The sequence below is a fragment of the Duganella sp. genome (assembly GCF_039595735.1).
Lineage (GTDB): Bacteria > Pseudomonadota > Gammaproteobacteria > Burkholderiales > Burkholderiaceae_D > Rugamonas.
Genome location: NZ_JBCNLB010000022.1, coordinates 1 through 55916, shown reverse-complemented (window position 1 = coordinate 55916; position 55916 = coordinate 1). Strand labels below are relative to the sequence as shown.

Annotated in this window: 54 protein-coding genes; 22 read left to right on the top strand and 32 right to left on the bottom strand. The window is 63.0% G+C overall.

Annotated features, from left to right (window positions below; genetic code table 11):
• The first annotated feature begins 60 nt into the window (after positions 1-60).
• Positions 61-3273 (top strand): di-heme oxidoredictase family protein, encoded by a 3213-nt coding sequence (locus ABDW57_RS25195; RefSeq protein WP_343732888.1) that lies wholly within the window; start codon positions 61-63, stop codon positions 3271-3273.
• A 38-nt stretch (positions 3274-3311) separates the two neighbouring features.
• Here the strand turns inward: ABDW57_RS25195 and ABDW57_RS25190 are convergent, their stop codons facing one another.
• Genes ABDW57_RS25190 through ABDW57_RS25180 form a run of 3 tightly spaced genes read right to left on the bottom strand, consistent with a single transcriptional unit; the run spans position 3312 to position 4933 of the window.
• Positions 3312-3530, bottom strand: a complete 219-nt coding sequence (locus tag ABDW57_RS25190; protein WP_343732887.1) for a pentapeptide MXKDX repeat protein — start codon at positions 3528-3530, stop codon at positions 3312-3314.
• 30 nt (positions 3531-3560) lie between these two features.
• Complete coding sequence (locus ABDW57_RS25185) at positions 3561-4325, bottom strand: molybdopterin-dependent oxidoreductase (protein ID WP_343732886.1); 765 nt, start codon at positions 4323-4325, stop codon at positions 3561-3563.
• Positions 4322-4933 (bottom strand): cytochrome b/b6 domain-containing protein, encoded by a 612-nt coding sequence (locus ABDW57_RS25180; RefSeq protein WP_343732885.1) that lies wholly within the window; start codon positions 4931-4933, stop codon positions 4322-4324. The genes ABDW57_RS25185 and ABDW57_RS25180 overlap by 4 nt, the downstream gene beginning before the upstream one ends.
• 133 nt (positions 4934-5066) lie before the next feature.
• Between ABDW57_RS25180 and ABDW57_RS25175 the strand changes: the two genes are divergently transcribed.
• Positions 5067-5639, top strand: a complete 573-nt coding sequence (locus ABDW57_RS25175; RefSeq protein ID WP_343732884.1) for a sigma-70 family RNA polymerase sigma factor — start codon at positions 5067-5069, stop codon at positions 5637-5639.
• A complete protein-coding gene (locus ABDW57_RS25170) occupies positions 5636-6271 on the top strand; it encodes a DUF1109 domain-containing protein (RefSeq protein ID WP_343732883.1) in 636 nt (211 codons plus the stop codon). Before ABDW57_RS25175 ends, ABDW57_RS25170 begins: the two co-directional genes overlap by 4 nt.
• Here ABDW57_RS25170 and ABDW57_RS25165 read toward each other — a convergent pair.
• The 3 genes from ABDW57_RS25165 to ABDW57_RS25155 all read right to left on the bottom strand — a co-directional run bounded on the left by ABDW57_RS25165 (position 6219) and on the right by ABDW57_RS25155 (position 10212).
• Positions 6219-6830, bottom strand: coding sequence for a PEP-CTERM sorting domain-containing protein (locus ABDW57_RS25165; RefSeq protein ID WP_343732882.1), 612 nt, complete (start codon positions 6828-6830; stop codon positions 6219-6221). The genes ABDW57_RS25170 and ABDW57_RS25165 overlap by 53 nt on opposite strands.
• A gap of 12 nt (positions 6831-6842) precedes the next feature.
• Entirely contained in the window at positions 6843-9332 is a 2490-nt protein-coding gene (locus tag ABDW57_RS25160; RefSeq protein ID WP_343732881.1) for a cellulose binding domain-containing protein, read from the bottom strand.
• A 250-nt stretch (positions 9333-9582) separates the two neighbouring features.
• The gene (locus ABDW57_RS25155) at positions 9583-10212 is read right to left on the bottom strand and encodes a DUF1080 domain-containing protein (protein WP_343732880.1); all 630 of its coding nucleotides are present in this window, start codon (positions 10210-10212) and stop codon (positions 9583-9585) included.
• A gap of 75 nt (positions 10213-10287) precedes the next feature.
• On the opposite strand from ABDW57_RS25155, the gene ABDW57_RS25150 reads away from it, so the two are divergent.
• Positions 10288-11127: an alpha/beta hydrolase gene (locus ABDW57_RS25150; RefSeq protein ID WP_343732879.1), complete on the top strand. Its 840-nt coding sequence runs from the start codon at positions 10288-10290 to the stop codon at positions 11125-11127.
• Here ABDW57_RS25150 and ABDW57_RS25145 read toward each other — a convergent pair.
• From ABDW57_RS25145 to ABDW57_RS25135, 3 genes are read right to left on the bottom strand one after another with little or no spacing between them, the layout of a single operon-like run.
• On the bottom strand, positions 11115-11429 hold the full coding sequence (locus tag ABDW57_RS25145; protein WP_343732878.1) for an L-rhamnose mutarotase: 315 nt from the start codon (positions 11427-11429) through the stop codon (positions 11115-11117). The genes ABDW57_RS25150 and ABDW57_RS25145 overlap by 13 nt on opposite strands.
• 3 nt (positions 11430-11432) lie before the next feature.
• Positions 11433-12728: an L-rhamnose catabolism isomerase gene (rhaI, locus tag ABDW57_RS25140; protein ID WP_343732877.1), complete on the bottom strand. Its 1296-nt coding sequence runs from the start codon at positions 12726-12728 to the stop codon at positions 11433-11435.
• A gap of 29 nt (positions 12729-12757) precedes the next feature.
• Positions 12758-14836, bottom strand: a complete 2079-nt coding sequence (locus tag ABDW57_RS25135; RefSeq protein WP_343732876.1) for a bifunctional rhamnulose-1-phosphate aldolase/short-chain dehydrogenase — start codon at positions 14834-14836, stop codon at positions 12758-12760.
• A 269-nt stretch (positions 14837-15105) separates the two neighbouring features.
• Between ABDW57_RS25135 and ABDW57_RS25130 the strand changes: the two genes are divergently transcribed.
• The 11 genes from ABDW57_RS25130 to ABDW57_RS25080 all read left to right on the top strand — a co-directional run bounded on the left by ABDW57_RS25130 (position 15106) and on the right by ABDW57_RS25080 (position 27213).
• Positions 15106-15972 carry a DeoR/GlpR family DNA-binding transcription regulator gene (locus tag ABDW57_RS25130; protein ID WP_343732875.1) on the top strand — a complete coding sequence of 289 codons (867 nt, stop codon included), beginning with the start codon at positions 15106-15108 and terminating at the stop codon, positions 15970-15972.
• Positions 15969-16976, top strand: coding sequence for a rhamnose ABC transporter substrate-binding protein (gene rhaS, locus ABDW57_RS25125; RefSeq protein ID WP_343732874.1), 1008 nt, complete (start codon positions 15969-15971; stop codon positions 16974-16976). Before ABDW57_RS25130 ends, rhaS begins: the two co-directional genes overlap by 4 nt.
• Positions 16977-16988: 12 nt before the next feature.
• On the top strand, positions 16989-18506 hold the full coding sequence (locus ABDW57_RS25120; protein ID WP_343732873.1) for a sugar ABC transporter ATP-binding protein: 1518 nt from the start codon (positions 16989-16991) through the stop codon (positions 18504-18506).
• Complete coding sequence (locus ABDW57_RS25115) at positions 18503-19486, top strand: ABC transporter permease (RefSeq protein ID WP_343732872.1); 984 nt, start codon at positions 18503-18505, stop codon at positions 19484-19486. Before ABDW57_RS25120 ends, ABDW57_RS25115 begins: the two co-directional genes overlap by 4 nt.
• Positions 19483-20481, top strand: a complete 999-nt coding sequence (locus ABDW57_RS25110) for an ABC transporter permease (RefSeq protein WP_343732871.1) — start codon at positions 19483-19485, stop codon at positions 20479-20481. Before ABDW57_RS25115 ends, ABDW57_RS25110 begins: the two co-directional genes overlap by 4 nt.
• Positions 20478-21851: an FGGY family carbohydrate kinase gene (locus ABDW57_RS25105; RefSeq protein ID WP_343732870.1), complete on the top strand. Its 1374-nt coding sequence runs from the start codon at positions 20478-20480 to the stop codon at positions 21849-21851. Before ABDW57_RS25110 ends, ABDW57_RS25105 begins: the two co-directional genes overlap by 4 nt.
• A gap of 41 nt (positions 21852-21892) precedes the next feature.
• Positions 21893-23551, top strand: coding sequence for an FAD-dependent oxidoreductase (locus ABDW57_RS25100; RefSeq protein WP_343732869.1), 1659 nt, complete (start codon positions 21893-21895; stop codon positions 23549-23551).
• Positions 23552-23665: 114 nt separating this feature from the next.
• Positions 23666-24052 carry a hypothetical protein gene (locus tag ABDW57_RS25095; protein ID WP_343732868.1) on the top strand — a complete coding sequence of 129 codons (387 nt, stop codon included), beginning with the start codon at positions 23666-23668 and terminating at the stop codon, positions 24050-24052.
• A gap of 9 nt (positions 24053-24061) precedes the next feature.
• Complete coding sequence (locus ABDW57_RS25090) at positions 24062-24325, top strand: hypothetical protein (RefSeq protein ID WP_343732867.1); 264 nt, start codon at positions 24062-24064, stop codon at positions 24323-24325.
• 9 nt (positions 24326-24334) lie between these two features.
• A complete protein-coding gene (locus ABDW57_RS25085; RefSeq protein WP_343732866.1) occupies positions 24335-25189 on the top strand; it encodes a hypothetical protein in 855 nt (284 codons plus the stop codon).
• 11 nt (positions 25190-25200) lie between these two features.
• Complete coding sequence (locus ABDW57_RS25080) at positions 25201-27213, top strand: RiPP maturation radical SAM C-methyltransferase (RefSeq protein WP_343732865.1); 2013 nt, start codon at positions 25201-25203, stop codon at positions 27211-27213.
• On the opposite strand, the gene ABDW57_RS25075 is transcribed toward ABDW57_RS25080, so the two are convergent.
• The 6 genes from ABDW57_RS25075 to ABDW57_RS25050 are packed head-to-tail and all read right to left on the bottom strand — an operon-like array spanning position 27206 to position 31731.
• Entirely contained in the window at positions 27206-27460 is a 255-nt protein-coding gene (locus ABDW57_RS25075; RefSeq protein WP_343732864.1) for an RNA-binding protein, read from the bottom strand. The two genes, ABDW57_RS25080 and ABDW57_RS25075, sit on opposite strands and share 8 nt — an antisense overlap.
• Before the next feature lie 12 nt (positions 27461-27472).
• A complete protein-coding gene (fabI, locus tag ABDW57_RS25070; RefSeq protein WP_343732863.1) occupies positions 27473-28240 on the bottom strand; it encodes an enoyl-ACP reductase FabI in 768 nt (255 codons plus the stop codon).
• Entirely contained in the window at positions 28237-29430 is a 1194-nt protein-coding gene (locus tag ABDW57_RS25065; protein WP_343732862.1) for an acetate/propionate family kinase, read from the bottom strand. Before ABDW57_RS25065 ends, fabI begins: the two co-directional genes overlap by 4 nt.
• 4 nt (positions 29431-29434) lie before the next feature.
• Entirely contained in the window at positions 29435-30355 is a 921-nt protein-coding gene (locus ABDW57_RS25060) for a phosphate acetyltransferase (protein ID WP_343732861.1), read from the bottom strand.
• A 51-nt stretch (positions 30356-30406) separates the two neighbouring features.
• Entirely contained in the window at positions 30407-30589 is a 183-nt protein-coding gene (locus ABDW57_RS25055) for a hypothetical protein (protein ID WP_343732860.1), read from the bottom strand.
• On the bottom strand, positions 30586-31731 hold the full coding sequence (locus ABDW57_RS25050; RefSeq protein WP_343732859.1) for a PepSY-associated TM helix domain-containing protein: 1146 nt from the start codon (positions 31729-31731) through the stop codon (positions 30586-30588). The genes ABDW57_RS25055 and ABDW57_RS25050 overlap by 4 nt, the downstream gene beginning before the upstream one ends.
• Before the next feature lie 120 nt (positions 31732-31851).
• Here ABDW57_RS25050 and ABDW57_RS25045 point away from each other — a divergent pair, with 120 nt between their 5' ends.
• A complete protein-coding gene (locus ABDW57_RS25045) occupies positions 31852-34032 on the top strand; it encodes a TonB-dependent receptor (RefSeq protein WP_343732858.1) in 2181 nt (726 codons plus the stop codon).
• Here the strand turns inward: ABDW57_RS25045 and ABDW57_RS25040 are convergent.
• The 3 genes from ABDW57_RS25040 to ABDW57_RS25030 are packed head-to-tail and all read right to left on the bottom strand — an operon-like array spanning position 34029 to position 38905.
• Complete coding sequence (locus ABDW57_RS25040) at positions 34029-35402, bottom strand: DUF2799 domain-containing protein (RefSeq protein ID WP_343732857.1); 1374 nt, start codon at positions 35400-35402, stop codon at positions 34029-34031. The genes ABDW57_RS25045 and ABDW57_RS25040 overlap by 4 nt on opposite strands.
• 30 nt (positions 35403-35432) lie before the next feature.
• Positions 35433-37223 carry a GGDEF and EAL domain-containing protein gene (locus ABDW57_RS25035; protein ID WP_343732856.1) on the bottom strand — a complete coding sequence of 597 codons (1791 nt, stop codon included), beginning with the start codon at positions 37221-37223 and terminating at the stop codon, positions 35433-35435.
• Positions 37224-37225: 2 nt separating this feature from the next.
• Positions 37226-38905: a methyl-accepting chemotaxis protein gene (locus tag ABDW57_RS25030; protein ID WP_343732855.1), complete on the bottom strand. Its 1680-nt coding sequence runs from the start codon at positions 38903-38905 to the stop codon at positions 37226-37228.
• Positions 38906-39028: 123 nt separating this feature from the next.
• On the opposite strand from ABDW57_RS25030, the gene ABDW57_RS25025 reads away from it, so the two are divergent.
• Positions 39029-40090, top strand: a complete 1062-nt coding sequence (locus ABDW57_RS25025) for a heparan-alpha-glucosaminide N-acetyltransferase domain-containing protein (RefSeq protein ID WP_343732854.1) — start codon at positions 39029-39031, stop codon at positions 40088-40090.
• Here the strand turns inward: ABDW57_RS25025 and ABDW57_RS25020 are convergent.
• Positions 40087-41310: a hypothetical protein gene (locus ABDW57_RS25020; protein WP_343732853.1), complete on the bottom strand. Its 1224-nt coding sequence runs from the start codon at positions 41308-41310 to the stop codon at positions 40087-40089. The genes ABDW57_RS25025 and ABDW57_RS25020 overlap by 4 nt on opposite strands.
• 61 nt (positions 41311-41371) lie before the next feature.
• On the opposite strand from ABDW57_RS25020, the gene ABDW57_RS25015 reads away from it, so the two are divergent.
• A complete protein-coding gene (locus tag ABDW57_RS25015; RefSeq protein WP_343732852.1) occupies positions 41372-41851 on the top strand; it encodes a hypothetical protein in 480 nt (159 codons plus the stop codon).
• Here ABDW57_RS25015 and fusA read toward each other — a convergent pair.
• Complete coding sequence (gene fusA / locus ABDW57_RS25010; protein ID WP_343732851.1) at positions 41848-43959, bottom strand: elongation factor G; 2112 nt, start codon at positions 43957-43959, stop codon at positions 41848-41850. The genes ABDW57_RS25015 and fusA overlap by 4 nt on opposite strands.
• Before the next feature lie 123 nt (positions 43960-44082).
• On the opposite strand from fusA, the gene ABDW57_RS25005 reads away from it, so the two are divergent.
• Positions 44083-45135: a phospholipase A gene (locus tag ABDW57_RS25005; protein WP_343732850.1), complete on the top strand. Its 1053-nt coding sequence runs from the start codon at positions 44083-44085 to the stop codon at positions 45133-45135.
• Here ABDW57_RS25005 and ABDW57_RS25000 read toward each other — a convergent pair.
• Positions 45132-45329, bottom strand: a complete 198-nt coding sequence (locus ABDW57_RS25000) for a hypothetical protein (protein WP_343732849.1) — start codon at positions 45327-45329, stop codon at positions 45132-45134. The two genes, ABDW57_RS25005 and ABDW57_RS25000, sit on opposite strands and share 4 nt — an antisense overlap.
• Positions 45330-45465: 136 nt before the next feature.
• On the opposite strand from ABDW57_RS25000, the gene ABDW57_RS24995 reads away from it, so the two are divergent.
• A complete protein-coding gene (locus ABDW57_RS24995) occupies positions 45466-47175 on the top strand; it encodes a tetratricopeptide repeat protein (protein WP_343732848.1) in 1710 nt (569 codons plus the stop codon).
• Here the strand turns inward: ABDW57_RS24995 and ABDW57_RS24990 are convergent, their stop codons facing one another.
• From ABDW57_RS24990 to ABDW57_RS24970, 5 genes are all read right to left on the bottom strand, one after another.
• The gene (locus tag ABDW57_RS24990) at positions 47176-48096 is read right to left on the bottom strand and encodes a methyltransferase domain-containing protein (protein WP_343732847.1); all 921 of its coding nucleotides are present in this window, start codon (positions 48094-48096) and stop codon (positions 47176-47178) included.
• A gap of 100 nt (positions 48097-48196) precedes the next feature.
• Entirely contained in the window at positions 48197-48562 is a 366-nt protein-coding gene (locus ABDW57_RS24985; RefSeq protein ID WP_343732846.1) for a hypothetical protein, read from the bottom strand.
• Positions 48550-48831: a type II toxin-antitoxin system HigB family toxin gene (locus ABDW57_RS24980; protein WP_343732845.1), complete on the bottom strand. Its 282-nt coding sequence runs from the start codon at positions 48829-48831 to the stop codon at positions 48550-48552. Before ABDW57_RS24980 ends, ABDW57_RS24985 begins: the two co-directional genes overlap by 13 nt.
• Before the next feature lie 85 nt (positions 48832-48916).
• Positions 48917-49594, bottom strand: coding sequence for an ankyrin repeat domain-containing protein (locus ABDW57_RS24975; RefSeq protein ID WP_343732844.1), 678 nt, complete (start codon positions 49592-49594; stop codon positions 48917-48919).
• Complete coding sequence (locus tag ABDW57_RS24970; RefSeq protein WP_343732843.1) at positions 49591-50370, bottom strand: TatD family hydrolase; 780 nt, start codon at positions 50368-50370, stop codon at positions 49591-49593. The genes ABDW57_RS24975 and ABDW57_RS24970 overlap by 4 nt, the downstream gene beginning before the upstream one ends.
• A 117-nt stretch (positions 50371-50487) precedes the next feature.
• On the opposite strand from ABDW57_RS24970, the gene ABDW57_RS24965 reads away from it, so the two are divergent.
• Both ABDW57_RS24965 and ABDW57_RS24960 read left to right on the top strand, forming a co-directional pair.
• A complete protein-coding gene (locus ABDW57_RS24965; RefSeq protein WP_343732842.1) occupies positions 50488-51696 on the top strand; it encodes a cation:proton antiporter in 1209 nt (402 codons plus the stop codon).
• Positions 51697-51714: 18 nt separating this feature from the next.
• Entirely contained in the window at positions 51715-52248 is a 534-nt protein-coding gene (locus ABDW57_RS24960) for a DNA-binding protein (protein WP_343732841.1), read from the top strand.
• Here ABDW57_RS24960 and ABDW57_RS24955 read toward each other — a convergent pair.
• The 6 genes from ABDW57_RS24955 to ABDW57_RS24930 form a co-directional block, all read right to left on the bottom strand.
• Positions 52223-52729: an N-acetyltransferase family protein gene (locus ABDW57_RS24955; protein ID WP_343732840.1), complete on the bottom strand. Its 507-nt coding sequence runs from the start codon at positions 52727-52729 to the stop codon at positions 52223-52225. The genes ABDW57_RS24960 and ABDW57_RS24955 overlap by 26 nt on opposite strands.
• 16 nt (positions 52730-52745) lie before the next feature.
• Positions 52746-53129 carry a PilZ domain-containing protein gene (locus ABDW57_RS24950; RefSeq protein ID WP_174821652.1) on the bottom strand — a complete coding sequence of 128 codons (384 nt, stop codon included), beginning with the start codon at positions 53127-53129 and terminating at the stop codon, positions 52746-52748.
• A gap of 3 nt (positions 53130-53132) precedes the next feature.
• Positions 53133-54167 carry a DNA polymerase III subunit delta' gene (locus tag ABDW57_RS24945; protein WP_343732839.1) on the bottom strand — a complete coding sequence of 345 codons (1035 nt, stop codon included), beginning with the start codon at positions 54165-54167 and terminating at the stop codon, positions 53133-53135.
• 16 nt (positions 54168-54183) lie between these two features.
• On the bottom strand, positions 54184-54789 hold the full coding sequence (gene tmk / locus ABDW57_RS24940; RefSeq protein WP_343732838.1) for a dTMP kinase: 606 nt from the start codon (positions 54787-54789) through the stop codon (positions 54184-54186).
• Between the two features lie 7 nt (positions 54790-54796).
• Positions 54797-55786 carry an endolytic transglycosylase MltG gene (gene mltG, locus ABDW57_RS24935; protein WP_343732837.1) on the bottom strand — a complete coding sequence of 330 codons (990 nt, stop codon included), beginning with the start codon at positions 55784-55786 and terminating at the stop codon, positions 54797-54799.
• Positions 55671-55916 (bottom strand): hypothetical protein (locus ABDW57_RS24930; protein ID WP_343732919.1); only part of this gene is annotated, 246 nt, incomplete at its 5' end. The genes mltG and ABDW57_RS24930, both read right to left, overlap by 116 nt.

Here is a 55916-nt window from a genome sequence, read left to right as displayed (position 1 = left end):
TTCATTCCAGCCAAAAGCCAAGGGGATAGCATGAAGAATTTTCCATCTCGACAGAGGTCAATGGAAACGTTTCACCGATTAACCGTCACAGGGGTGCCGCTCGCCCTGAGCCTGGTGCTGGCCGCTTGCGGCGGCGGTGGTAGCGAGAATACGCCGGCGCCGCCGCAACGCGCCGCCAGCGCCATGAAGATGATGGGCGCCATGGCGGGCTCGTCGGCAGAACCGGAGGTCGCATTGACGCCAGTCGCGGCCACCTCCAGCGGTTCCGAACGCGGCGATCTGTCGGCCGCTGCCGCCATCGACCACAACCTGGCCACGCGCTGGGGCAGCCTGTTCAGCGATGACCAGTACCTGACGCTGGACTACGGCGTTTCCAAGCCGATCAACCGCGTCCACATCGAGTGGGAAAACGCGCACGCCACCCAATACCTGCTGCAGGTGTCGGACGACAACGCGACCTGGACCACCATCAAAACAGTGGACAACAGCCAGGGCGGCATCGAGGACTGGACCGGCCTGGGCGCGCAGGGCCGTTACTTGCGCATGAAGGGCGTCAAGCGCTCGACCAACTACGGCTATTCGATCTTCGAGATCCAGGCCTATTCGGGCGGCAGCGCCGCCACACCGACCGATCCGACCACGCCGACGCCGGACCCGACCCCGGTCGATACCACCAAGCCGGGCGTGCTGCTGAAGCCAGTCGCCGCCACCTCGTCGCTGGTGGAGAATCCTGCCAACTCGGCCGCCAACGCCATCGACGGCAAGACCAGCACCCGCTGGGCCAGCACGTTTGACGACGGCGCCTGGATCCAGTTCGACTTTGGCGTGAAGACCCAGGTCGGCTACATGAAACTGCTGTGGGAAAACGCCTACGGCAAGCAATACAACCTGCTGGTGTCGGACGACGGCCAGAACTTTACGCAGATCCGCACCGTGACCAACGGCCAGGGTGGCACCGAGGAGTTCTACAACCTTGGCGTGAACGCCCGCTACATCCGCCTGCAAGGCGTGGCGCGCGCGACGCAGTATGGCTATTCGCTGTTTGAGGTGGAATTCAAGACGCCGGGCAGCGACAACACGCTGGGTAGCACCACCACCTCGGCCTTCAAGTTCCCGGCCAGCGGCACGGGCTGGGCGCCCTTGCCTGCCGCCGCCGAGCCGATCGAGTCGCTGCAGTTCACGCTGGCCGACGGCACGCTGGTCACCCGCTTTGGCGCGCGCGGCCTGGCGCGCCACGGCCGCGAACGTGGCGAGGAATGGAATGAAATCGGCTACGGTCCTAACGAAACGGTGGACCCGGTCACCGGCCTGCCGGTCGATAAGGGCCCGGGCAACTACCTGACCTTTGTGCCGCAGTACTTCAAGAACCGCACCTGGGGTGTGGAGATCATCGATAACAGCAAGGTGGCCGGCGTGACCAAGCCGCAGCTGATCGTCAACCAGTACACCACGGTCGATTTCCTGAATGGCGGCGTGGCCTTCTTCCGCGCCATCGACCGGCCGGGCGTCACCGGCTACGGCTGGATGGCGCCGGGCCAGCTGGTGGACGACAGCGTCAAGGTCTGCAAACCGATCGCCTACCCGGCCAACAACAAGCTGGCCAGCGCCAACGGCATCAACAGCGCCTGCACCTTGCTGGTCAAGGATTATCCAGGCATGACGGCGCTCGATGCCAACGGTTTCCCGATCGCCGGCAAGGCGATCAACGCGCGTCCGCTGGTACAGGGCGATGTGATCGAAGTGTCGCCATCGATGTTCTCGACCACCGAGTCGATGCAGTCCAAGGGCGACAATGGCGGCATCCGTTACTACTCGTATGAGTGGGTGTACGTGGTGGGCCAGGGCCTGAAGCCATGGTATGGCGTGCAGCCGCGCCTGAACTCCGTGCCGCTGCCGGCCGAGACGCTGTCCGGCGGCATCGGTTCGGTGGGCTACAACTACTCGGACAATGCGCTGTTCATGTTCCAGCAGCCGCATACCAACATCGGCATGCAGAATATGCAGCGCTTTGTCGAGGGCCGCCGCCTGTTCCACACCAACTTCACCACCGGCGACCATAACGAACCGGGTAATGACCGTTACGATGCCGCAGTCGGTCTGCAGGGGCCGCACTTCAATCAATCGTCGTGCTTCGCCTGCCACGTGAACAATGGCCGCAGTGTGGCACCGACAGCATTGAATCAGCAGCTCGATTCGATGTCGGTGCGGGTGGCCACCACCAATGCCGCCGGCCAGCAGCTGCCGCATCCGGTGTATGGCACCACGGTGCAGATGAATGCGGTGTCCGCCACTGGCGCGCCGCAGAACTGGGGCACCGGCGTGCGTGTCGGCGGCTTTGAGACCACCAGCAAGAAGCTGGCTGACGGCACCACCGTCGAACTGCGCAAGCCCAAGCTGGCGTTTGAAGGTCCGGTGCCGGATACGGTATCGCTGCGCGCGGCCCAGCCTATCATTGGCGCCGGCCTGCTGGAAGCGGTGGCGGAGGCCGACATCCTGGCGCGCGCCACCGGCACGCCGGACGTCGATGGCGTGAAAGGCGTGGCCAACTACGTGTTCGATCCGGAGAGCGGCGCGGTGCGGCTGGGCCGCTTCGGCTGGAAGGCGTCGAAAGCGACCCTGCGCCAGCAGGCCGCATCGGCCCTGCTGCAGGATATGGCGGTGACGTCGCCGGTGTATCGCAACCGTTCGTGCAATACCGATCCTGCCGGTTGCGCTTCGGCCGCCGCGCAAAAAGGCATTACCGAGGCGGACCTGCAGTCGCTGTCGCGCTATCTGGCACTGGTGGCCGTGCCGGCGCAACGCAGCCTGGCCAGCGGCTTCCCGAAAGGCGTGGCGCCGATCGATGAGCTGAACGTGGATCCGGCCAAGGTGGCTGCGGGCGCCAAGGTGTTCACCGGCATGCGCTGCGCGGCTTGCCACACGGCGGAAATGAAGACCGGTAACGGCCACCTGTTTGCTGAACTGCGCAACCAGACCATCCGTCCGTACTCCGACCTGCTGCTGCACGATATGGGCACCGGGCTGGCCGACAAGTTTGCCGAAGGCCAGGCCAAGGGCAATATGTGGCGTACCGCGCCCCTGTGGGGCATCGGCTACACCGAGAAGGTGATGGGCAATGCCGCCAAGGTGGGCTACCTGCACGATGGCCGTGCGCGTAATCTGACCGAAGCCATCATGTGGCACGATGGCGAGGCGGCGAAATCGCGTCAGCGTTTCGAGGCGTTGTCGAAGACCGATCGTGAGGCTTTACTGGCCTTCCTCAAGTCGCTGTAAATGCAAAGCGGGCCTTCAGATTTGAAGGCCCGTTTTTTTTACTTCTTCATCTCGTCTTTTTTCATTTCGTCTTTTTTCATCTCATCCTTCTTCATCGCGTCCTTCTTGATTTCGTCTTTCTTCTTGGCCGGCTTCTTCATGGCGTCCTTGCTCATTTCATCCTTGCTCATCTCGTCCTTTTTCATGCTGTCCTGCGCGTAGACGGTGCTGGTCATCGACAGGAAAGCGGCGATCAGTGCGATAGTAATTTTCTTCATGATGGTTCCTTGGTAAATTGAAAATGAGGTTCAGCTGCCGCCGAACCAGTTATACCCCTGGTCTTCCCAGTAGCCGCCAGAGTAGGTATTGGTGACAAAAACGGCTTGTACGTGCTTGGGATTCTTGTAGCCGAGCTTAGTCGGCATGCGCAGCTTCATCGGGAAGCCGTAACGCGGCGGCAAAGGCTGGCCGTCATATGTGAGCGCCATGATGGTCTGCGGATGCAGCGCGGTGGCCATGTCGATGCTGGTGAAGTAATCATCCGCGCATTTGAAGCCGACGTACCTGGCGCTCAGGTCCGCGCCGACACGACGCAGGAAGTGCGCAAACGGCACACCGCCCCACTGCCCGATCGCGCTCCAGCCCTCCACGCAGATGTGGCGCGTGATCTGCGATTGCTGCGGCATGGCGCGCAGCTGCGCCAGGGTCCAGGGCGCGCGGTTTGCAATCAGGCCACTCAGCTCCAGCCGCCAGCTCTCGCCATCCACCACGCGGACTTCTTCCTCTTCATAGTAAGCGTTGAACGGGAAAGGCCTCGTGATCATGCTGGCCGGATAAGTCGGCGCCAGCCGCGTTGGATCGAACAGCATGGCCTGGGCGCGGTCGTTCAGGCGGGAGATGGCGCTCAATGCCTGCTCGATGCTGTCCGGGTCACTGCTGGAACAGCCGGTCAGCAGACTAAGGCCGCCCAGGGTCAGGCTGCGCTGCAGGAAGGCGCGGCGCGAAGGCTGGGCAACACGGGCGATGGCATCCTTGAGCATCAAATCGCCATCGTTGGGCAAGATCATTTTCATTTCTGTTTTCCGGTTAACATGGCCAGCAGTGTGCGTGGCACCAGCGCCACCATCACCACGTGCACAAGAATGAAGGCGCACAGCCCCGCCATGGCAAAGAAGTGCACGTAACGCGCGCCTTCATAGCCGCCCAACAGTTCACGCAGCAAGGGAAACTGCACCGACTTCCACAGCACCAGCCCGGACAACACCAGCAGCACGCTGTCGAGCATGACGAACAGGTAGGCCATGCGCTGCACGCTGTTGTAATGACGCGGGTCGGCATGCGACAGCCGGCCGCGCAGCGCGGCGCCGATATCCGCCCATAGCTGGCGCGGCGCAATGGGCAGGAACTGACGGCGCAAGCGGCCGGACAGCAGATTCACCACCAGGTAGAACAGCCCATTTGCCGTCAGGACCCACATCGCCGCGAAATGCCATTGCAGGGCGCCGCCGAGCCAACCGCCCAGCGTGATATCGCGCGGGATGGTAAAGCCGAGGAAGCCGGTGGCGTTGTAGATGCGCCAGCCGCTGGCGATCAGCAGCAGCACGGCCATGGCGTTGAGCCAATGCGTGCAGCGCAGCCAGAACGCATGGACCGGTTTTGACTTGTCGGCGCGAGTCGTCATATCATGCTCACGCGAGTTTGAGCGTTTCATTGCGTGTTACCTGTTGTGTGGACAGTGACAGGTAATTCGCTGCAACTGGAAACAAGGTTACAGCGGTAGACAAAATTTTTTTAGATTGTTACCAAAGGCGCCAATGGAACGAATAACAAAGCAGAACCCGCTGCGCCACACCGAATTGCGCTTGCATGCTTTATTCCTGCAGGGACTGGACGGCGATGCCCAGGCCTATCGCGGCTTCCTGCAGGCCACCACGCCGTATTTGCGTGCCTTCCTGCGCCGTCGCCTCGGCACGTGGCCGGACCAGGTGGAGGATCTGGTGCAGGAATCGCTGCTGGCGATCCATAACCAGCGGCTCAGCTACGACAGCGGCTTGCCGGTAACCGCGTGGATTTACGCCATCGCCCGCTACAAGTTGATCGACTGGCTGCGGCGCCATGCGCGCCAGGACAGCCTGCACCAGCCGCTCGACGACGAGGACGGGTTGTTCGCCAGCGCCGACCATGAAGCCGGCGACGCGCAACGGGACGTGATGAAATTATTGGCCACGCTGCCGGACAAGCAACGCGACGCCATCGTGTACACCAAGCTCGATGGCCTGTCGGTACGCGAAGCGGCACAAAAACTGGATATGTCCGAGGCGGCGGTCAAAGTCTCGGTGCATCGGGGCTTGAAAACCTTGGCCGCGACTTTGCGGGAAACAAAATGAAAACAGATGATTTGATCGATATGCTGTCCAGCGGCCCGGATGCCCGGCCGCGCGCCACTCCCGCCCTGCTGCTGCCTTTGCTGGCCGGCGTGCTGGCCAGCGGCGCGCTCATGCTGGTGCTGCTGGGCGTGCGCCGCAATCTGCTGGAAGAACTGAGCTGGCCCGCCTTCTGGAGCAAGCTGGTATTTTCACTGGTCCTGACGGCGGCTGGCTGGCTGGCGGCCAAGCGCCTGTCGGCGCCGGGGGCACGCACCGCGGCCCTGCCGTTCTACCTGAGCGGCCCGGTGCTGGCGATCTGGCTGGCCGGCGCGTTCGCCTTGATGAATGCCACGCCGGACGGCCGGGCAGACCTGTTCTGGGGCAGCACCTGGCGCTATTGCCCATTGCTGATTGCCCTGCTTTCGCTGCCGCTGCTGGCCGCCACGCTGAGCGTGATGCGCAAGCGGGCGCCAACCCGCCTGCGCATCGCCGGTGCGGCGGCCGGCTTCGCAGCCGGTGCCGCAGCGGCCTGCATCTACTGCTTGCACTGCCCGGAGCTAAGCATCGTCTTCGTCGGTTTCTGGTACCTGATCGGCATGCTCATTCCGACTGCGCTGGGTGCTGCAATCGGCCCGCGCGTACTCGCCTGGTAGTGCCGCCACCGATCAGCACCAACCCCGCCAGCAGCATCACCACGCTGGACGGTTCCGGCACCGCGCTTTGCACGGTGAAGTCGTCCATCACGAACCAGCCGTCGTCGCGCGAGATATTGAGCCGTGCGACGTTGGCGAAGTTGGCCGACACCCACTGGTAGCCCGAGCCGATGCTGATGTTGCCGGTGCTGCCGATCACATGGTCGGCGGCATCGTAGGCGGTGATGTTGATCCAGCTGGCCACCGCGCCGTTGGTATTCGGCGCGGCAAACCACGCGCCGCTGAAGTTGAAGGCGGTGGCGCTGCTGACGCTGAGATTATCGACGCCATAGCCATTGGTGACGTAAGACATGCCGGAATGCGCGCCGTTGTCATAGCCTTCCACGGCGGTGTCGCCGTAGTACCAGTCTTCCGCCCAGGTCAGGCCAGCGTAAGAACTTGCCAACGCGGCCAGGTCGCCGTCCGCATGCAGATCTTCAAAGTCCACGGTCGCGGATTGTGCCTGGGTTGCCAGCAGCAGGCCGGCGCCGGCGAATAAACCGATCAAGAATTTTTTCATGCTTTTTCCTTTTTAATTGCACGCATCGCCAGTGACGACAGGGATGGCCGAACCGCTGACCGTCATGCCGAATTCAACCGTATTGCCCGGGTAAATGTCGTGGTTCCATGACTGATTGGGCGTGGCTGTATAGGTCGGGCTGCTGCCTGTAACGGCGGCGTTCCAGTACCCTTGCACCACTGAGTTGTCTGTATAGGTCCAGGTGACCGACCAGCCGCTGATGACTGTATTGCGATTGTTGGTAATCCGTACTGCCGCGTTATAGCCGCCGTTCCAGGACGCCGTCACCACGTAGCTGCATTGGTTCACAGGCTGCGGATTGGTCGGCGGGCCGGCGGTGACCGGGGTGACCGCCACCTCGCCATCAGCCGCCACGCTGCCATAGGCAATGCCACGGCCGGCGGTGCTCATGTACACCCGGCCGAAGACATTCAAGTCGCCATTGATCATGTGCGCGTTGCCGCTGCCGCCGTACTGGTGGGCGTCATCGTTGACGCGCACCCAGGTGGCGCCGGCATCGGTCGAGCGCAACACACCGCGCGTGCCGCCCACGGTGCCCAGCAGGTAAAGGGTCGGATACGCCGCCTCCGGTCCAGCCTTGCCGAAGCCGATGCCGCTGCACTGGTTCACACTGGCGATCTTGTTGAAGGTGGCGCCGGAATCGGTGGAGCGGGTCAGACCGCCGCCGTTCAGGCACACCCACAGATCGCCTTCCCGCCCCGGCGCCAGGCGAATGATGTTCGAACCGCCGCTGCCAGGATTGCCGGCTGCCGCGAAGCTGGCGCCGCCGTCCGTGCTGGCCAGCAGGCTGCCGCCGTCATAGGCGTAGAACTTGTTGGGATTGACCGGGTCCGCCACCGGGCGCGCATTGTTCGCGCCCAGGCCGGCAATCGCGGTCCAGCTGCCGCCAAAGTTGGTGCTGCGGTAGCTGGTGGCCGAGTTGGCGGGGCTATGCAGCAGCACGCCACCGTCCGCCGACAAGGCCAACTGGCCTTGCGAGCCGTTGAACGAAGCCGACTTGTTCCAGCTGGCGCCGCCATTGGTGGAGTAGTACAGCGACGAACCGGCTCGCGCCATGATGCGGGCATCCTGCGGTGCGATCGCCAGGCCGCTGGTGGTGCCCATCTGCGGAGTATGCTGGACGCCGTACTGCGCCGGGTCCGCGTTCATGAAGCCGTCAAAGTCGCCAATGGTCGAGACCAGCGGGCCGTCCGGCGCAGTCTCAAAGTTGAACGGCACGGTTTCCTCCAGACCGGCCACGTCAAAGTTCCAGGTGGCGGTTGGCGCATCGATATCGGTGGTTTTAAACAGGCCGTTGCCCGAGCCGACCCATACTTTTTTCGTATCGAAAGGATCAAACTCGATCGAGCCGGCCCAGTGGATGGATTGGCCGTTGCTGATCCAGTTGGCGCCGCCGTTATCGAGCGCGAAGCCGCGCGCCACCACGTCAGTCCAGGTACGGCCGGCGTCAAGCGAAGTCAGAATGCGGTCGCCGTAAGCGCTGCTGCCCTGCGGCATCCAGGTGTTGATGGTGGACGTCACCAGGTGCTTGGGATTGGCCGGGTCCACGCTGATGCCACCAAACGGACGCGCCAGGCCGGCCGGGGTGATGTTCACCCAGTTGCCGCCGACCGCGTTGTATTCCCAGATCTGGCCATTGTCCATCGGCTCGCCGTCGCCCGGATGCGGACCGGCGCCGTTGGCGTAAGTGACATACAGCTTGCCCTTGGACGAAATGGCCGCGCGCTGCGGCATCAGGCTGCCGGTCGGGCCGCCTTTCACGGCGGTGAAGGTGGCGCCGCCATCGGCGCTGAAGTACAGATTGGGCGCCGTCGATGCGAAACGCGACACGCCCACGAACAGCCGCCTTGCCACGCCGCCGCTCACACTGGAGGGATCCGGCAGCACGAAGCTGATGCCGTTGTCGTTCGGCGTGGTGGTGACATCCAGCGCGGCCAGGCGTTTCCACGTCGCGCCGGAATCGACGCTCTTGAACAGGCCATTGCGGCGCGTGCCCACGTACAGCACATTGCTGGAGCCGGGATCGATCTGCAGCTTTTCGCCATTCTGGCGGCCCATGCCATTGCCGTGCGCCTTGAACTGCGAACTCACATCCGTCACGGTGAACGTTTTGCCGTAATCGCTGGAGTGCAGGATGGCAGTCTTGCCGTTGCTGAAGTAGCTGGTGCCGGCCAACATGTAGATATTGGCGGCGTTGCGCGGGTCCACCGCCAGCGACTCAATCCCGAGCAGGCCGATGTCCGCCTCGCCGATCCAGTCATTCAGCGCGATCCAGCGGGCCGCGTTCTCGTCCCAGCGGTATGCGCCGCCGACATCGGTGCGCGCGTAGACCACGCCGCGTTCGGATTTGGCAGGGATGATGCCAGATACGTAGCCGCCTCCCCCGATGGCCACTGAATCCCAGTGGTAGTTCTCCGCCGTACAGGCGAGCGGCATCGACAGCGCTGCCATGAGCAGCGCCAGGCTGTGTTTTACCTTCATTTTCTGTCTCCGTCGTTTTATAGTTATCACGTATTGACACGTGTGAAATCATTCTGCGACTGGTTTCATGTCGCCGCAATTATGAAATCCACCAACCCGGGGAACGAAATTTTGCAAACCGCCCGATCATAAACATGATTAGATTGCGCCGGCCGTTGACACCTCGCGCGCGAATCCCGATACTAGCCCTGCACTCCTTCCCTGCCGGTTTGCACTCTCCCTCGTCTCTTCGACCGGCAGGGCTTTCTACTTAATCCAGCGGCGTCAGCTCCACATGACGCAGTTCGTAAGGCGTGCCTTCCAGCTGGAAGCCGATCCGTCCCGACGCAGGCGCCACATGCGAGACCCGATTCTGCAACACGCCGTTCAACGTTACTTCCACCACGCCATCCCGGCTGACGATGTCGCATACATTCCATTCGCCCGCCGGTTTTTCACTGTCCGGCGCGGTATGGGCCTTGATGCGGGTCTCCGCGCCAGGTGCACTGGTCAGCGGTTCGGCAAAGCTGCCGGCCGCCATCGGCAGCAGGTCGCCGGCATTGCCGGACTTGGTCTGCACCTGCAGGCTGACCGGCCATACACGGTCGAAGGCGCCGGGGCTGATGTGCAGCAGCACGCCGCCATTGCCTGGCTTGCCGGGCCAGCGCCACTCGACGTGCAGCTTGTAGTTGCGATAGCTCTCGCGCGTCGCCAGGAAGCCGGACGGCTTGCCGGTCGAAGCGATCACGCCATCCGGCAGCAGCTGGAAAGCATCGGCGATGGCGGCGGCCGGCGTGGTTTGCAATTCCCAGCCGCTGAAATCGCGGCCATTAAACAGCACCACGGCACTGGCATTTTGCGCCAGCACGGTTAATATCACGGCACCCAACAACTTGTTCACACTGTCTCCTCTATGAAAAAGATACTGCTTATTTTGATGCTCAGTGCCGCAGGATGGTCTTCGGCCGCAAGCAACGTGATTCCGCTCTGGCCCGAAGGCGTGCCGGGCAAGCGCGATATCGGTCCCGAAAAGGTCGGTGATGGCTACACCTCCAACGTCAGCGAAGCCACGCTGACCATGGTCGGTCCGGCGGTCGACCGCCCCAACGGCACGGCGGTGATCATCTGCCCCGGCGGCGGCTACGTGCGCATGGCCACCGCCCGCGAAGGCGATCAGTATGCGACGTGGCTCAGCACCCTGGGCGTGACCAGCTTTGTGCTGAAGTATCGCATGCAGGAGTATGGACATCCAGCGCCTTTGCAGGACGTGCTGCGCGCGGTGCGCATGCTGCGCTCGCGGGCGGCGGAATTCGGCATCCGTCCGGACCGCATCGGCGTGATGGGCAGCTCGGCTGGCGGCCATCTCGCCGCCAGCGCCGGTACACTGTTCGACAATCCGCTGGGCCGTACCGGCGCTGCGCTGGACAGCGTCAGTGCCCGGCCGGACTTTCTGATGCTGATGTATCCGGTGATTACCATGCAGGACCCGGCCGCGCACGCGGGCTCGCGCACCGCGCTGCTGGGCGCCAGGCCGTCGCAGGAGACCTTGACTCTGATGTCGCTGGAAAAGCAGGTCACGCCGGCGACCCCGCCCACGCTGCTGATCCACACCCAGGCCGATACCGCTGTCCCGGTGGAGAACAGCATCCTGTTCTATCAGGCGCTGACCAGAAACAAGGTGCCGGCGGAGATGTATTTGCTGGAGCATGGCGGCCATGGCATGGGCATGCGCGATGGCCTTGGCACCTCGTCGCTGTGGCCGCGCCGCGCGGAGGAATGGCTGCGCGATCGCGGCCTGCTGACTCAGGCGAAGTGAAACACCTGCTGTAACGGCCACTCGCGTGGCCGGTTGCCGGGCTCCACCTCCATCAAGTCCGCCATGTAGTCCCACCAGCGCTGCATGACGGGCTTGAGCGGCAAGTCCTCGATCGTGTGGTCCGGCCAGAGCTTGAGCACCGCAAACAGCTGCAGCGATTCTTCGTCCAGAAAGATCGAATAGTCAAAGATGCCGGCATCGCGCAGTGCCTTGCCCAACTGCGGCCATAATTCATCATGGCGCCGCTTGTACTCGGCAACCGCGCCGGGCTTCAACTGCATGCGAAAAGCACGGATATCCACGGTTCAGACGATGCCGCTGCTGCTTGCTCCGGCCTTGGCCGGACGCGCTTCCGCCGCCTGGTCGCGATAACCGCTGCTGCGGTAGAACGCCACCGGATCGATGGCGCCGCCGGCACGCAAGCGCGCCATGGCCAGGATCGGGCTGACATCGGTGCGATACGCGTGCTTGAGCGCCTGCGCCGATTGCAGCGCGTCGTTGGTTTCCTGGTGCTGACGCAGGGCCGCACGGTCGACCAGCTGCGCCTGGACAAAGGCACGCTGCACTTCCACCGCGCTGCTCATCAGGCTCTCGATCGGATCGGTGACGTTGTGCGACTGATCCAGCATGTAGGCCGGCTTGAAGGCCGCGCCGTCGCGCTCAGCCGCATCGGCCAGCTCGTTAAAGACCAGGAACAGCTGGAATGGATTGATGCTGCCCGAATCCAGATCGTCATCGCCGTACTTGCTGTCGTTGAAGTGGAAACCACCCAGCTTGCCGAATTGCGCCAGGCGCGCCACGATCATCTCGATATTCGTGTTCGGCGCATGGTGGCCAAGGTCAACCAGGCAGCGCGCCTTCTCGCCCAGCGTCTGCGCGCAGGCAAAGCTGGTGCCCCAGTCAGCGATGGTGGTGGCGTAGAAGGCCGGCTCAAACAGTTTATGCTCGATGAACATCAGCCAATCCGCCGGCAAGGCCGCGTAAATCTCGCGCATGCTGGCCAGGTAGCGCTCCAGCGCACCGCGCAGATTGTGCTGGCCGGGGAAGTTGGCGCCATCGCCCACCCACACCGTCAGCGCCCTGGAGCCGAGCGCCCGGCCCAATTCGATGCATCCGATATTGTGCGCCACCGCCTGCGCGCGGGTGGCGGCGCTGATGGCGGTCAGGCTGCCGTATTTGTAGGTGTGCTCCTGCCCTGCCTGATCCTGGAAGGTGTTGGAGTTGACCGCGTCAAAATACAAGCCATGGCTTTCGGCCTGCTGGCGCAGCGCCTTGGGATCGGCGGTTTTATCCCACGGGAAGTGCAGCGACACGCCCGGCGTGGCGCGTGTCAGCTGATGAATGACCGCGCAATCGTCCAGCTTTTCAAACACATTGCGCGGTTCGCCGCGCCCCGGGAAGCGCGCAAAGCGCGTGCCGCCGGTGCCGACACCCCAGCTGGGCAAGGCCACCGCAAAGCTTTGCGCGGCGGTGGTCAGCTTTTCGATATCGACGCCGCGCCGGGCCAGCATGCCGCCCAGCGCTTCGTAGTCCGCATTCAGTCCGGCGCGCAGTTGAGCGTTATGCTCGGCCACGCGGCCGCTGTCGATGATGGTGCTCACATTGTCTCCTTGATTCTTCTTGTCGCGCTTTAGCGGGTGAACGCGCCTGCGTTGCCGGCGTCCACGTTCAGGATATTACCAGTGCTCTTGGCCGCCTTGTCGCTGGACAGGAAGTACACCGCCTCCGCGATATCCTCCGGCAGCACGCTCAGCTTCAGCATGCTGCGGTCACGGTAGAAGGCTTCGACGTCATCGGCATCGATCTTGTTCGATTGTGCGCGCTCCTGCTTCCATTTACCATCCCAGATGCGCGAACCACGGATCACCGCATCCGGATTGACGACGTTGACGCGGATGCCGTGCGGCGCCCCTTCCAGCGCAACGCAGCGCGCCAGATGGATCTCCGCCGCCTTGGCGGTGCAGTAGGCCGAAGCACCGGCCGACGCCACCAGGCCATTTTTGCTGGCCACGAAGACCATGCTGCCGCCCAGCTTTTGCAGCTTCATGATGCGGAAGGCTTCACGGCTGGCCAGGAAGTAGCCCTTGACCAGAATGTCCTGATTACGCTGCCAGACGTCCATGGTGGTGTCTTCCAGCGGCGCCGACGAGGCGATGCCCGCATTGGATACCAGCAGATCCAGCCCGCCAAAGCGCAGCGATGCGGCTTTCAGGACATTTTCCACCTCGGCTTCGCTGGTGATGTTGGCTACCACGCTGCCGACATTGTCTTTGCCGGCGGTCTTGGCCAGATCCTTGTGCGCCTGTTCCAGCGCCTCCGGGTCGATATCTGTCAGCATGACGCATGCCCCCTCCTGCAGCAGCTGTTTCGCCACCGCCTGGCCGATGCCGCCGGCGCCGCCGGTCACCAGCGCGATGCGACCGGCAAGGCTCTTCGGCTTGGGCATGCGCTGCAGCTTGGCTTCTTCCAGCAGCCAGTATTCGATATCAAAAGCTTCCTGCTCCGGCAGGCCGACGTAGCTGTCCACACCGTTCGCACCGCGCATCACGTTGATGGCATTGACGTAGAACTCACCGGCGATACGCGCAGTGGCCTTGTCCTTGGCGAAGGACAGCATGCCTACGCCGGGAATCAGGTAGATGATCGGATTGGCATCACGCACAGCCGGGCTGTTGGCGCGCTTGCAGCGGTCGTAGTAAGCCTTGTAGTCGGCGCGGTAGGCTTCCAGCGCATCATCCAGCCCTGCCACCAGCTTATCGAAATCGCCGTCGTAGTTGACCACGAACGGACGGATTTTGGTGCGCAGGAAGTGATCCGGGCAGGAGGTGCCCAACGCCGCCAGCGGCTGCAGATCGCGGCTGCAGACAAACTCCAGTACCGCGGCGCTGTCGTCAAAGTGACCCAGCTTGTATTCATCGCGGCTGATTTTCCCGCGCAGTACCGGCATCAGCCTCGCGGCCAGCGCGCTGCGTTCCTCTGCCGGCAGCGGCGTCATGGCGGCGCCGCCAAACACCGGCTGCCTGACGTTTGCAGCCAGCCACTCCTCCGCGCGTTTGATGATGGCCAGCGTGGTTTCGTAGCAGGACTTGGCAGTGTCGCCCCAGGTGAACAGGCCGTGGCCTTCAAGAATGATGCCCTTCAGGTGAGGCTGCGATTGCGACAAGGCCTCCAGCTTCAGGCCCAGATCATAACCGGGACGCTGCCATGGCAGCCACCCCAGTTCACCTTCAAAAATCTTCTGCGTCAGGGCCTGGCTGCTGGCGCAGGCGGCAATTGCGATCACCGAGTCAGGATGCATGTGGTCGACGTGCTTGCGGGCGATGTAGGCATGCAGCGGCGTGTCGATGCTGGCGGCGCGCGGATTCAGGTTGAAGGTGCAGTGCGGCAGATATGCCACCATCTCGTCTTCATGCGCCAGACCGCGATAGCGGCCTTTCAGCGCCTGCAGCTTTTCCATGTACAGCGTCGAGAAGCCGTCGATCTTGATGCTGCCCAGGTCACCGCCGGAGCCCTTCACCCACAACACCTCCACCTGCGCGCCGGTGAGCGGGTCCTCCATCATCACCTTGGCCGAGGTATTCCCGCCGCCGAAATTCGTAATGCGCAGATCCGACCCAAGCAGATTGGAACGGTATAGCAGCAGCTCAGGTTCGCTCATGCTGGCGGCTGCGGCATCGTCCCACAGGGAAGTGATCGGGGGTTCTTTCATTGCTGGTCTCCGTGGTTGTGTTTTTACTTTATTCAGTAGAAATCAGCGGGCCATGGGTGTCAATGCAGAAGCAATCAACATGATGAGCAAGAGCCAAATAATCACATCGATGATTAAAACCTGATCAGAAATGACACCACCCATCAAAACAATCACGCAATTGATTGATCTGTGATTGACGGCCGATTTGGAAGTGTTTAGCCTTTATGACTAATAAACGGGCACGCCGCAGCAATGACGGCAGTAGCCCCGAATAAAAGGAGACTTACATGGTAAATCACAAGCGTCGCAAGCGTTTGCTGAAACTGCTTGCCGAACATAATACGGCCAGTGTGCCGCAACTGGTCGATTGGCTGAACGCCTCCCCCGCCACGGTGCGGCGTGACATCAGCTGGCTGGCCGCCCGCAGCCTGCTCACCCGAACGCGCGGCGGCGCCGCCAATCTTGAGCAGAAAAAGCGCGGCTTTACGCTCACCAGCGAGACCTTCCAGAACAATATCCAGTGCCGCGCCGAGCACAAACGCGCCATCGCCCGCTATGCGGCCGGCATGTGCAACGAGGGTGAGACCATCATCATCAATGGCGGCACCACCACCTTCATGATGGCCGAATTCCTGACCGACCATCACCTCAAGATCCTCACCAACTCCTTCCTGATGGCCGAGCGCCTGCTGGTCTCCAGCGAGAACGAGATCATCGTCCCCGGCGGCAAAGTGTACCGCGAGCAGAACGTCATCCTCAGCCCCTTCGACAACGACATCACCCAGCACCACTACGCCGCCAAGATGTTCATGAGCGTCTATGGCTTGTCGCTGCTTGGCCTGATGGAGGCCGATCCGCTGCTGATCCAGGCCGAAAAGCGCCTGATTTCGCAAGCCGAGGAACTGATCGTGCTGGCCGACAGCTCCAAGTTCGCCAAGAAGGCGGGACTGATCCTGTGCGGCTTGAACCGCGTATCGACCGTGATCACCGACACCGAAGCATCCGATTCAGCCGTGCAGCTGCTGGAGCAATCCGGCGTGCGCGTGGTGACCGTTGAGCGCGAGGCGCTGCCGGTGCAGATGGCGCCGTCGGCTTTTAACGCACCTTACGGCTACGAGACCGTGGGCATGTTCCAGCCGGAGGCCACGCATTGAAGCTCAGGAAGATCGTATTGGCGGCCGTTGCCGCCGGCCTGCTCACGGCCATCGCAGGCTGCAAAGAGAAAGCGCCTGACCAGATCCGCATCGCCATGGTGGTGAAAAACCTCGGCAACGGCTTTTTCGACGCCGCCCACACCGGCGCCAAGGACGCTGCCAAGGAATTGAAGAATGTCGAGATTATCTACACCGGACCGACCACGCCCAGCGCGGAAGGCCAGATTGAGATCATCAATTCGCTGATCAGCCAGAAGGTGAACGCCATCGTCATCTCGGCCAATGACCCGAATGCGCTGGTGCCGATCACGAAGAAGGCCATGGCACGCGGCATCAAGGTGATTTCCTTTGACAGCGGCCTGGCGCAGGAAGGCCGCTTGATGCAGCTGAACCCTTCCAACGCCGAGCTGATTGGCGAGAAGCAGATCCAGATGGCGTCAGACGCCATCGGCGGCCAGGGCGAAATCGCGATTCTGTCGGCATCGGCACAAGCCACCAACCAGAATATCTGGATCGGCGTAATGAAGAAGACGCTGGAGAAACCGGAGTACGCCAAAATGAAACTGGTGGCCACGGTCTACGGCGACGATCAGTCGGACAAGAGCTACCGCGAGGCGATCGGTCTGTTGCGCAGCAATCCGCATCTGAAAGCCATCATCGCGCCAACCACCGTGGGCATCAATGCCGCCAGCAAGGCCGTGGTGGATGAGCACCTGGTGGGCAAGGTGTTCGTCACCGGACTAGGACTGCCGTCTGAAATGGCCGGCCACGTCAAGAGCGGCGCGGTGCGCGAATTCGCGATCTGGAATCCGATCGATCTTGGTTATGCGGCCACCTACGCGGCGTATGACTTCGTGAAGAATCAGCCTACCGCACGTCCGGGCGGCAGCATTTCCGCCGGCCGCATGGGCAGCATCGCTATCGACGACAAAGGTGAAGGCGCAATGGCGCCGCCGTTCACCTACGATCGAGGCAATGTCGACAAATTCGCCAAGATCTTCTGAGCTGGAAGCCCTATGACCATGAATACAAGCCCGGTCCTGCAACTGACCGGGATCTGCAAACGCTTTGCGGGCATCGTCGCGCTGAATCAAGTGGCGCTGACGGTGCGGGCCGGCGAAGTCATGGCGCTGATCGGTGAGAACGGCGCTGGCAAATCGACACTGGTTAAAACCCTGACCGGTATTTATCAACCCGACGAAGGCAGCATCACGCTGGCTGGCCAGCCGGTGGCTTTCGCCAACGCGCAGGACGCCATGCGGGCCGGGATCACGGCGGTGCACCAGGAAACCGTGATGTTCGACGAACTGACGGTGGCGGAGAATATTTATGTCGGCCGCCAGCCCGTGCGTGGCGCGCGCATCGACTGGCAGCGCATCGAGGCCGAGGCGGAAAAACTGTTCGCGCGGCTGGAAGTATCGCTGCCGGTACGCGCCCGCGTGAAGGACCTGAGCGTGGCGCAGCGCCATTTCGTCGAAATTGCGCGGGCCTTGTCGCAGGACGCGCGCGTGGTGATTCTTGACGAGCCAACCGCCTCGCTGTCGCAGCGCGAGATTCAGGAACTGTACCGCATCATCGGTCAACTGCGCGCTGCCGGAACGGCAGTGATTTTCATCTCGCACAAGTTCGACGAGATCTTTACCGTGGCGGACCGCTACACGGTGCTGCGCGACGGCCAGTTCGTCGCGGAAGGCGCGCTGGCCGACATCACCGAGCCGGAACTGGTAGCGCTGATGGTGGGCCGTTCGGTCAAGGAGGCTTATCCCAAGGCCGACGTCACCCCGGGCGATGTGGTGCTGGAAGTGCGCAACTTCAGCCATCCTACCGAATTTGACGACGTGAGCTTCGCGCTACGCCAGGGCGAAATACTGGGCTTTTATGGTCTGGTCGGCGCCGGCCGCTCGGAAGTGATGCAAGCCCTGTTTGGCCTGACCCCGGGCGTACGTGGTTCGGTGACGATACAAGACCAGCCCGTCGCGATCCGCTCGGCCGCTGACGCCATCGCCCGCGGCATTGCGTACGTGCCGGAAGATCGCCAGCACCAGGGCGCACATCTGACGCTGCCGATCCTGCACAACATCACGCTGCCGATCCTGTCGCGCGTGGGTTTCTTCCTGCGCGGACGGCGCGCGCAAGAGACGGCAATTGCCCGCCACTACGCCGAGCAGCTGGAACTGAAGGCCGCCCACCTGACGCAGAACGTCTCCGAACTTTCAGGCGGCAATCAGCAGAAGGTCGTATTGGGCAAATGGCTGGCAACCGATCCCAAAGTGATTATTCTCGACGAACCGACCAAGGGCATCGATATTGGCTCGAAGGCGGCCGTACACCGTTTTATCAGTGAGCTGGTGGCCAAGGGGTTGTCGGTGATCCTGGTGTCGTCCGAACTGCCGGAAGTCATGGGGCTGGCGGACCGCATCATCGTCATGCATCAGGGTCGGATTGAGAGCGAATACCTGCGTGGCGCGGCGACGCCGGAAATGATCGTGGCCGCCGCATCCGGCTGCGCGCTGCCGCTGGAGGAATGCGTATGAAGGCGCTGTTGAAAATGCGCGAAACCCAACTGGCGCTGTGCATCGTCGCGCTGATTGCAATGGTCGGCACGCGGGCGCCGGTGTTCGTCACGCCGGCCAGCCTGGCCAACCTGCTGACCGACAGCACCTTGCTGATCATGCTGGCGCTGGCGCAGATGCTGGTCATCGTCACCCGCGGCGTGGACCTGTCGATGGCGTCCACGCTGGCATTGTCAGGCATGATGTCGGCATTGCTCGCAGCGCGCTACCCCGGGCTTTCGCTGGTCCTGGTGATGTGCGCGGCGCTCGCCATCGGCCTGGCGCTTGGGCTGGTGAACGGCTACCTGATCGGCTATCTCGACCTGCCGCCCATCGTCGTCACACTGGGCACGATGAGCGTGTATCGCGGCATGGTGTTTGTGCTGTCCGGTGGGGCCTGGGTGTCGTCGCACCAGATGCCGCCTGAGTTCATCGCCTTCCCGCTGGCGCGGCTGCTGGGCGTGACGCATCTGGTGTGGATTGCGGCGCTGACCGTGCTGGCTGCATGGTACGTGGCACGCCACAGCCGCTTTGGCCGCGATCTGTACGCCATCGGCAATGCGCCATCGTCGGCGCGCTATGTCGGCATTCCGATTGCAAAGCGCCTGCTATGGACCTACGGCCTGTCCGGCGCCATGGCCGGCTTGTGCGGTTACCTGTGGGTGGCGCGCTACGCCGTGGCTTACACCGAGATTGCTTACGGTTTCGAATTCACCGTGATAGCGGCCTGCGTCATCGGCGGCATCAGCATTGCTGGCGGTTGCGGCAGCGTGGCTGGCGCGGTGCTGGGCGCCCTGTTCCTGGCCGTGATCGGCAACGCCCTGCCGGTCGTGAAGGTCTCGCCGTTCTGGCAAAGCGCGCTGACCGGGATCGTGATCCTGACCGCAGTGCTGATCAACGCCCGCAACGGCAAACAAAACGGCCGGCAAATCCTGCCGCTGCATGGAAGGAGTGCTGCATGAACACCATGGCGCATACTGGTTCGCGCTACATCATTGCCGACCGTCCCGGCTTCCGCATCCGCGCGGCGCTGGGCCGGCGCGAAAGCCTGCTGGCCTTTCTGCTGCTGGCAGCCTTCGTGGTGAACAGCATCCTGCTGCCCAACTTCCTCGATCTGGACAACCTGGCCGACGGCACCTTCAATTTCAGCGAAAAGGCGCTGATCGCGCTGCCGATGGCGTTGCTGATCATTTGCCGCGAGATCGACATTTCCGTTTCCGGCATCCTCGCGCTGTCTTCGGTCGCCATGGGCTGGGCCAACGTCAACGGCGCGTCGCCGGAAGCACTGCTGCCCATCGCCCTTGCCACCGGCGCCCTGTGCGGCGCGCTGAATGGCGTCATGGTCACGCGCTTTGGCCTGCCATCCATTGTCGTCACCATCGGCACCGTCTCGCTGTTCCGCGGCCTGGCCAGCGTGGTGCTGGGCGACCAGGCTTACACCGGCTACCCGCAATTGATGGCCGATTGGGGCCAGGGCTACTTCTTCGACAGTTTGCCGCGCGAATTCACCATCCTGCTGGTGTGCGCCGCGCTGTTCGCCGTCATGCTGCACGCCACGCGCTGGGGACGCCGCATCTACGCCATCGGTAACAACCCGGTGGCCGCGCGCTTCTCCGGCATCGCGGTAGAGCGCTACCGCTTCGCGTTGTTTGTCCTGACCGGCGCCATGGCCGGTCTGGCGGGCTACCTGCTGACCGGACGTATCGGCAGCACGCGCCCCAACATTGCCATGGGCTGGGAACTGGAGATCATCACCATGGTGATTCTTGGCGGCGTCAGCATCGCGGGCGGCGCCGGCACCATCGCCGGGGTGATGCTGGCCGTGCTCACGCTGGGCACGGTGACTTACGGCCTCTCACTGGCCAATGTGCCCGGCATCTACATGACCATCGTGATCGGCATCTTGCTGCTGGCGACCATCGCCGTGCCACGCCTGCTGCGCGGACCGCAGAAATGACGCTGCCTCAAGACGCCACCATCGTTCTGGACATCGGCAAAACCAACGTCAAGCTGGTGCTGCTGGACGTCGCCGGCAACCTGCTGTCCGAGCAGCGCATGCCCAGCACCATCGTGCGCGAGGGCCCTTATCCGCATCACGACACGGAGCGCATCTGGGCATGGATGCTGGACGGGATGCAGATGCTGGCGCGGCAGGCGCACGTCGGCGCCATCGTCCCGGTCACGCATGGCGCCACCGCAGCGCTGGTGGACGACGAAGGCCTGGTGCTGCCGGTGCTGGACTACGAATACGAACTGCCAGCCTCGCAGCAGGCGCACTACGCCGTCGAGCGCCCGCCGTACTCGGCCACGCATTCGCCGATGCTGCCGGCGGGCCTGAATCTCGGCCGCCAGCTGGTGTGGCAATCGCAAGCCTTCCCCAAGCAGTTCCGCCGCGCGCGCCACATCCTGATGTATCCGCAGTACTGGGCCTGGCGCCTGTGCGGCGTGCCGGCCAGCGAGATCACCTCGCTCGGCTGCCATACCGATTTGTGGCAGCCATCGCGCAAACAATACTCCTCGCTGGTGGAGCGCATGGGCTGGAGCCGGTTGTTCGCGCCACTACGGCCGGCATGGGCGCCGCTGAATACCATCAAACCTGAACTGGCACTGCGCACCGGGCTGCCGCCGGACTGCCGCATCCTGTGCGGCATCCACGACAGCAACGCCTCGCTGCTGCGGCACCTGACCGCGACGCCGCCGCCCGCCGTGCTCTCGACCGGCACCTGGGTCATCGCCGCCGCACCCGGCCTGCCGCTGGACGGTTTGCGTGAGAACGCCGACATGCTGGCCAACAGCAATGCGCTGGGACAGGCCGTGCCCTGCATGCGCTTCATGGGCGGCCGCGAGTTTGCGGAACTGGCCGGCAGCGACGCCGAACCATGCGGCATCGCAGAGCTGCAAACCCTGATCGAACAAGCCACGCTGGCCCTGCCCAGTTTCGCTGGCGCCAGCGGACCGTTTGGCCATCGCGGCGGCAGCATCGTCGGTCCCGCGCCCGTCAATGCGCGCCAGCGCTACGCCCTGGCCACGCTGTACTGCGTGCTGATGAGCGATTACTGCCTGACGGCGCTGGGCGTCAACGACGACGGCGCTGCCGTCGTGGTCGAAGGCAGCTTCACCGGCAATCCGTGGTTCGGGCGTCTGCTGGCCGCGCTGCGCCCGCATCAGAAGATCAGCAGCACGGACGACAGCAGCGGCACCACGTGCGGCGGCTGGATGCTGCATCACTGGCGCCGCGCACCGGCCGACCGCAGGCAGACCGCGACACCGCTCCATTTGGCAGGGTGGCACGACTACAAGCAACACTGGCTGAAAGTATTACTTTAGCATCTGGCGACGAGGACAAAATTCGCGCTAGACTATGGCCCATGGCCATCTACGACACCTTCAAAACCCGCACCGCCCAGGCGCTGCCCCAGTTAAACGCGAGCGAAATCAAACGCATCCAGCGTTTCGGCACCCAGGTGTGCTTCCGCGACGGTGAACGCCTGTTTGAAGCGGGTCTCACCTACTTCGGCATGTACGTGGTGCTCAAAGGCGGCATCTGCATCAGCCGTTACGACGGCTTGGGCAATACCTCCATCATCACCGAACACGGTCCGGGAGAGTTTGCCGGCGAAATCAGCCAACTGGCCGGCGCGCCCACGCTCGTCAACGGCCACGCCATCGGCGACGTGGAAGCCTTGATGCTGACCGTGGAAGGTCTGCGCGCGCTGATTATCGCGGAGGCAGAACTGGGCGAACGCATCGTCCGCGCCTTCATCCTGCGCCGGGTGGAGCAGATCGACAACAAGGACGGCGGCCTGGTGCTGGTGGCCACGCCCGGCCATCCTCGCATGCATGCCTTGCAGGGCTGGTTGTCCAGCAACGGCCTGCCGCACCGCGCGCTCGATCCGCGCACCGATGAACAGGCGCGCGCGCTGTGCGAGCACTATCAGCCGCAGGCGCAGGACTGGCCGCTGGCCGTTTGCCCCAACGGCGACGTCAAGAAAAACCCCAGCGTGGTCGATCTCGGCCGCTGTCTTGGCACCTTGCCGGAACTGAGTCCGGACGATGTCTGGGACGTGATCGTGGTGGGCGCCGGGCCGGCCGGTCTGGCCACGGCGGTGTACGCGGCATCCGAGGGCTTGACTGTACTGGTGCTGGAGACCCGTGCCTACGGCGGCCAGGCGGCGGCAAGTGCGCGCATCGAGAACTACCTCGGTTTCCCGACCGGCATATCGGGCGGCGCACTGGCGGGCCGCGCTTTCGTGCAGTCGCAGAAGTTTGGGGTGAAAATGGCGATCCCCGCGCCTGCGGGCCGCCTGCTGTGCGACACCTACCCGATACAGGTGGAAATGTGCGGCAGCCTGACGCACTTGCAGGCCCGTACAGTGGTGCTGTCGTGCGGCGCGCGCTATCGCCGCCCTTCGCTGGCCAATCTCAAGCAGTTTGAAGGCAAAGGCGTGTACTACTGGGCCTCGCCGCTGGAAGCCGGCTTGTGCTCGACCGAAGAAGTGATCCTGGTCGGCGGCGGCAATTCGGCCGGACAGGCGGCGGTGTATCTGTCGGCCCACGCGGCCAAGGTGCACATCCTGATCCGCAAGGACAGTCTGGCCTCCACCATGTCCAGCTATCTGATCGAACGGATTGCCGCCACGCCGAATATCGAACTGCACACGGAATCTGAAATCGTCGCGCTGGAAGGTACGGACGACGAGGGTTTGCAGCAGGTGCGCGTGCGCGATAACCGCAGCTTGCTGGAAAAGGACTATGACATCTGCCGCGTTTTCCTGTTCATCGGCGCCGACCCTAACACTGGCTGGCTGGGTGATTGCGGTGTACAGGTCGACGACAAAGGCTTTATCCTGACTGGCTTCGACGTCCGCGATGGCGTCGCGCGGGCCGCTCTGGAAACCAGCGTGCCCGGCGTGTTTGCGATTGGCGACGTGCGCGCCAACTCCACCAAGCGGGTGGCGGCGGCGGTGGGCGAAGGGGCGGCCGTGGTGTCGCAGATTCACGCCTTTCTCGCTGAAAAAGCGCGTTAATCCAGCTCAATCATTGCTTGCGTTCATGCGCGAGCGCGTTTGATATTTATCAAACCTGAGCAGGAATCTCCCTGCCAAGATGGCCTCCGCAGCGACATCAGATTGGAGGCTGTCATGTTATTGGCTGAGAACGTCATCGGCGTCTGGCTGTTTGCCAGCGCGCATCTGGCGGCGCCGCAGGTCAGCGCCACCTTTAGCCTGCGCCTGCCGGCGCCGAAGAACGTCTATACCCAGATTTCCCTCGCGCGCGACATCGAAGAAGGCGCATCCTTCGGCATTCCCGGCGGCGAGGTGCCGACCGAAATCCTGCCGCCCAACCGGCTGTCCGCATATATCCTGCGCTGGGGCAAGTTCGACGACCAGGGCTATGGCAGCAACGGTTTTGAAACCGGTGCCGAACCCAGCATGCTGTGGATGGCCGACTGCGTCGACATCACCTTCCAGCTCGACGCGCTGTTCCGCACCGGCGTGGCCACCGCCACGGTCATGGCGTTTGATTAGGAGAGCATCATGAAACAGCCACAAGGCGAACTCAGCACTTGCGTGGTGTATCACGGCAGTACCGGCAACATCGTGCATACCCACACCGTCATGGCCTTGCCCGGCGCCGCCGCGCCGACCACGGACGAACTGGAAAGCGAGGCGCTGCAGCTGGCGCGCAACCATCCCGCACTGCGCCAGCTGCCCCTGCGCGTGCTGCACGTAGCACCGCAGCATCAGATCAATCTGCGATCCGCACGCCGGGTCGATCTTCAGCGCCAGTCCCTGGTATAGGAGAACATCATGTCAATAGCAAACATGGAAGCGCAGCCGGCACGGCTGATTCTGCTGGATGGCGGCGACGCCGGCGGCCTGTACATTGACGCCACCGGCGTGCATACGCTGCCGCCGCTGGCGCCGGCCATCCTGTCGCAGCTGCGCGGTGTGGCCCATCTGCTGCGCTCGGCGCAGGATGAGGCGCTGGATGAACAGATGGAGCAGGAACTGAACGCCCTGCTCACCCGTGTGTCCGACCTGGCCATCGAGCGCGTGGAAGCGGCAGTCGGCCCCTTGGCCGGCAAGGATGCGCTGGTGTATCTGGAATACGATGACGGTTTCATTTGCGGTTCCACTGGCGGGCCGCCGCGCCCGTTGCCGTGGCCGACGGCCGGTTCGCTGCCGCCGCAGGACCTGACCCAATACAACCAGCTCACCGCCGAAATCGGCAACTTCATCAATGCCGCCAGCGCCGCCGGGCTGGACATGGCGGAGGTGTTTGAAGATCCCAGCACGGCCGCCGAAAAGATCGGCTTCCGCCTGTCCGGCCACGCCGCCGGCAGCCTGCAGCAAATCGCGCCCTCCCAACTGGAGAATATTCCCGACCCGGTGAGCCGCGAGGTCATTGAGCTGTACCACAAGGTCTCCGCCGATGGCCGCTTCATCGACCGCTGGACCGCGCAGCCGGCCGCCGTGGCGGAAGCGCTGGGCAGCAAGCTGAGTGTCGACGCCATTGACCGCATTCTGGGCAGCGCGGCCATCACCGGCGGGCCGGTCAGTACGCCGGAAGTGGTCACCGATGTGGTGATCATCGTTGGTGTGTTGCTGACCTTGCGGCCCGGGGACATTATCGAAGACCGTTCCGGCCTGGCGAAGTTCTAGCGGCGCGCGTCATGCATCAGCGTGTGATTCCCATCCGCTGGCCGCTGCCCGCGCCGCTGGCGACGGCGATGGCGCCTGCATCGCTGCCGCCCCGTGTCCTGCTGGTCAGCCCGCCATGGACCTCGCTCAACGAGCCCAGCCTGGGCCTCGGCCTGTTGCGCGCGGTGCTGGACCGGCACGGCATTGCCAGCCGCGTCCTGCACCTGAATTTGTTTGCGCTGGATCTGCTGCGCGGCGACACCTACAATGCGCTGGCCGACGTGTATGGCCTGAACGATTTTCTGTTCAGCGGCATGCTCGATCCGTCAGTCACCTCGTCCCAGCGCCGCCTGTTATGGCGCAAGTGCGCCGAACTGATTGCCGACCGGCGGATTGACCATCGACGGCATGGCGGCATCCCCGGTGTGATACAGCACCTGCTGCATTTGCGCGAGACGGCGCTACCGGCCTGGGTGCAGCAGCACGTCGACGCAATGCTGGCGTGGCAGCCGACCATGGTGGGCTTCACCTGCATGTTCGATCAGACCATTGCCTCGGCGGCGATTGCCGCCCGCCTGAAGCAGGCCCGGCCAGACCTGCTGATCGCGCTTGGCGGATACGCGGTGCGCGAACCCACCGGCAGCATGTTGCTGCAAGCGTTCCCGTGGATAGATTGCGTCTGCACCGGCGAAGGCGAACCGTGCATCGTCGAGCTGGCGCGTGCATCGGTCCGCTTGCCGCGCGATCTGCAACAGGTCCCGAACCTGCTGTATCGCGACGCAGCAGGCCAGGTTGCACGCACGCCTTCCGCACCGCTGGTGGAGATGAACACGCTGCCCGACCCCAATTTCGATGACTTCATCAGCGATCTGCGCCAACTGCGCGATGCCAGCCAGATCGAGGTCCTGATCGACCGTCTGCCGGTGGAGAACTCCCGCGGCTGCTGGTGGGGCGCGGCCCACCACTGCGTCTTCTGCGGCATCCATGACGACGATTTGCAGTACCGCGCACGCAGCGCCGACGCGGTGCTGGCCTCGCTCGACAGACTGAGCCGGCGCTACGGATCACGCGGCTTTCGTTTTGCCGACTACATCATGCCGCAGCAATACTACGCCACCCTGCTGCCCCGGCTGGCCGCGCTGGGTGCGCCCTATCACATCAAGTGTGAGCTCAAGGCCAATATCACCGGTGCGCAAGCCCGCCTGTTGGCAGCCGCCGGCTTCGTGGAAGTGCAACCCGGCATAGAATCGTTCTCCACGCCGGTACTGAAACGCATGGACAAGGGTGTCTCGGGCATACAAAACGTTTATCTGTTGCTGCTGGGCCGGCGCCACGGCATCGTCATCCTGTACAACCTGCTGTTCGGTCTGCCGGACGATGACATTGGGGCTTACACGCAGATGGTGCGGCAATTGCCCCGGCTGGTGCACCTGGCGCCGCCCGCCAACCGCACGCGCATGCTGGTCACGCGCTACGCGCCGATGCAGACCCAGCCGCAACGTTTCGCCCTGCGCCAGACAGGACACGAGCCGTCATACGAGCTTATTTTTTCGCCGGCCTACCTGCGGCAATCGGGGTTCGATCTGGACCGGTATTGCTATATCTTCGCATCCTCGTTCGAGCCGCCGCCGCGCTTGTCGCGGCTGTACCGGGAAATCGACCGTGTCTGTGCCGACTGGAAGGCAAGCTATTGCGATCGCGAGCCCAGCCTGCTCTACGAACTGGACGCCACAGGCCGCATGACAGTGAACGATCAGCGGGGCGCCGCACCACGCGAGCATCAGCTGGACGCCGCCGCCAGCGCCGTCATGCTTGCCGCCGACCACCCGCGCACACTGGAAGCATTGTCAAAGGACTTGCCGCACGTGGCTGATCTGGACACCACCATCGCTGCGCTGGACGCGGCCGGCCTGATCTATCAGGATAATCACCGCATCCTGTCGCTGGCGTTGCCGCGCAAGGATGTCGCGCGGCGCCGCCTGTGGAGCGACAACTACGAGCAACGCTGGCAAGCGCTGCCAGAAAACCTGGCCCGGACTAGCTGACGTCCGGCTCCTGGTGCAACGCGATATGCAGATGCAGCGGCTTGCCGCGATGGAAAACGCCACGTAACTGATTGCAGACATTCCACACACGCTCATAAGGATCGGCGACTTCCACCAGCGCCCACGGATTGTCGTCCAACCCCTGCCGGACCATCTCAACGTGGGTGACGTGCAGGTATGGCGCCAGCTCCTTGGCCACGCTCTCTTCGCTATCGTCGCCGTGCAAGCCGCGGAGGATAATCTGCATCGGACAATCCTTTCAGGCGATGATATTCAGGCCGCCATCGACATACACCGTGCTGCCCGTCAGCCGTTTGGCATACGGCGAAGCCAGATAGGCGCATGTGTTGCCGACATCGACGATGTCCACCAGCTCGCCCAGCGGCGCGCGGGCAATGGCATCAGACAGCAAATGGTCGAAATCCTTGAGCCCGGACGCGGCGCGGGTTTGCAGCGGGCCGGGAGAAATCGCGTGCACGCGGATATCCTTCGGCCCCAGCTCGTAGGCTAGATAACGGCAGGCTGCCTCCAATGCGGCTTTTACCGGTCCCATCACGTTGTAATTGGGAACCACCTTGTCGGCGCCGTGATAGCTCATGGCAAACATGCTGCCACCTTCGCTCATCAGCGGCGCGGCCAGCCTGGCCATGCGTATGAAGGAGTGACAGGAGACGTCCATCGCCTGCAGGAAGCCTTCCAGCGAGCAGTCCAGCAGTCCGCCCTGCAGATCGGCTTTCGGCGCGAAGGCGATGGAATGCACCAGAATATCCAGCTTGTTCAGCGCGGCAAACACCGCGTCCATCTGGCCTGGTTGCGTGACATCCAGCGGCAGCAGTTGCGCATCGATCTGGGCTGCCAGCGGCGCCACATGCGGATAGGCCTTGTCGTTCAGATAGGTCAGCACCACCTCGGCGCCGAGTTTGCGGAACGCCAGCGCGCAGCCCCAGGCGATCGAGTGCTCGTTGGCCACGCCAACCACCAGCGCGCGCTTGCCCGTCAAAACAGGATAAACGGTCTCTGTGCTCATGCCGCCTCCACCAGTTCCAGCGCGTGACGCGCGATCATCAATTCCTCGTTGGCCGGCACCACCCACACCGCCACCTTGCTGTCCGCTGTGCTGATGCGGCGCACGCCGCGCGCGGGCGCCGCATTGGCCGTGGGGGCCAGCCGCACGCCCAACCAGGCCGCGTCGAGGCAGACGGCAGCACGCAGGCTGACGCTGTTTTCACCGATGCCGCCCGAGAACACCAGCGCATCCAGTCCGCCCAGCGCGGCCGCCAGCGAACCCAGTTCCCGGCCGATGCGGTACACCATCAGCGCTATCGCCGCCTTGGCGCGCGGATCGCCGCTTTGCTCCAGCGTGCGCATGTCCGATGAAATGCCGGACACGCCCAGCAAGCCGGATTCCTGGTACATCAGCTTCTGCACGGCCGCCACGTCCATGCCCAGTTCCTGCATCAGATACAGCACCACGCCGGGATCGAGCGCGCCGCAGCGCGTGCCCATCGGCAGACCGTCCACCGCGGTAAAGCCCATGGTGCTGGCCACGCTGCGGCCGGCGCGCATGGCGCACATGCTGGCGCCGTTGCCCAGATGCGCAGCCACCACCTTCGCCTGTGCCAGATGGGCGTCCGCCTGCGGCAGCACGCTGGCGATGTATTCATAGGACAGACCGTGAAAACCATAGCGCCGCACGCCCAGATCGGTAATCCTGGCTGGCAGCGCAAACGCCTGTGCCTGTTCCGGCTGGCCGACGTGGAAGGCGGTGTCAAAGCAGCCGATTTGCGGCACCTGCGGCGCCATCGCCAGCACTGAACGCACCGGCGCCAGATTGTGCGGCAAATGCAGCGGCGCCAGCGGCACCAGCTTTTCCAGCGCGTCGACCACGGCCGCGTCCAGCCGCTGCGGCCCGCTGTAAGCCACGCCGCCATGCACGATGCGATGGCCGACCGCCACCACGCGATGGCCGTCCAGATGCGTCTGCGCGAAATCCACCAGGAAGCGCATGCCGCCCTCGTGATTGAGCGGTCCGTCGCGCCAATCGCGCTCGCCGACTGTACTGCCGCCGGCATCCTGCGCGCTGAAGTGCGCCACGCCACTGTACAGGTTCTCTATTTTGCCCCGTAACGTCAGATCCAGCGCCGGCCCGCTGAACATCGAAAATTTGATGCTGGACGAACCGGCGTTAATCACGATGATGCTGTCGTTGGCCTGCATGGCGTCAAGCTCCAGCGCGGTGCGCCATCAGTACAGCCACCGCACACGATGCCAGCCGTGCCTGTACAGTATCAGCACGGCTGGTGAGGATTACCGGTACACGCGCGCCCAGCACGATGCCGGCTGCACTGGCGCCTGCCATAAAGGTCAGGCTCTTGGCCAGCATATTGCCCGCCTCCAGATCCGGCGCCACCAGCACATTGGCGTGCCCCGCCACCGGCGACACCAGATGCTTGATTGCCGCCGCCTCCGGGTTGATGGCGTTGTCCATGGCCAGCGGGCCGTCCAGCAGCGCGCCGGTAATCTGGCCGCGATCGGCCATCTTGCACAGCGCGGCAGCATCGATGGTGGAAGGCATTTTGGCGCTCACCGTCTCCACCGCGGCGAGAATCGCCACCTTGACGGGATCAAAGCGCAATACATGCGCCAGGTCGATCGCGTTCTGCACGATATCCACCTTATCATTCAGCGTGGGAATGATATTGACGGCGGCGTCGGTGATAATCAGCGGTTCGGCGCGGCCCGGTACGTCCATCACAAAGCAGTGACTGAGCCGACGCGCGGTGCGCAGGCCGGTGGCGGTGGCCACCACGGCGCCCATCAGTTCATCGGTGTGCAGGCTGCCTTTCATCAGCGCAGAAGCCTGCCCCGCGCGCACCAGTTCCACCGCCTTGGCGGCTGAAGCGTGGCTGTGTTCCGTGTCCACCAGCGGCAGCGCCGAGATATCCAGCCGCGCCGCATCCGCCGTCTGGCGGATGCGCTCTTGCGGCCCGACCAGTACCGGCTTGATGATGCCGATGTTGGCGGCATCGAGCGCGCCTTCCAGTGCATTGCGGTCGCAGGGATGGGCAACCGCCACGGTCACCGGCCCGGCATGCCGCGCTGCGGCAATTAACTTATCGTAATGCGGGTGCGATACTTCCATGCGATCTCCTCGATAGGCGGCATGGAAATCATATCAACTCATGCAAATAAATCAATCGTTTTTTGTGCGCCGCCGCAAGCCATACCAGCAGCACAGCAGCACCGGCACGCCCAGCGCGACAGCCGACACATGGTCCCAGACGCCGTCGCCCACCAGCGCCGACAGCAGACCGATCACAGTGAGAATCGCCAACGCGATCGGCGCGCCCCACATGCGCATGAATGGACCGCTCATGCCGTCACCTCCAGCTGCTCTTCTTCCTTGACCGCAGCCGCGGTGCGCGCCGGCGCCGGCGCGCCGCGCTTCAGCCACAGATACAGGCCGCTGCCCAGCACGAAAATGGTAATCACATCCAGCGCCGCCCACAGGAACTGCATCCATGCGCCGCCGTAGTCGCCAAAGTGCAGCGGCTGCGAAATCAGCAGGCCGGTCAGATACCACGGCAGTTCGCGCCGATCAGTGATCTCGGTGGTTTGCGCATCGATCAGCACCGGCTTGTACAGGCGCGAAGTCAGCGCCTCGTCACCGCGCATGAAAATGCCGTAGTGGTGCGGGCTGGTGAACGGCGTGCCCGGGAAGGCCACGAAGCCGATCTTCATGCCCGGTTCCGCCGCCACCGCGTGCTCCAGCGACTTCTGCATCGAGCCGAGCCGGGTCGGCGCCGGCATGCCTTGGTACGGCGCCACCATTTCCGCCATCTCGGTGGCCTGCCAGTACTTCAGCATCAGGTCCGCCCAGGTGTTGATCATGCCGGTGGCGCCAACGACAAACGCCCAGGTCAGCGTAATGATGCCCAGCATATTGTGCAGGTCCAGCCACTTGACGCGCGGGCCGCGCTCGCGTCGCACTTCGCCAAATTCGAGTTTGCGCATGAACGGCGCATACAGCACCACGCCCGAGATAATCGCGATCACCAGCAGCAGTCCCATGAAACCGAGGAACAGCTTGCCCCACAAGCCCGCGTACAAATCCACGTGCAGGTGGAACATCACGCCCAGGAAGGAACCTTCAAACGACGGTTCGCCCAGCACCTTGGCGGTGCGCGCATCAACTGCGATCGATTTGAATTTTTCATCGGTCGGATTGTCGCCCATGGTCAGATACCAGATCGCCGGTTCATCCGCTTCCTGCGACAAGTACATCGCTACCTTGTCCGGGTACAGCGCCTTGCCGGCCGCAATTACCTCATCCAGGCTGGCCTTGGGCGTAGTGGCCGGCATCGGCGGCGCTTCAATGGCGTTGCCCAGCGCGTGGTCGATCTCATGGTGGTAAATCAGCGGCAGGCCGGTCACGCACAACAGCAGCATGAACACGGTGCAGACCAGGCTGCTCCACTTGTGTACCCATGCCCAGCGGCGGACGTTGCTTGGTGTCATTTTGTTATCCAGTTACTGTACTCGGGCTCCAATGATAATGCAAATTACTCTCATTTAGCAGCGGAAAATCGATACGGACGCTATAATTGGGAATCATTCTCATTTACTTAGCAAATCGCCATGAACAACAAGAACCTGAAACTGTCCCCGATCGCCCTCGCCGTCATGCTGCTGGCCGCCGCCAGCGCGCAGGCGCAAAACGCCGCCGACAGCACCGAAGCCAAGGTGCCGACCGTGGTGGTCAGCGCCTCGGCCGACGCCTCGGCCGAAGGCCTGTCGAAGAATTTCGCCGGCGGCCAGGTGGCGCGCGGCGGGCGCGCTGGCCTGCTGGGCAATGTCGACATCATGGATGCGCCATTCAACACGCTGAACTTCACCTCCGCCCTGATCCAGGATCAGCAGGCACGCAGCGTGGCGGATGTGCTGCAAAACGATCCATCGGTGCGGGTGGCGCGCGGCTTCGGCAATTTCCAGGAACTGTATGTGATCCGCGGCTTCGCCGTCAGCTCGGACGACCTGGCCTACAACGGCTTGTATGGCGTGCTGCCGCGCCAGTTCGTGGCGTCCGAACTGTTGGAGCGTGTGGAAGTCTTCCGCGGCGCGAACTCCTTCCTGAACGGCGCGGCACCGGGCGGCGGCGGCATTGGCGGCTCGGTCAACCTGCTGCCTAAACGCGCCGGCAACAACCCGCTGACGCAAGTGACGGTGGGCGTGGAAACCGGCGGCCAGGGTTACGCCGCCGCCGACATCGGCCGCCGCTTCGGCCCTGAAGGCCGCGCCGGCATCCGCGTCAACGTCGCCCGCCGTGACGGCGATACCGGCGTCGACAAGGAACACCGCGAACTGACGGTGGCCTCGGTGGGCCTGGACTACCAGGGTCGCGACTTCCGCCTGTCCGCCGATCTGGGCTACCAGGACCACAAGCTGACCAACCCGCGTCCTGCCGTGACGCTGGCTGGCGGCATCGCCATGCCGGCTGCGCCGGACAGCAGCAGCACCTGGGCGCAGAACTGGACCCGCTCCAATGAGCGTGACACCTTTGGCACCGTGCGCGGTGAATGGGATCTGAACAAGGACTCGGTGGCGTGGGCCGCCTTCGGCGCACGCAGCGGCGACGAGAACAACATCCTGTCCGAGCCCACCGTCAGCAAGGTGGATGGCACCGCCACCGCCTACCGCTTCGACAATACCCGTCATGACAATGTACGCACCGGCGAAATCGGCGTGCGCACCAGACTGCGCACCGGCGACATCGGCCACACCATCAGCGCCAGCGCGTCAAGCTACTGGCTGGAGTCGAAGAACGCCTATGCATTCAGCCTGTTTGGCGGCATCGCCACCAATATCTACAACCCGGTCGATGTGAGCGCGCCGGCGGCCAACTTCTTCACCGGCGGCGTGTTGAGCGATCCACACCTGACCAGCAAGAGCATCCTGACCAGCTACGCCGTGGCCGACACGCTGTCACTGTGGAACGATCAAGTCCTGCTGACCGTGGGCGCGCGCCACCAGACCATCAAGTCCGACAACTACGACTACAACACCACCGCTCCGCTGTCACACTACGATGAAAGCAAAGTGACACCGGTGGCGGCCGTGGTCTACAAGCCGGTCAAGGGCATTTCGCTGTACGCCAACTATATCGAAGGCCTGCAGCAAGGTCCGACCGCGTCGGGCGCCGCCATCGACAATCCTGGCGAAATATTCTCGCCTTACGTCTCGAAGCAAAAGGAAGTGGGCGTGAAGTATGAACACGGCACGCTGGGCGCCACCGCTGCCCTGTTCCGCACCAACCAGCCTTCGGCATACGTACAGAAGGGCCACTTCGGCGTGTTTGGCGAACAGCGCAACCAGGGCCTTGAACTGACCGTGTACGGCATGCCGGCGCGCGGACTGCGTCTGCTGGGCGGCCTGACGCTGCTGGACGCTACCCAGCGCGTGACCATGGGCGGCGTCAATCAGGGCAAGGACGTGATTGGCGTGCCGGATACGCAGCTGAACATTGGTGCGGAATGGGACGTGCCGGGCGTGCGTGGCCTGAACCTGAACGCGCGCACGGTCTACACTTCGTCGCAGTACGCGGACGGCGCCAACACACAAGAGCTGCCATCGTGGACGCGTCTCGATATCGGCGCCAGCTACGCTGCGCGCATCCTCGATCGTAACGTCACCTTCCGTGCCCGCATCGACAACCTCACCGACAAGAGCTACTGGGCTTCGGCCGGCGGCTATCCGGGCTCGGGCTACCTGATCCTGGGTGCGCCGCGCACTGCCTCGGTGTCGGCAACCATCGAGTTCTAATAGATCTCACGGCGCAGGCGCTGCATCTGCTGATCATGACGATCCACCCAACGGCGGGCGTCGTCCAGCTGGCGCTCCAGCCGTTGCAGATAATCGTTCAACTCGCGCCGCTCCTGTTCGCGGCGCTTGTCCTGCTTGACCGTGTCGTCGTTGACGGGACGGTCTTTCTGTTCCAGGTTGGCGCGGATCTCGCGCTCCAGCCGTCCTAAACGCCCACGCGCATCGCGAACGCGGTTGGCCAGTTCATTCGCTTCCGCCACCGCCTGGCGATGCTTGGCTGCGGCCACCTCGAAATCCTGGCCGCTCACATAGGCGTGCTTCAATTGATTTTGCACCGCCGGTGCGCATACTTCCACGGCCATGCCGCTGTTGGCGCGGCCGCGTTCAAAGGCGTTGTCCGGCGTGCAGTAGCGCGCATTCTCCGCGCGCCATGCATTGGTATAGGCGTCCTGCGTGCCGGGAATGACAAACACACCATCGCGGCTGGCATTGCTGATGCGCTGTTCCAGCATGAATGGATGGCCGTAGCCATCAGCGGCGCCGGTGTCGCGCCAGTAAGTGAGCAGGCGCGCCTCCCATGCTTCGCGATATTCGCGCTCGTGGATTTTCAGGCCCTTGGCCTTGGCTTCGCGGCCGCGCGTGCCAAACTCCCTGCCGCTGGTGGCGTCCTGCGTGCCGAGGTTGCGCCAGTAATTGACGATCTCCGCGTTCCACGCCGCGCGGTACGAATCTTCCTGCACCTCGACGCCGGCGCTGCGCGCGGCGGCCGCGCGGTTGCGGAATTCGCTGTCGGGGATACCGTTGCGGGCGTCGTTCGATCCGGCGTCCGACCAGAAGGTGCGGTTGCCGGCGCGCCAGCCGTTGGTGTAAGCCTGGTCATCAAAACGCAGCTGGGCGGCGGCAGCCTTGCTGCGATTGGCCTCCTTCTGCGTCAGCGGCTGGCCGGCCGTGCCTTCGCGCAGGCCGACGCCGCGCCAGTAGTCGGCATTACCGGCCAGCCAGCCGGCGTCGTAGGCGGACGGATTGAGCGGCGTCCTGTGCTTGCGCACGTCCTCGCTGGCGGCGTGGCGGTCATATTGCGCCTGCGCCCCGGCCTTGCCGTCGGCGCTGCCGAGGGTGTACCAAAAGTCCCAGTTCCCCTGCGTCCAGCCGGCGGTGTAGCGCGCGGCGGCATCCGCCACCGCTGGCTTGTCGGCGTGGTCGTCGCAAAAATCCTTGCGCTCGGCGTAGTTGGCGGGCTCGCCCTGCAGGCCATCTTTATGGCCAATGGCGTTCCAGTCACCGACCTTGCAATCGGCCACGCGCTGCATGTGGGACTGGCAGCCGGCCAGCAGCAGGATCAGGGGTATCAGGCGCAATGAGGTTTTCATGGCCTGAATTATAGTGCCAAATTGCTATGCTCAGGCAGCTATCGCCATGTGGCTATCCCGGTGCTGGACGGCATGGGCAAGGAAGGCGGCGGCGCTCAGCGGTCTGGCAAAGTGATAGCCCTGCGCCAGATCGCAGCCCCAGTCGCGGATCAGGCCCAGCGACTGCTCGGTCTCCACGCCCTCAGCCACCACCTGGTAATCCAGCTCGCGCGCAAGGGCGATCAGCGATCGCACAATGCGCTGGTCGCGCGGATTGGCGTCCACATTGCGGATCAGCGATTGGTCAACCTTCACCACGCTGGCCGGCACCTTCTGCAGGTACGCGAAGTTGCTGTAACCCGTGCCGAAATCGTCCAGCGCAAGGCTCATGCCCAGGTCACGGATGCCGTGCAGCGCCTTCAGGATGCCCGGACCTTCCATCCAGATGCCTTCGGTGCATTCGATTTCCACATAGCGTGGATCAACGCCAAATTCACGACAGGTGGCCGCCAGACGTTCAACGATGTCCGGCTCCTCAAAGTTATAAGCCGACAGATTGATCGCCACCTTGATCGGATTGCCCGCCGCATGCCATTCCCCGATCTGCCTGATGGCGGTGTGGATCACCCAATGGCTCAAGGGTCCGATCAGCGCCGTTTTCTCGATCAGCGGAATGAACTCCGCCGGCGACACCGGTCCCAGCTCCGGATGGGTCCAGCGCAGCAGCGCTTCGGCGGCCAGGCAGGCGCCGTTGGACAGCTCGTGCTTGGGCTGATACACCAACTCAAAGTGGCTGTTGGCGATGGCGTGGCGCACGTCATTCAGCAGGCGGAAGGCGCGCTTCTGCTTTTCGTCCTCGGTATTGCTGTAACGGCTCCAGCGCCGCTGATTCACCAGCGACAGATTGATGGCGGAAGCGGCTTTGCGCGGCGCATCCTTGGCCGAGTTGGTGCACAGGTCGAACACCACGATGCCGCCAAAGCTGGGCAGCACCATCGGAATATTCAGGCTGTTAAAGGGCGCCTGCAGCTCCTGGTCCAGGCTTTCCAGATAATCGATGAAGCGCCCGGTGTCTTCGTCCCGCGACAGAATGGCGAAGCGGGCGTCCGTCAGGTGGTACACCTGTGCCCTGCCCTCGAACAATCGCAGCAAGCGCGCGCCGACTTCACGCACCAGCTCATCGTACACCGCCGCGCCCAGCACGCGGATGACTTCAAAGGCCTTGGCGGCATCCGGCATATCGATGTCGGCCAGCACGCGCTGCTCGCCGGCGTGCTCGCGCGCCTGTGCGGTCAGGTCTTCAAACAGCTGATACTTGTTCGGCATGCCGCTGACCGCGTCCACATGGCCAACCGCGCGGCCCAGCGTGATGTGCGACATAACGATCCCGGCCAGGATGGTCAGCTTTTCCTTTTCAGCGGTGCTTAGGCTGCGCGGCTGGGTGTCGATCAGGCACAGCGCGCCGATGGCGTAGCCGTCCGGCGTGATCAGCGGCGCGCCGGCGTAGAAACGCACGGCTTGCGGGCCGGTGACCATGGAGTTGTTGACGAAGCGCTGGTCCAGCAGCGTGTCTTCCACCACCAGCACGCTGGCCTGCTGAATGGTGTAGGTGCAGAAGGTCTGATCGCGCTGCGTGTTTGGCGGGCAGAAACCGACGGTGGACTTGAGCCACTGGCGATCGCTGTCCAGCAGCGAGATGTAAGAGCCGGCCACGCCGTACATCTCCATCGCCAGTTTGGTGATGGCGTCGAAGTATTCGCTGGTGTTGGTGTTCAGGATGCCCAGTTGCCGGAGCGCCTGCAGCCGCTCTGGTTCCGAGTGCTTGAGTAGGATCTCCTGCATCGTCACACTCCCGCCGGCGCCGGCAGCAAGCCGGCGGTGGCGCGCGCGCCGCCTGCCGACGCTGCGTTCACTGACGCCGCCGTGCCGGAGCCGGCATGCCAGCCATCGCGCCGGGTCTTGAACACGCTGACCGCATGATTCAGCTGCGCCGCCTGATCCTGCAGCACCTCCACCTCGCCGGCCGCATGTTCAACCAGCGCGGCATTTTGCTGCGTTACCTGGTCCATCTGCGAAATTGCGCGATTGACTTCCTCGATGCCCTGACGCTGCTCATCGCTGGCCAGCGTAATCGCTCCCACCATGTCGCTCACCTGTTTGACACTGTTGACAATGTCGCGCATTGTACTACCGGCGTGTTCCACCAGCTGGGTGCCGGCGTGGATCTTGGCTACCGATTCGTCGATCAGCGATTTCACTTCCCGCGCCGCCGTGGAGCTGCGCTGCGCCAGATTGCGCACCTCGGTCGCCACCACGGCGAAACCGCGCCCTTGCTCACCGGCGCGCGCCGCTTCCACCGCCGCGTTCAGCGCCAGGATGTTGGTCTGGAAGGCGATACCGTCGATCACGCTGATGATCTCCTCAATCTTGCGCGAGGATTCGTCGATCGAATTCATGGTCTGCACCACCTCGCCGACAATCTCGCCGCCCTTGCTGGCGATGTCGGATGCGTTTTGCGCCAGCGTGTTGGCATCGCGCGCGCTGTCGGCGTTCTGCTTGACGGTGGCGGTCAGTTCTTCCATCGCGGATGCGGTTTCTTCCAGCGAGCTGGCCTGGTCCTCGGTGCGGCCTGACAAATGCTGGTTCTGCTCGGAGATCTGGTCGCTGATGCTGCTGACGGCCACCGCCGCCTCGTGCACCTCGGTCACGGTGGTGCGCAGGTTGCGGCTCATCTTCACCAGCACCGCCATGATGCTGTCCTTGTCCTGACCACGCAGTTCAATCTCGTGATACAGCTCGCCGCGATCGACCGCATTGGCCAGCGCCTTTACTTCGGCAGGTTCGGCGCCCAGCGCGCGCAGCAGGTACTGCGTCACGCGCCACGCCACCAGCGCACCAATGGCGATGGCAATCGCCACCGCCGCCAGCGCCAGCGACCGGAAGTTGTGCGCGCCATGACGCGCCAAGGCCGATTCGGCCTCGGTCATGTCCTCTTCCTGGTCGATAAAGCCGTTGATGCTGGCCAGCCAGTCGACAAAAGCCGGCTTGGCCTGCTCCAGCATCATCTTGCGCGCGCCTTCGATATCGCCGGCGCGGCGCGCGTCGATGATCTTCTTGATCAGCGGCGTGGTGCGGGCCTCGCTTTGCTTGATCTTTTCCAGCCAGCTGCGTTCCTCCGGCAGCATCTTCGCCTTGGCGTCGCTGAACAAGGCGTCCAGCGGCTTGGCGGACAGCTGGTACTCGGTGTCCAGCTTGTCGATCAAGGCCGTCACGCTGGTCAGTTCAGCATCGCTGACCAAGGTCACATCGCGCAGCGCGATGGCGCGGTCGTGCACACTGCCACGGAAATTGATGGCATAACGCTGCTTGACGTTATTCACCTCGCTGATGTGCAGCAGGCTGTTGTCGATGGCGTTGACCTTGAACACGCTCAACACCGTTAATGCCAGCATCATTGCCAAAATAATGCCAAAGCCGATCCCTAGTCGCGCGGCCACGCTGATTTCATTTTTGTTGACTTCCATTCCAGCTCCTATGGCAGATTGTGAAACTGGATGAAACTTTACTACTTCAAGCCAGTAAAAACACCTCTCTAACGAGGGATGCTGTGCTACTGTTCGCGTTGGAGACAACAATGTAAAAATACTATGCGTATCAATTCCGTCGATGCTGTACGCGGCCTGACCGTAGCCGCCATGCTGCTGGTGAACGACGCCGGCGACTGGTCTCATATCTATCCCTGGTTGGAACACGCCCCATGGCATGGCTGCACGCCGGCCGACTTTATCTTCCCGGTTTTCATGCTGATGGTTGGCATGTCGCTGCAACTGGCGCTCGGCCGCCAGCTCGATGCCGGGGCGCCGACCGCGCCGATGGCGCGTGCGGTCCTGCTGCGCGGCGCCCGCATCGTCCTGCTGGGCGTCGCCTTGAACGTGGTGTCCCTGCTGACCATGGGCGGCCACGGCTTCCGCCTGCTCGGCGTCCTGCAGCGCATCGGCATCTGCTTTGCGCTGGCCGGCATGATCGCGATCTACCTGCGCAGCGCCCGCGCGCAGTGGGCCGCGCTGGCGGCCATCCTGCTGGGCTACTGGGCCTTGCTGGCCGGCGGTGGCGGCGTCGAACCCAACGCGAATCTGCCGGACCGCATCGACACCGCAGTCCTGGGCGCCCTGTCCTATCAATGGGATGCCGCCACCGGCCTGGCGCACGAACCGGAAGGGATATTAAGCACGCTGCCCTCGCTGGGCACCGTCATCCTCGGCATGCGCGCCGGCGACTGGCTGCGCAACGGCCGCATCGCCACCCTGGCCGTGGGCGGCGCGGCGGCGATGGTGATCGGCGGCCTGTGGTCGCTGGCGCTGCCGCTGAATAAACAGCTGTGGACCTCTTCGTTCGTGTTGTGGACCGGCGGCTTCGGCATGCTGGCCATCGCGCTGGCCTACCAGTTGATTGACGTACGCGGCTGGCCGCCGCTGGGCCGGGCCATGGGCGTGAACGCCATCAACGCTTACGCCGGTTCCTGGCTGGCGGCATGCGCGCTGGCTGCCAGCGGCGCCATGGGACCGCTCTATGAACGAGTATTCCGCGCTCCGCTGACACCCTTGTTCGGACCGGAGTTCGCCTCGTTGGCATTCGCCGCCGCTTTCACCGCCGTGTTCTGGATCGCCATGGCCTACGCTTACAAACGCGGCTGGCGCATCAGCATTTAAAACCGCCAGCGCAGCGAGACGGTGAGGCTGCGCTCCTTCTGCAACTGCGGTTCACCGATCAAGATGCGCGCTGACCGGTCGCTGCGTACCAGCAGCGCTTCGGTCATCAGCGACAAGCTGTCGGCCAGCGGCCAATCGTAAGCCAGCGCCACGCCATAGCCGGTTTCGTTATTTGGGTCCGACGGCAGCGCGTCATGTTCGCGGGTGCGGAAACGGTCGTAGCGCAATGCTGCCGTACCGGGGCCCAGAGGACGGCTGACCAGCGCAAACCACGAGCTGAAATCGAGCGACACCGCGTCCAGCCCCATGAGGGTGTCGCCCCGCATGGCCTGCATGGCCAGTTCCCATTGGCCTTGCGGACGCCACACCGCGCTGACGTGGTCGAAGCGGGTGCGCCAGCTGTACTGCCAATCCTTGACCTCCAACGGGTCGCCGCGATTATCGTAGCGCAGCGCCGCCAGTTCCAGCCGCGAGCCGAAGTTCAGGTTGGCGCCAAGGTAGTAACCCAGCTTGCCGTCCACTTCGCGGAAAGGATGAATATCGCGCCACTGGCGCGGAATCGCGCCGCCGCTGCGGTACACCGGCAGATCGGCCAGCTTCAGCGTATCGAAACGGCCGGCGATGCGGTCGCTGATCGACCAGCCGCGCCACGCCAGCAGTGTACCGGTGGGGTCGTTGCCGGTGTAGGCGGCCGCCAGTACACCCACATCGTACGGCGCGCCACTGTACCGGCCCAGCCGCCGGGCGCTCCATTCCACACCGTTGGTGCGCAGCTCCTCGCCGATCCAGCTGTTGATGGCGGAACTGGAGATCGTATGTCTGGGCACCCAGCCGACACTGTCGTAATCGATCTCCACGCTGGTCGGCGCAAAGAAAAAGCCGGCCCGCACCCGGGTTTTCCAGGCGCCGTCCGGCACCGGGCTCCAGCTCAGGAAAGCCTCGCGCACGTCGACCACGCCGCGATGCTGCTGGTCGGCGCTCAGTTCCAGCGTGCCGCTGATGCTGTCGCTCAGGTCCGCGTCGCCGCGCAGCACGGCCTGGCCGATGCTCAGGCGCGGCGAGTTTTCGTCATATCGGGTTTTCGCCAGGCCGCTGTCCAGAAAACTGCGGCCGGCATCGGCATCAACGGCGCGAACGTCCAGCAGGCCGCGCCACTCTGCCGCGTGGGCGCTGCCGGCGGCGACGGCCAGCGCCAGCAAGATCGGGGATGGTAGCTTCATGCCATCATCATACACGGCTATAATCCAACGTCCCCAACCTAGACGAAGAAAGAAGCTTCGGATGATGAAAAGTTTGCGTATCGCCGGCGCCGCGCTGCTGGCCTGCCTGTCCGGCGCGGCCGTGGCCGAGACCATCGAGCCGGCGCCCCTGAATGAAGTATGGCTCAACGGCGGCTTCTACACCTGGCACTTCCAGCGCGACAAGGACCTGAACGGCGCCAACGGCGGCCTCGGTGCCGAGTGGCGCTTCAACACCGTGGCCTCGGTCACCGCCGGCCGCTTCTACAACAGCGACCGCGCCTACTCCAACTACATCGGCGCCTACTACCAGCCCTGGAAAGTCGGCCCGGTGCGCATCGGCGCGGTGATCGGCGCGTTTGACGGCTACCCCAAAATGCGAAATGGCGGCTGGTTCCCCGCCGCCATTCCAACCCTCAGCTACGAATACGAGCGCGTGGGCGTCAACATCGCCATCATCCCAAGCTACAAAGACCGCCTGTACGGCGGCATCTCAGTACAGCTCAAGCTCAAGGCGTTTTAACTACGCGCCTTGGTCACCGCGATCTGATCGAGGATATGCTTCGGCACTTCCGCGTAGTGCTTGAACTCCATGGTGTAGGTCGCCCGGCCCTGCGTCAGCGAACGCAGGGTGGTCGAGTAGCCAAACATCTCGGCCAGCGGCACCGACGCGCGGATGATTTTGCCGCCGCCACCGGGAATTTCATCCATGCCCTGCACCATGCCGCGCCGCGCCGTCAGATCGCCCATGGCATTGCCCATGAACTCTTCCGGCGTTTCGACTTCCACCTGCATCACCGGCTCCAGCAGCACCGGCCCGGCGCGCTTCATCCCCTCCTTGAAGGCCATCGAGCCGGCCATGCGGAACGCATTCTCGTTCGAGTCGACGTCGTGGTACGAGCCGAAAGTCAGCGTGGCGCGCACATCGACCACCGGATAACCGGCCAGCACGCCGCTGCGCAAAGTCTCCTGGATGCCCTTGTCGACCGCCGGGATAAACTCGCGCGGCACCACACCGCCCTTGATGGCGTCCACGAACTCATAGCCTTTGCCGCCCGCTTCCAGCGGCTCCAGCGTCAGCACCACGTGGCCATACTGACCGCGTCCGCCGGACTGCTTGACGAATTTGCCTTCCACATCGGTCGCGGTTTTGGTGATGGTTTCGCGGTAGGCCACCTGCGGCTTGCCGACCGTCGCCTCCACGCCAAACTCGCGCTTCATGCGGTCCACCAGAATCTCCAGATGCAGCTCGCCCATGCCGGACATGATGGTCTGGCCGGATTCCTCGTCCGTATGCACGCGGAACGACGGGTCCTCCTGCGCCAGGCGGTTCAGGGCGATGCCCATTTTCTCCTGGTCGGCCTTGGTTTTCGGCTCCACCGCCTGCGAGATCACCGGCTCGGGGAAGATCATCTTTTCCAGCACGATCACGTGATCCGGCGAGCTTAAGGTATCGCCAGTGGTCACGCCCTTCAGGCCCACCGCCGCCGCGATATCGCCGGCGTAGACTTCCTTGATCTCCTTGCGCTCGTTCGCGTGCATCTGCAGGATGCGGCCCAGACGCTCTTTCTGCGCCTTGGTCGGGTTGTACACCGTGTCGCCGGAATTCACCACGCCCGAATACACGCGGAAGAAAGTCAGTTGGCCGACAAACGGATCGGTCATGATCTTGAACGCCAGCGCGGAGAACGGGTCCGTGTCGGTCGGATGACGCTCGATCGGCTTGTCGTCTTCATCGGTGCCGGCAATGGCCGGCACGTCCACCGGCGACGGCAGATATTCGATCACCGCATCCAGCATGGCCTGCACCCCGCGGTTCTTGAAGGCGCTGCCGGCCAGCATCGGCACGATCTCGTTGCGGATGGTGCGCAGGCGCAGACCGGTCTTGATCTCTTCCTCCGTCAGCACGCCGCCGTCCAGGTACTTTTCCAGCAGCTCCGGCGTGCCTTCGGCGGCGGCTTCCACCATCTTGTCGCGCCACTCCTGCGCCAGCCCTTGCAGGTTGGCCGGGATGTCTTCATAGGTGAACTTGACGCCCAGCGTCTCATCGTCCCAGTTAATCGCGCGCATTTTGACCAGGTCCACCACGCCGTGGAAGTTATCCTCGGCGCCCAGTGGAATCTGGATCGGCACCGCCACGCCTTTCAGGCGATTGGCAATCTGCTCGCGCACGCGGAAGAAGTCCGCGCCAACCCGGTCCATCTTGTTGATGAACGCAATCCGCGGCACATGGTATTTATTCGCCTGGCGCCACACGGTTTCCGATTGCGGCTGCACGCCGCCGACCGCGTCGTACACCATCACGGCGCCATCCAGCACCCGCATCGAGCGCTCGACCTCAATCGTGAAATCGACGTGGCCCGGCGTGTCGATGATATTGATGCGATGCTCGGCAAAATTCCCCGCCATGCCTTTCCAGAAGGCGGTGGTGGCAGCCGAGGTGATGGTAATCCCGCGCTCCTGCTCCTGCTCCATCCAGTCCATGGTCGCGGCGCCGTTGTGCACTTCGCCGATCTTATGGTTAACACCGGTATAAAACAGGATGCGTTCCGTGGTCGTGGTCTTGCCAGCGTCGATGTGGGCGCTGATGCCGATGTTGCGGTAACGCTCGATGGGGGTCTTGCGGGTCATCACAATCTCCTTAGTGTGCGACATGATTAATGGCAACTAATGTAACCTCTTGCCTAACTCTACCTAACTGGGACCGACTGTATGCAATTGCAAGCGAAAAACATTCTCTTCCTATCTTTAGGCATGGCGCCGGCTCTGGCTTTGGCGCAGGCATCCGAGCTGGAACTGCGGCTGGAGCGCTGTGCCGTGCTCGGAGACGCCAGCGCCCGCCTGGCCTGCTACGATGGCCTGGCCAAGACCACGCCGGCGGTGCAGGCGGCCGGCGACAACGCCATCGCCGCGCCGGCCGCCGGCAGCGAACCGGCGCGCACCCAGCCGAGCGCGCCGCCGCCGGAGCCGAACGTGCCGGCCAAGGTCGCCGCGCTGACCACCATCCCGCCCGAGGGCACCGTCTCGCGCATGGTGCAGGAATGGGAACTGGACCGCTCGGCCAAGCGTGGCGTGTTCAACTTCCGGCCACACCGGGACACCTATCTTTTGCTGGCCAATTACAGTACCAGCTCCAATGATGCGCCTTTTCAGGACTTTACGCCTGCCGGCATCAAATCCAAGCACGTGGAATTGACTTACCAGATCAGTTTCAAGATGAAGCTGATTGAACAGTTGATGAGCACGCCGGTGGACCTGTGGTTCGGCTACACCCAGAACAGCTTCTGGCAAGCCTACAACCGCGCCGCCTCCAGCCCGTTCCGCGAAACCAATTACCAGCCGGAGCTGATGCTGACCACGCCACTGAGCCTGGACCTCGGCGTACTCGACGTGCGCTACCTGACCCTGGGCCTGAATCACCAGTCCAACGGCCAGACTTCCACGCTGTCTCGCAGCTGGAACCGGATTTACGCGGAGGTGGGTGCGGAGAAAGGCAAGTTCGGCGTCTCGTTCCGCCTGTGGAAGCGGCTCGATAACGCCCGCTCGGACAACGACAACATCGACATCACCGACTTCCTCGGCCATGGCGACCTGACCGCGACCTACCGCTTTGACGGCCACGAACTGTCGGTCATGGGCCGGCGCAACTTCAGCACCCGCCACGGCGCGCTGCGCGTCGGCTGGGCTTTCCCGGTGGCGGCCAATCTGAAGGGGTATGTGCAAGGCTTCAGCGGCTACGGCCAAAGCCTGATCGACTACAACTACGCGCAGAAATCCATCGGCGCCGGCTTCCTGGTCGATTTTTAACGGGGATTGCCGCCCAAAATGCGCGCCGGCAGCATGACGATGGCGCGCAGCAGCTCAAACACGCCCTCCACGCCGATGCCAATCAAGCGGAACGGCAAGGTAATCAGCCATAACAGCGGATACAGCACCAGCGCCAGCAAGGCCAGCGGCCAACAAAGGAACAACAAGCCTAGCCACAAAATGAAACTCAGCATGAGACGCTCCCGATACGGTTGAATTATTGTCTATAATGTCACTTTAAAAGACTGGCGGCCCGGCTGCAATTGCCGTGCGACCAGCTGCAGATAACGGCGATCAAGCGCCGGTTTTCGGGGACGAACGGAAAAGACCATGCTCCAACCTTGGTACCTGGCAGTGCTGCTCGGCAGCGCCAGCCTGATGAATGCCCACGCGCAGCAGCAGGCGCCCAGCGTGGTGGTGGCCGGCCAGCGCAACGCTTCGGAATGGTTCCGGGTGGAGAGCCAGCACTTCGTGGTGTATTCCAACACCAGCAACGACGAGGTGGCGGTCTTGCTCAACCAGCTGGAGCGGCTGGACTTCATGCTGCGGATTTACACCCAGCCCTTCCTGAAGGCCACCGGCGCCGAACCCAAGCTGACGTTCTATTATCATGACCGCGCGGTGGCGTTGAATGCGCTGGCGCTCGATCAGCCGGCCAATGCCATCGGCCTGTACAACAGCTGCAGCGCCGGCGTCCAGGGTTTTGGCGTGCGGCTCGATCCCGGCGAGGAAGGTTTGTCTTATCTGTACGAGGGCTACACCCGCCACTTCCTGTACCGCTATACCGACATCCGCGCGCCGATCTCGTTTATCGATGGCCTGGCCCACTATTTCGCCAGCGTGCGCTTCACCGATACCCAGATGTCGGTCGGCAAAACCCCGCTCAACGTCGGCAGTTATTGGCGCTTCCTCGATCAGGGCCGGCGCTACAGCCTTGACTACACGGACGTGCTGGAGCAGAACGACTCGCGCGGTGTGAACTACGGCTCCACGGCCGGCATCAAGCTGGAGTTCGCGGCACGTTCATGGCTGCTCACGCACTACATGCTGTCCACGGAAGACACGCGCAAACGCATGGTCAATTACCTGAGCGCAGTCTACCGCGACGTGCCGATCACGCAGGCGTTCGAGCAAGCGTACGGCATCAAGGTCAGCGACCTCGGCACCACCTTGTGGCGCTACCGCCTGCAGGCGCTGAAGGTCTTGCTGGTGGATGTGCCGGAACTGCCGCTGGCAAAAATGGAATTCACCAGCCTGCCGCAATCATCGGGCGAATTCGTGCTGGCGGAAGCCGCGCTCAAGTCCTGCCCCGGCCGCAAGGAAGGTGAGGCGCTGCTGCGCCGCGTGGCCGGCGCGGCAGCGCAGTATCCGTCCAATGACTATGCCCAGCGCGTGCTGAGCCGGGCGCAGGTGGACTGGGGCAATCCGCAAGATGCGCTTCCCTACCTGAGCGCGGCGGCGAAGAAACCGGATGCCGAGGCCTTCTACCTGCTTGGCCAGGCGCATCTGCGGCTGGTGCAACTGGACGAGGCGCGCCCCCACCTGCAGCGCGCGCTGGAACTCGATCCCAAGTCGGCCGAAGCCGCCTACGCGCTGCATCAGACCGGCCTGCAATCCGGCGCCGCACCGGACGACGCCACGCTGCAGGCGGCCGTCAGCGCCTTCCGCAGCGCGCATGAAGTCAATACGCTGGCACGCTCGGCCGCGCTGGCCTACGCCTATGCCGGCGATACCGCGCGCGCCCGCAACGCCCTCAAGCTGATGGCGCACAACATCCGCGCGCCGGAGCTGGCCGCGTGGGCAAAAGTCTGGCTGGATAAAGTGGCGGCCGGGGTGAGCCAGCCCGAATTGCTGGCCGAGATGCGCGTGCAGCCAGCGGCCGGCACGGCATTCAGGGAGTGGACGATCGCCAACGCCATCGTCATGCAGGATGTGGAGCGCGCCGCCGGTTTGCAGGATGCGCGCGCCCACCTCGATCAGCAACGCCTGAACCAGTCTGTGCAGGACCAGACGTCGCAGCCGTCGCCTTACACGCGCTGATCAGGCGTAGGCTGGCACGCGGGCCGGCTGCAAGGTCGCTTCGTACAGGATCTCGGCCTTCAGCGAGGCCTGCAGCGAAGGGATCGAACCGCCCGCGCGGTACTGGAAGCTGACCTGCAGCACGTCGCCCTCGCGCGCCTTGACCGGGGTGGCCAGCGGCAGCGTCATGTAGTGGTTCAGCCAGTCGATGGTGGTGGAGCGCTCCTGCACCACCGCCAGGATATTCTTGGTGACAAAGCGCATGGCATTGATTTCGCCATTCTTCTCCACCACGAACTTGCCCTGCCAGGTGTAAATCAACTCGTTCGGCTGGTTGAAATCGATGATGCTGTACACGGCTGGCGGCGCCATCTCCACGGTGCCGGGATAAATCACCGTGGTTTCCTGGAACTGCACGATCGGCGCATAGAAACCTTCGAAATCGTATTCCTGCTGCAGCGGCTGCACCGCCATGATCACCGCCTCCGGCAGGAACACCGGCAGCGGGCCGCCAAAGCGCTCGATGTAGCGGCGCTTGAACGATTCAATCACCTCGACCTGCTTCTCGCGCAGCATGCCGACGTGGATCATTTCGCAGATCACCACATCCACCGGCTCCGGCGGCAGGTATTCAAAAGCGTCGGCGTGCACCACTTCCACCTTGTCGCCGTTCGGATTCCTGGCCAGGAACTTGCGGGCCTCCTTCACCATGTCCGGATTGAATTCGACGCAATACACCTTGGCCGCCTTGGCCGCCGCGAACCACGACAGCACGCCGGTGCCGCCGCCCAGCTCCAGCACCCTGGCGCCCGGCTTGACGGCATAGTCGATGGCCGACTTGAATCCGTGCATGCGGTTCTGATCCATCAGCATATTGTGATGGTAGTGGACTGGAATAAACTGCCCCAGATAGCAGCTTTCAATTTCGCGTTCGTTCAGCATGGTGATCCTCAGTGAGTGCTCTGGGACCATTATCATCAAGATTGCCTTACGACCATGCACCGAACTGGACAATAAAAACCCGCCAATTCACGGATCAATATTAGCGGAATGCGGAAACGGGAACATTGAAACGCTGGGAAAGCGCGAAGACTTGCTCATCAGTCAATTGACTTGAACCATTTAGAATCGAAGCAACGGTCTCACAGGAAACTAGATCACGAAAAGCTTCCGGACCTAGCGCATGTTGCTCCATCAAAAAGCGCAGCATCGCCCCCGCCGATACGTTCTTGGATGGATAATGCCTCGCTTCGTATACCTCCAACGCGTCGCTGAGCACATTGAGTTGGGCGGCTAATGGATGACCTTCCACCGCGGCTCCGGCGTCCAGCAAATACTCCAGCACGATCACCGCTTGATCGTACTCCTCCTCATTCTCGATTCCATCTAGTCGCACTAAGGCTTCCATAAGCTGTACTCCTTATGAGTCAAGACTTCGCGAACAAAAACCTTATTTCGCTCAAACTGGACGATGGCAACCAAACGATACTTATTGCCGCCAATATTGAAGACAAAGAAATTGCCTACTTTATCTGCAGAGCGAAAAACCGACTTCAAATCGGCAAAGCCAGCGAAGTCACGGGACTCAATACTTTTCCGCCAAGTCTGCAGAGGTCCGTCCGCATCTGGATGCAGGGTCCCGAACTCGACAAGCTTCTTGTTGGAGATTACGCGCATAACGCAGTATCTCCATGCCAGTATAACGAGGCACGGAGCTACGTCAAACTGGCGTTGAACTGACTGATGTTAAAGAGACCTTATCTTAGCGCGGCGTTTTACTCGCGAGGAAGGTGTTGATGGTTTTGGCGATCCAGGGCTTGTCGGCTTTGAGGGCGAATTCGGCGGCGGTGAGGTGGAAGCCGCCGTCTTTCAGGGTGGCGTCGGCGCCTTCTTTCAGCAACAGTTCGACGACTTCTTCCTGGCCTTCGCGCGCGGCGATCATCAGCGGCGTCATGCCGGATGGCGATTCGGCATCGATATAGGCATGCTGGTCCAGCAGGATGGTGGTGATGTCCACACTGCCCGCCGCAGCGGCGTAATGTAATGCGGTCCAGCCTTTCTGATTCACCTGGGCGCCGCGCTTGAGCATGTCCAACACGGCCACTTTATTCTTGCGGAACGCCGCCATCATCAACGCGGTATTGCCGTTCGGCGCCTTGGCTTCCAGATCGATTCCGGGCTGGGCCATCAGCAGGCGCGCGACGTTGAGCGACTCGTAGCGCATCGCCACGATCAGGCCGGTTTCGCCGTTGGGATCGCGCACGTTCGGATTGACGCCGCGCAGCAGCGCCGCCGCCACGCGGCTGGTGGCGTCCAGTTGGGCGGCGCGGAAGAAGTCGACCTCGTCATCGGTCTGTGCGCGCGGCTCGGCAGCCAGGGCCCAGGCCGGCGCCGCCACACCAGCAGCCAGAAGCTGCAAGACAAACCGGCGCGACGTCATGCCGGCACGCCGAACAGCTTACGGAAGTTGGCGGTGGTTTGCGCCGCCACCTGCTCCACCGGCACGCCCTTCAATCTGGCGATGTACTCGCCCACATGCGCCACAAAGCCCGGCTCATTCATCTTGCCGCGATACGGCACCGGCGCCAGATACGGCGAATCGGTCTCGATCAGGATGCGCTCCAGCGGCAGCTCCAGCGCCACCGCCTGCAATTCCCTGGCGCTCTTGAACGTCACAATGCCGGAGAAAGAAATGTAAAAACCCATCTCGATCGCCGCCCTGGCCACTTCCAGCGATTCGGTAAAGCAGTGCATCACGCCGGCCACGCCGCCGGCCTCCGTGCCGGCGCCCTCTTCGCGCATGATACGGATCGTGTCCGCGCTGGCATTGCGGGTATGAATAATCAGGGGCTTGCGGGTAATGCGCGAGGCCTTGATGTGGGTGCGGAAGCGCTCGCGCTGCCACTCCAGATCGCCCTGCAGGCGGAAGTAATCCAGCCCGGTCTCGCCAATGGCAATGATCTTCGGGTCATCCGCCAGCTCGACCAGCTGCTCAACCGAGGGTTCAGGCGTGTCTTCATAGTCCGGATGCACGCCGACCGAGGCATAGATATGCGGGTACTGGTGCGCCAGCGCCAGCACCTGCGGGAAATCCGGCAAGTCGACCGACACGCATAGCGCGTGGGTCACCTTGTTGTGTTCCATCTGGGCCAGGATATCCGGCATGCGCGCCGCCAGCTCAGGGAAATTAATGTGGCAATGAGAGTCGATATACATGGCACGATTGTACCCGATACCACACTTCCCGATAAATCGCTTTGCTATTTGCCAATTGTTGGCTACCATTCAACCACGTTATGTAATTACGTTACACAATCAAAACAAAGGGGACCTATGAGTACTACCGAAATTTTCCTGTTGGCAATGCTGCTAATCTTCACCGCGCCGTATCTGGTCTGGCGCCTGGGTAAAACCGAGTATTTCGCACCGCTGGTGGTAGTACAGATCATCATGGGCATCGTCCTGGGGCCGGGCGTGATGGGCGCCGCCTTCCCCGAGTACCATAAATTCGTCTTCAACCCCGACGTCACCAAGACGCTGAACGGCATCGCCCAGTGGGGTGTAATGTTATTCGTAATGCTGGCCGGGGTTGAACTGGACCTGAAAAAAGTCTGGCAATACCGCCGCGAGAGCGGCGCCACCGCCGGTCTGTCGCTGGGCGTGCCGCTCGTGTTTGGCTGCGCCGCCGCCCTGCTGCTGATGAATTACCAGGGCTGGATGGGCGCCAAGGCCGCCGGCTGGCAGTTCATGCTGGGCACCGGCATGGCTTGCGCCGTTACTGCGCTGCCGGTGCTGGTCCTGCTGATGGAGAAACTGGACATCCTGCGCCAGCCGATGGGCCAGCGCATCATGCGCTACGCCAGCCTGGACGACGTCGCCATCTGGGGCGTGCTGGCGCTGATCATGCTGGACTGGGAACGCGTCGGCCGTCAGGCCGGCTTCCTGGTCGCCTTCACCCTGCTGACCTTCGCCTTCCGCAAGCTGATGGCGCGTCTGAAAGCCGAAGACCGCTGGTACGTCGCCCTGATCTGGCTGATCGCCTGCGCCTTCGGTGCGGACTGGGCCGGCCTGCACTTCATGGTCGGCGCCTTCCTGGCCGGCGTGGTGATGGATGCGGAATGGTTCGGTATTGAAAATCTGGACCGCCTGTTCAACAGCGTGCTGCTGGTGCTGATGCCGGTCTTCTTCCTGAGCACCGGTCTGCGCACCAAGTGGGACCTGGGCGGCTACTCGGTATTCTTTGTGGCGGGCCTGTTGCTGCTGGCCTCGGTCGGCGGCAAGCTGGCCGGCGCCCACATCGCCGGCAAAATGCTGAAATGGAAGAGCGGCGAAGCCTCCATCATTGGCTGGCTGCTGCAAACCAAGGGCCTGATCGAAATCGTGTTTGCCAACATCCTGCTGGACAAGCAAATCATCACCAACGAGACCTTTACCGCCCTGCTGCTGATGGCCGCCGGCAGCACCATGTTGACGATTCCTATCGTGCACCCTAAACTGAACCGTGCACAGAATCGCGGACTGGTGGGTCAAGCCAGCTCCTGAGTTTAAAGGATAGAAAACATGGCGCGCACCGGATTAACCAAGTCACAAGTCAGAACCACGCGGGATCAGTTGCTGGCCGAGGGACGCTACCCCTCCGTTGACGCGGTGCGCCATGCCCTCGGCGACACCGGCTCCAAATCGACCATCCACAAGTATCTGAAGGAACTTGCGGAAGAAGATCACGGCGCCGGCGTCAAACGGGAAGACACGGCGCGCAGCCTGCAAACGCTGGTGGAACAGCTGGCCGACAAGCTGCATGACGATGCCGAGCAGCGCTTCAACGCCATGCTGGAAGAAAAGGAACAGCAACTGGCGGAACTGCGCCGCCAGGTCGCCAGACTGAGTGCGCGCATTGAAGAACTGGAAATCGACGCTTACGCCAACCTGCCGCACGACAACGGCTTCGGCAATTTCAGCGACCTGTTTGCCAGCTCACGCAGCGGCCAGCGCGACGATACCGCCTTCAATGTGATTCTGGCGGGCGGCCGCACCATGACGGTCGATTTCGACAGCCCGCAAATCCAGCTTACGCCACGCGTTTTCCAAGGATAATCAGGTCGCGCTCGACGCCGTCCAGATTTGCCACCCTGGGCAGATGGGCCCAGGTCTCAAAGCCGAACTTGCCGAACAGGCCAAGGCTCGGCTTGTTGTGGCCAAAGATGAATCCCAGCAAAGTGTGCACCTTGATCTGCGGCGCGTAAGCGATCGCCTGCTCGATGCAGTAGCGACCCACGCCCTTGCCGCGCCACGCCTCGGCAATGTAGATCGAAATTTCCGAGGTGCCCGAATACGCCGGACGGCCGTAGAAATTCGAATACGACATCCAGCCCAGCACCTCATTGCCGGTGTCGTCCGACTCGATGATCCACAGTGGCCGCTTGTCTGGCGTGTGATCGTGATACCACTGCAGGCGCGACTCGACCGACACCGGCTCGGTATCGGCAGTCACCTCGCGCGAGGCAATGGTGGTGTTGTAGATGGCAACGATGGTTGGCAGGTCTTCAAGCGTGGCAAGGCGATGGCGGAAAGTCATGTGGGAGCAAACAGGGTTACAGGGTGTGGGTGGCGCGCGAAGAGCGCAACGCGGCGCCGAGGATTTCTTCAATGCGCAGGCGGGCGCGCTGGCCGCTCTCATCGTCCGGGAAATGCACGCCGATGCCCTGCGCCTTGTTGTTGTGGGCGCCGGGCGGCGTAATCCAGGCGACCTTGCCTGCGATAGGGTATTTGTTGGGATCGTCCATCAGGGCCAGGATGAGGTAGATTTCATCGCCCAGCTTGTACGGCTTCTGGGTCGGCACGAACATGCCGCCGTTTTTCAGGAACGGCATGTAGGCGGCATACAACGCCGCCTTTTCCTTGATCGCCAGCGACAGCACCGTCGGCCGTGGCGTCATCGGCACGGTGTTCGGATCGAGTGGGCTGGCAGCGGACATTCCTTACCTTTCGCAGCAGTTGGCGTACTCCAGCAGCATATCCTCCAGGAACAGCTTGGGCGAGAGCGGATGGTCCGCCGTCGCCCGCCGTTCGTTGGCGCCCTTGATCGCGGCCATCAGGCGGCTGACGTGGATCTTGTCCGCCAGCCCGGCCAGCTCTTTCTGGTAGCGGGGATAATAACGGATGTTACCTGCCAGTTTGTAGGAAAACACGTCATAAAGCCAGCGCTGCAGCCATGAAACCGGGCCGGCCAGCGGGACTTTTTGCAACTTGTCGGCCACTTTCAACGCGCCTTCAATGCTGGGATGGGCCAGCAGTTGCAGCAGCGTCTCCAGATCCTCGCGGCTGCCGGCCTCGGCCTGCGCCATCGCGGCCAGCGGCGCCCCGCCCTGCTCGCGCAGCCAGCTGTCGGCGTCCGGCACGCCTTGCTCCTTGAGCCAGGCCAGCGCTTCGGCGTGGGTCGGCATCGGCATGGCGAATTTGCGGCAGCGCGACAAGATGGTCGGCAGCACGCGGTCCAGGCCATTGGAGGCGACCAGGAACACCGTGCCCGGCGGCGGTTCTTCCAGCGTCTTCAGCAGCGCGTTCGAGGCCGGCATATTCAGCGCCTCGGCCGGATACAGCACCACCACGCGCAAACCCTGGCGATGGGTGGAAATGTTCATGAAATCGGCCAGCGAGCGGATCTGCTCGATCTTGATTTCCTTGGACGGCGTTTTCGACTTGGCGGCCTTCTTCGCTTCGCCATCGCCCTCTTCACCGTCGGCGGCCGGCTCGTCTTCCATGGACTCCGGCCGCACGCGGCGGTAGTCGGGGTGGTTTTGCTGCGAGAACCAGCCGCAGGAGGCGCACTCGCCGCAGGCGTGGCCATCCGGCAGCACCGCCTCGCACAGCAGGCCCTGCGCAAAGCGCTCGATGAAGTCCGCCTTGCCGATCCCGGCAGCGCCATGGAACAGAATGGCGTGCGGCATGCGCTGGCGCAGCGCTTGCAGCTGCTGCCACGACGATTCTTGCCACGGGTAGATGGAATTGCTCATTACTCGTTATTGTATTTCAAAAGAAGGCGTCGAGGATGGCGGCGATTTGCAACTGGATCGCGGCGATGCTCTGGGTGGAGTCGATCACGCGGAAGCGCTGCGGGAACTGGGCCGCGCGGCGCAGGTACTCGCTGCGGGTGGCGGCGAAGAAGTCGGCCTGTTCCTGCTCAAACTTGTCCAGATCGCGGGTGGCATCCAGGCGCGCGCGCGCCACTTCCAGCGGCACATCGAACAGCAGGGTCAGGTCCGGCTGCAGGTCCGGGTGCACCCACTGCTCCAGTGCCTCCAGCTTGGCCAGACTGGTGCCGCGGCCGCCGCCCTGGTAGGCAAACGTGGAGTCGGTGAAACGGTCGGAGATGACCCAGGCGCCGCGCTCCAGCGCCGGCTTGATCACTTGCGCGATGTGCTCGCGGCGGCTGGCGAACACCAGCAGTGCCTCGGTTTCAAGGTGCATTTTTTCATGCAGTACGATCTCGCGCAGTTTTTCGCCCAGCGGCGTGCCGCCCGGCTCGCGCGAACTGACCAGTTCGAAGCCGCGCTGCTTGATGTAATCGGAAACAAAGGCAATGTGCGTGGACTTGCCCGCACCGTCGATGCCCTCAAAGGTGATGAATTTACCCATGTTTTTATTATCGTTGATACTGATTGACTGCACGATTGTGATCGTTCAGATTGTCCGAAAACTGGCTGGTGCCATTGCCCCGGGAGACGAAGTACAGCGCGGCCGTCTTGGCCGGCGCCAGCGCCGCCGTCAGCGACTGCACGCCCGGCAAGGCGATCGGCGTCGGCGGCAGGCCGGCGCGCGTGTAGGTGTTATATGGCGTGTCGGTTTCCAGATCCTTCTTGCGGATCTTGCCGTCGTACTTGAGGCCCATGCCATAAATCACAGTCGGATCGGTTTGCAGCAGCATGCCGATCTTCAGGCGGTTGACGAACACGCCGGCGATCATGGCGCGCTCGGATTTCTGGCCGGTTTCCTTTTCCACGATGGAGGCCATGGTCAGCGCCTCGTATGGCGTCTTGTACGGCAGCGCCGGATCACGCTTGTCCCAGGCTTCGGCCAGGCGGGTCAGCATCATGGCATGCGCCTGCTTGTAGATTTGCAGGTCGCTGGCGCCCTTGGCGAACAGATAGGTATCCGGGAAGAACAGACCTTCCGGCTGTTTGTACTCGGACGAGATGGCGCTCATCACCTCGGCATCGGACAAGGCAATGGTGTCGTGCTTTAACCCCTTGTGCGCGGCAATTGCAGCCCGCATCTGGCGGAAGCTCCAGCCTTCGATGATGGTCAGCTGTTCCTGCGCGAACTCGCCGCGCGCCAGCTGGTCGATCAGGCGCAGCGGCGTCGAACCCGGCTTCAGTTCGTAGGAGCCGGCTTTCAGCCGGGCGCTCTTGTTGGTCACGCGCGCCAGCAGGTTGAACAGCAGCGGCTGGATCGGCACGCCGGCTTCGGCAATCTGCTGGCCGGCGGCATGGGCACCGCTGCCGGGCGTGATGGTGAATTCAATCGCTTCCGCCTCCTCGGGAATAATCGGCTTTTGCGACCAGTACATAAAATACGCGCCGCCGAGCATGGCGAACAAAACACACAGACCAATTATTTTTTTGATAAAAGCCATTATTAAGCCGGATGGGTGGATCGAGTGGATCTGACGCGATTTTCGCGACATCACTATAATAAGCCCGTAATGATAATGCCTTCCCAGTCAAAATATTGAAAATTATGTCTGCCTTGAACACCACCCACCT

What these genes read in the sequence shown, in the direction of transcription:
- ABDW57_RS25055 (WP_343732860.1), bottom strand. Translation starts at nt 30,589, where the DNA reads ATGAGCGGTCCATTCATGCGCATGTGGGGCGCGCCGATCGCGTTGGCG.
- ABDW57_RS24950 (WP_174821652.1), bottom strand. Translation starts at nt 53,129, where the DNA reads ATGTCCGCTGCCAGCCCACTCGATCCGAACACCGTGCCGATGACGCCA.
- ABDW57_RS24955 (WP_343732840.1), bottom strand. Translation starts at nt 52,729, where the DNA reads ATGACTTTCCGCCATCGCCTTGCCACGCTTGAAGACCTGCCAACCATC.
- ABDW57_RS25030 (WP_343732855.1), bottom strand. Translation starts at nt 38,905, where the DNA reads ATGGAAGTCAACAAAAATGAAATCAGCGTGGCCGCGCGACTAGGGATC.
- ABDW57_RS25120 (WP_343732873.1), top strand. Translation starts at nt 16,989, where the DNA reads ATGACCATGAATACAAGCCCGGTCCTGCAACTGACCGGGATCTGCAAA.
- ABDW57_RS25035 (WP_343732856.1), bottom strand. Translation starts at nt 37,223, where the DNA reads ATGCAGGAGATCCTACTCAAGCACTCGGAACCAGAGCGGCTGCAGGCG.
- ABDW57_RS25185 (WP_343732886.1), bottom strand. Translation starts at nt 4,325, where the DNA reads ATGAAAATGATCTTGCCCAACGATGGCGATTTGATGCTCAAGGATGCC.
- ABDW57_RS25100 (WP_343732869.1), top strand. Translation starts at nt 21,893, where the DNA reads ATGGCCATCTACGACACCTTCAAAACCCGCACCGCCCAGGCGCTGCCC.
- ABDW57_RS24980 (WP_343732845.1), bottom strand. Translation starts at nt 48,831, where the DNA reads ATGCGCGTAATCTCCAACAAGAAGCTTGTCGAGTTCGGGACCCTGCAT.
- ABDW57_RS25160 (WP_343732881.1), bottom strand. Translation starts at nt 9,332, where the DNA reads ATGAAGGTAAAACACAGCCTGGCGCTGCTCATGGCAGCGCTGTCGATG.
- ABDW57_RS25095 (WP_343732868.1), top strand. Translation starts at nt 23,666, where the DNA reads ATGTTATTGGCTGAGAACGTCATCGGCGTCTGGCTGTTTGCCAGCGCG.
- ABDW57_RS24995 (WP_343732848.1), top strand. Translation starts at nt 45,466, where the DNA reads ATGCTCCAACCTTGGTACCTGGCAGTGCTGCTCGGCAGCGCCAGCCTG.
- ABDW57_RS25135 (WP_343732876.1), bottom strand. Translation starts at nt 14,836, where the DNA reads ATGAAAGAACCCCCGATCACTTCCCTGTGGGACGATGCCGCAGCCGCC.
- ABDW57_RS25115 (WP_343732872.1), top strand. Translation starts at nt 18,503, where the DNA reads ATGAAGGCGCTGTTGAAAATGCGCGAAACCCAACTGGCGCTGTGCATC.
- ABDW57_RS24960 (WP_343732841.1), top strand. Translation starts at nt 51,715, where the DNA reads ATGGCGCGCACCGGATTAACCAAGTCACAAGTCAGAACCACGCGGGAT.
- ABDW57_RS25020 (WP_343732853.1), bottom strand. Translation starts at nt 41,310, where the DNA reads ATGAAGCTACCATCCCCGATCTTGCTGGCGCTGGCCGTCGCCGCCGGC.
- ABDW57_RS25170 (WP_343732883.1), top strand. Translation starts at nt 5,636, where the DNA reads ATGAAAACAGATGATTTGATCGATATGCTGTCCAGCGGCCCGGATGCC.
- ABDW57_RS24965 (WP_343732842.1), top strand. Translation starts at nt 50,488, where the DNA reads ATGAGTACTACCGAAATTTTCCTGTTGGCAATGCTGCTAATCTTCACC.
- ABDW57_RS25065 (WP_343732862.1), bottom strand. Translation starts at nt 29,430, where the DNA reads ATGCAGGCCAACGACAGCATCATCGTGATTAACGCCGGTTCGTCCAGC.
- ABDW57_RS25175 (WP_343732884.1), top strand. Translation starts at nt 5,067, where the DNA reads ATGGAACGAATAACAAAGCAGAACCCGCTGCGCCACACCGAATTGCGC.
- ABDW57_RS25045 (WP_343732858.1), top strand. Translation starts at nt 31,852, where the DNA reads ATGAACAACAAGAACCTGAAACTGTCCCCGATCGCCCTCGCCGTCATG.
- ABDW57_RS25195 (WP_343732888.1), top strand. Translation starts at nt 61, where the DNA reads ATGGAAACGTTTCACCGATTAACCGTCACAGGGGTGCCGCTCGCCCTG.
- ABDW57_RS25000 (WP_343732849.1), bottom strand. Translation starts at nt 45,329, where the DNA reads ATGCTGAGTTTCATTTTGTGGCTAGGCTTGTTGTTCCTTTGTTGGCCG.
- ABDW57_RS25060 (WP_343732861.1), bottom strand. Translation starts at nt 30,355, where the DNA reads ATGGAAGTATCGCACCCGCATTACGATAAGTTAATTGCCGCAGCGCGG.
- ABDW57_RS25040 (WP_343732857.1), bottom strand. Translation starts at nt 35,402, where the DNA reads ATGAAAACCTCATTGCGCCTGATACCCCTGATCCTGCTGCTGGCCGGC.
- ABDW57_RS25085 (WP_343732866.1), top strand. Translation starts at nt 24,335, where the DNA reads ATGTCAATAGCAAACATGGAAGCGCAGCCGGCACGGCTGATTCTGCTG.
- ABDW57_RS24985 (WP_343732846.1), bottom strand. Translation starts at nt 48,562, where the DNA reads ATGGAAGCCTTAGTGCGACTAGATGGAATCGAGAATGAGGAGGAGTAC.
- ABDW57_RS25110 (WP_343732871.1), top strand. Translation starts at nt 19,483, where the DNA reads ATGAACACCATGGCGCATACTGGTTCGCGCTACATCATTGCCGACCGT.
- mltG (WP_343732837.1), bottom strand. Translation starts at nt 55,786, where the DNA reads ATGGCTTTTATCAAAAAAATAATTGGTCTGTGTGTTTTGTTCGCCATG.
- ABDW57_RS24945 (WP_343732839.1), bottom strand. Translation starts at nt 54,167, where the DNA reads ATGAGCAATTCCATCTACCCGTGGCAAGAATCGTCGTGGCAGCAGCTG.
- ABDW57_RS25075 (WP_343732864.1), bottom strand. Translation starts at nt 27,460, where the DNA reads ATGCAGATTATCCTCCGCGGCTTGCACGGCGACGATAGCGAAGAGAGC.
- tmk (WP_343732838.1), bottom strand. Translation starts at nt 54,789, where the DNA reads ATGGGTAAATTCATCACCTTTGAGGGCATCGACGGTGCGGGCAAGTCC.
- ABDW57_RS25105 (WP_343732870.1), top strand. Translation starts at nt 20,478, where the DNA reads ATGACGCTGCCTCAAGACGCCACCATCGTTCTGGACATCGGCAAAACC.
- fusA (WP_343732851.1), bottom strand. Translation starts at nt 43,959, where the DNA reads ATGACCCGCAAGACCCCCATCGAGCGTTACCGCAACATCGGCATCAGC.
- fabI (WP_343732863.1), bottom strand. Translation starts at nt 28,240, where the DNA reads ATGAGCACAGAGACCGTTTATCCTGTTTTGACGGGCAAGCGCGCGCTG.
- ABDW57_RS25130 (WP_343732875.1), top strand. Translation starts at nt 15,106, where the DNA reads ATGGTAAATCACAAGCGTCGCAAGCGTTTGCTGAAACTGCTTGCCGAA.
- ABDW57_RS24975 (WP_343732844.1), bottom strand. Translation starts at nt 49,594, where the DNA reads ATGACGTCGCGCCGGTTTGTCTTGCAGCTTCTGGCTGCTGGTGTGGCG.
- ABDW57_RS25050 (WP_343732859.1), bottom strand. Translation starts at nt 31,731, where the DNA reads ATGACACCAAGCAACGTCCGCCGCTGGGCATGGGTACACAAGTGGAGC.
- ABDW57_RS25190 (WP_343732887.1), bottom strand. Translation starts at nt 3,530, where the DNA reads ATGAAGAAAATTACTATCGCACTGATCGCCGCTTTCCTGTCGATGACC.
- ABDW57_RS25165 (WP_343732882.1), bottom strand. Translation starts at nt 6,830, where the DNA reads ATGAAAAAATTCTTGATCGGTTTATTCGCCGGCGCCGGCCTGCTGCTG.
- ABDW57_RS24990 (WP_343732847.1), bottom strand. Translation starts at nt 48,096, where the DNA reads ATGCTGAACGAACGCGAAATTGAAAGCTGCTATCTGGGGCAGTTTATT.
- ABDW57_RS25015 (WP_343732852.1), top strand. Translation starts at nt 41,372, where the DNA reads ATGATGAAAAGTTTGCGTATCGCCGGCGCCGCGCTGCTGGCCTGCCTG.
- ABDW57_RS25005 (WP_343732850.1), top strand. Translation starts at nt 44,083, where the DNA reads ATGGCGCCGGCTCTGGCTTTGGCGCAGGCATCCGAGCTGGAACTGCGG.
- ABDW57_RS25090 (WP_343732867.1), top strand. Translation starts at nt 24,062, where the DNA reads ATGAAACAGCCACAAGGCGAACTCAGCACTTGCGTGGTGTATCACGGC.
- ABDW57_RS25080 (WP_343732865.1), top strand. Translation starts at nt 25,201, where the DNA reads ATGCATCAGCGTGTGATTCCCATCCGCTGGCCGCTGCCCGCGCCGCTG.
- ABDW57_RS25025 (WP_343732854.1), top strand. Translation starts at nt 39,029, where the DNA reads ATGCGTATCAATTCCGTCGATGCTGTACGCGGCCTGACCGTAGCCGCC.
- ABDW57_RS25180 (WP_343732885.1), bottom strand. Translation starts at nt 4,933, where the DNA reads ATGACGACTCGCGCCGACAAGTCAAAACCGGTCCATGCGTTCTGGCTG.
- ABDW57_RS24970 (WP_343732843.1), bottom strand. Translation starts at nt 50,370, where the DNA reads ATGTATATCGACTCTCATTGCCACATTAATTTCCCTGAGCTGGCGGCG.